Consider the following 44,167-nt stretch of genomic DNA (forward strand, 5'->3'; position numbering starts at 1 on the left):
GTCCATTTTCAGACGGCGCTGCTGGGTCCACATTCGAGCGCCGTTGACAACCTCGCTGACCGCCGGCTCGACCAGGTCACCGTGACCTATGTGCTGATCCTGCAGCGGCAGGGCACCCGCGAGGCCAAACTGCGCTCCAACACCCGCGGCGGCAGGTACGCGGGTGAGAGTGCTGTCCGAGCCATGCGGACGTTCTTCCGGATGGCCATCGCCGACGGCCTACTTCCCCGCGGCTGGAACCCTGCCTGGGAGGTGAAGGTGCCGCGACGTCTGCCCAGCACTCGGCGCGCGTTGAGAAGCAAGGAGTTGCTGGCCATCAACCATGTAGTGGTCACCACCGGCAGGGACGTACCTCTGGACTCGCTGCTGCTCCGGCTGCACAGCGAGACCGCGTGCCGCAGGTCGGGAGCACTGAGCCTTCGGTTGGCGGATTTGGACACCGAATCCTGTGCGGTGCGGTTGCGCGAGAAGTTCGGGACGGAGCGTTGGCAACCGATCAGTCCCACCATGGTGGCGAGCTTGCTGGAGCACGCCCAGTCGCGTGGAGTACGACACCCCGGTGACCAGCTCCTGCGGAACGCGAACGGCACACCGTTGACCCGGCGACGCTACGACCTGATGTGGAAGCGCGTGCAGGCCAGGCTTCCGTGGGCGGCGAAGCTGGGCGTCTCCGCACACTGGATGCGTCATACCACCCTTACATGGGTGGAACGGCACTACAGCTATGCGGTTGCTCGGGCCTACGCGGGACATACCGACACCAAGGGCGGTTCGACCCTGACCTACATCAAGGGCATGCCGCAGGAGGTGGCGCGAGCGTTGTCGGCCTACACCGGCGAGCCTCATCCCCTCGCCGAACTGGGCCGCCTGTGATCGCCGATCACCCATGCAGGTGATCACGGGCCGCAGATAGCCGCAGCCGAGAGTGCCGGTCGTCGGGTGCCGCTCCGTCGACCGGCACTCTCCGCTGTGGACGCTGTGTGCCTACACGATGGGGTGAATCACGAGTCTGGCCAACGGAACAGTTCAAGAGGAGCGACTCCGAGGGCGTCAGCCAGGACGAACACGCGGTCGAGGCTGGGCGAGTGCCGGCCGTTCTCGATCCGGTTGATCGTCTTGCGGTCGAACCCACTGGCCTCGGCCAACTGCTCCTGAGTCCACTCGCGACCCTGTCGCAGGGCGGCGAGGCGGTGGCCGAACCGCGCACGGTTCTCCGCGAGGTGCGGATGAACCGGCGACGCAGGCACGGGGGCAACGTTGGTACTCGTCGCCGTGCGAGTCCGTACCAACAGTGGTACAACTTCTCGCCCCAGGGTCGAGCAAGATCAATCGTGCAGCTCAGCGCCCCGGTACCCCAGTCGCACACCACCCAGACGAGGATTCGTTGAGCACCGATCCCACGACCGTTCGAGCCGCCCGCCTGCTGATCTCCCAACTCGGCCTCACCCCCGAAGACCTCATGTGGGTACCGACGGACCTGCCCACCTTCCGCGACTACGTACCCCACGTCATCGCAGCATCCGGTACCGGCGCCAAGCGCACCTACGGCACCTACTGGACCCGCATCATCGAGACCTTCGGCGACAAGCGGCTGGATGAAGTCACCCCGTCGGAGATCGAGGGACTCATGCGCCGCCTGGTCGAGAACCGGCAGATCCGACGCAACGACCGCGGCGGCCACTCCGTCGCAGAACACCTCCTGGCCGCCATGCGCGCCATCTACAACCGCGCCATCAACGACAACCTTCTCCCACCACAACACAACCCCGCCGGAAAGGTCCCCAAACCCCGACGCCGTCCCACCACCCGCCAGTCCCTCGGCGCAGCCGAGGTGACGGCTCTTGCCGACGCGGTCACCACCAGCGGCCACGACGCCGTCCTCGACACCCTTCTGTTCCGCCTCCACCTGGAAACCGCCTGCCGACGCGGCGGCGCGCTCGCCCTCCGCGAGGACGACATCGAACCCACCACCTGCCTGATCCAGCTACGCGAGAAGAACAACACCATCCGCTGGCAACCAGCCAGCCCCACCCTGATCGCCTCACTGCTGGATCACCGCCAGCACCGCGGCAACGGCAAACCCACCCCCGAACCCCTGTTGCGCCATCGCGACGGCAACCCGATCAACCACCGCCGCTACGACCGCCTCTGGGAACGCCTCGGAGACCGACTCCCCTGGGTCAACGCCCGCAACGTCTCCACCCACTGGCTACGCCACACCACCCTCACCTGGATCGACCGCCACTACGGCCCCTCCGTCGCCCGAGGCTACGCAGGCCATGCCCACCCGCGCAGCGACGACGTCACCGCCATCTACACCAAACCCACCATCGCCGACCTGGCTACCGCACTGGCCGCCTACACCCACGAACCACACCCGCTGGCCACCACTCCGCCACCCGACGGCGGCCTCCCCGTCTTCCCGATCCTCAACCCACTCCAACCATGACCGAACGCCCGACCCCACTGTTCAGCCCACCCGAACCCGACCCGTCCACGCCGCTCGTCGCGATCGACACCAGACCCCGGACACACCTCACGGATCTGCTATTGGCGACCGCGGCGATCGACCACTCCGGGCGCATCCCCGCTCGCAGACTCCTGCGAGCGCTGGACTGGCATCCAGACCAGGGCACCACCGCCCAATTACGCGACCAGACGATCACCATACGACTCGACGCCCACAGCCCCCACCGGATCGACAACCGACACCACGTGTTCATCCCCGCAGGCCTGCGCGACCTGACCGGAATCCGGACCGGCGACACCGTGGTACTACTCAGCTCACCGCAACTACACCTGCTGGCCATCTACCCGGTCAGGGCACTGACGACTCTGCTCAGTACACCAGTCGACTGATCCGACAACGGCAGAACGGCTCCGCCTGATCCGGTCGTCCGCCTTGACGCCGAACGGGTGTCAAGGCGGACGTTCCGACCTCGTTGCCGATAGAGTCGCCGCTCGAGCCGAAGCGGTATCGGACGCGCCGACGTCTGGACGAGATTGTGAGCAAAGCCAACCGCAGGAAGAAGGACCGCCGCAGACAGAGCAAGCGGCGCGTGCGCGCCGCAGGTGCTACCAGGGCGCCGAACGCCGCAGGCATGGCGGTGGACTCCGTGCGGCACGCCGTGGCCTTGGTGACGGCGATGCACTCCACACCCGACGACCTGCCGGCACTGCTCGATGAATCCGTGGACGACACCGGGAGCCAGGCGCTGACCGCCGTCGCTCTCCACTCCCGATTCGTCGTGGCCGGTTGCGAGGTCATCGCCGAGATCCACGACATGCAGCCAGCGGAAGTCCTCGACGATGTCGTGGCCGAACTCGCGGACGACAAAGCCGATCTTCCCGAGCCATGGCACCGGGTTCTCGCGACCTCCCGCGTGTACGCCGAGGTCTACGGCGGGCAACGACCCGCCGACGACATCGCGCCGGTACTGACGACCAACCTCGGAACCGGACTGGCCGCCGTCTCCTACCTGATCGCACTCACACAACTGGCGCACCAGGTGCTCCTCGCCCGCTGCGAGCAGACCGGTGAAGACGTCGTCGAGCACCTTCGCGACATGGCGCTTCCCGCAGCGATGGACCACGGCAACGACATCGACGCCGATGACGCGGATGAGTACGTGCTCGCTCTGATCGCCGAACGACTCGACACCCACCCCGGGCTTCTCAAACGCGCCGCAGCGTCGATCAGCCAGGATCCGGAAGCGCTGCTCCGGGAGTTCACAGACGAGTTCGAGGAACTCGGTGGCGCAGAGCGACTCGAACAGTTGCACGACGAGGCGGTGCCGGACATGGACGAGGACGATCTACGCCTGCTCGTTCTCGTGATGCTGGAGTCCGCTGTCGTCAACCCCGACGGAGCAACGGTCGCCGAACGGATCCAGGTCAACTGGCGATTCTGACCACTACCCTCATCGCCAGGGCCACCTCGTCCAAGGAACCAGCCACACGCAGAGGGCCTGTCTGCACCGCGATCTTCAGGTGGCACGACGGGCCGAGCACGCAGGTGCAGATGTCGTCGACCTCCCCTGTACGGCACCCGGTGGCACCGGAGGCTCGTCATGGACGGATCGGTGGACAGTTACTCCGTTCGATGGACGATCGTCAGGGCTGGGGTGACCAGTAACGACATCGCGCTATCGTCCGATCAACCCTACACGGTGCGATCAGGCGGGAGTGGCAGTTGGGTGTGTACGGGTCAGCGTGCGATGGTGAACAGCGGCATTAATGGCTGGCACAGACCTTTCGCCGTATGACGGAGTCGACCACGGCTTCAGTAGGTCAGTCGATGACCTCGACAACTGGACCGTCGTCATCCCGACCGACGATGAGTCCATAACGCGTCGTCGTCGAGCGCTGGCCCCCATTCAGGTGCTGACTGATATCGAACGCACTAAAGGCGGCCTCGACGGCGATTTTTGGGATCGCTACGACCTCTTCACGATCGCTCTCGCCGTGATCGACCAGGTGGCCCTCGCAATGGGCATATCGGTGGGGCGGACCTGGGATGAAGCGCTCGAATACGCGACAAGCCAAGCGGCACGACAGGCACCGGATGCCGCAGAGGCGGAATGGGCATCGGTCGCCGACCGGGTAGTCGTCTCGCTGGTCACTACCGAGGTGGAGACGGTCGACCATCTGGTGCATACCGACGCAGGGCCAAAGTGGCGGACCCAGCGGTTCCGACTGCTCTACCTGCACCCGACTGGTAGTGACGGGCTCGACCACCTGCGCGCGTCTGAGCAGGCGATCAACATCTTCGTCGAGGCGCTCGACATCGACATTGAGGCGGCGCAGATCGCGAACGAGGCGCAGTTGAACGCCTTGATCGCACGCGGTGCGGTGGAATCTGCGGTCCAGATCGCTCGTCATGCGCGTTACCGGTCAATCCAGTACCAGGAGCGGATCAGGAGGATCATCGCGGACACCCTGGTCGACCCCGACACTCACGACTGGCTGATTTCGGTACCCGAACTGTTGGAAGCCGCTCTCGCTCATGTCCGAGACCGTCTCGATGCCGAATCGGCGCTGTTGGACGCGGTCGCGGCACGTCGAAGCGAGATCGACGACCCAACCCGTCTGGCCGCCGCGAACCAACTGGTCGAAATCCTGCGTGAGTGCCGTCGACGGCACGATGACCTGCACCGGCACCTCATCGGCGCCAGATCGCGGTTGCGTGCGGCACTCGACGACCGCTTCTCTCGGCCGCCGCGGTCGACGCATCGCGCGGACATCGGCAAGGAGCTGCTGTCGCCCTTCCTCGCACAGTCGACCGCGCGTGCCTCTGAGGTCGCAGACCGACTGCTTGCGCTGGTAGGCGGTGTTCCAGTCCGCTGGTGGACGTCACTGACAGAGCTTACCGACGAGTTGTGCGCTCCGCCTCGACCTCCCGATCCCGGCGAGGAGTTCCACCCCGCCGAGATCGAGTCGGAGGAGCAGCCCGAGTGGTGGGAGCCCTACGAGAACACCGTGGACGCCGTCTTGGGCGCGATAGACGAGCCCATCCTGCTGTCGCAGTTGCTCGCCCGCGTCGACGACATCGCCGACGATACGTTCGAGGACGAACCGCTGGACGCACGCCAACTGGCCGCGACGGTGGTGCACGCCGCGCACCGGGCCTGGGCGACTCGGCTGGCGGGACGGTCCGCTGGTGATCGGGTCATCGTCGCGGTGCGTACCGGAGCGGAGATCGACACCGATGACATCAGGTCGGACGACCTGTTACTCGTCCCCGGTGAGGTCTCGGCCGATATCGGCGAACCAGTTGACGCCAAGGCTCCCAGACATGATCTCGACGATGACGACACCGATGAGGAGGTCGGCACATGACCACTCCGGCTGACGAGGTGGACATCGGTCGATTCCTGGCGTGGGCCGCACGGCCGCGAGAGACACCCGCCCGGAACGAGGACATGTATCGGGTCGTGAACCGGTACCAGGCGGAACCGGATTTCGCCGCGGCCGTGGACAGGGTCTTCTCGGGCGCGGGCCTGGACGTGCACGTAGACGAACGGGAAGGCATCGTCGTCACCGCACGGCACCACTCGCCACTGCGGCTGACGCTGACCGATTTCATGAAGCGGGCACAGCCCTACCACCGAGTCGTGCTCGGGGCAGCCATCCTCGCGGTAGCCCGCACCGCCTACCCGGAAGCGGCGATGATCGAGGACCCTGACCGGATCACGGCTTTCACCACCCAGTCGGTGGTGGACACCCTCGATCGCCTCGCTCAGGCGCACGCTGACGCGTCGACCGAGGACGCCGCCGCAGACGATGACCTGGTCGAGGCATGGCGGCGGTGGCAGGACCTCACCACGGCCCGCCCCAACGCGATCAGAAAGTCGACAAGTGACCGGCACGGTCTGGTCAAGCGGGTGTGCAAACTGCTCACCGAAGCCGGATACCTCAATGCTCGCGGCGAGGCGGACGGTGGCACCTGGACGACCCGGCCAAGGTTCCGCCACGCGGTGATGGCGCTGTGCGAGGATTCCGACTTGTACCGCCTGGTGAACGACCTGGATGGTGACTTGGTCGAGGTCCACGGAGGCCGCTCGTCGTGACGGATCTGTTCACCATCGACCCTCCGAAGAACAGCGACCTTCCGGTACCGCCTCTGCGGCTGCGCAGGGTGAAGCTGATGGGGGTCGGTCCGGATCGGGCACGGTTCGACCCGCTCGACCTCGACTTCACCACCCGCGACGGCGCGGCGTCCAGGGTGCTGCTGTCGCTGACCAACACCGGCGGCAAGTCCACGCTGATCACGCTGCTGTGCAGCCTTGTCGTCCCGGCGGCCCGCGAGCAGGTCGGTGGCAAGATCCTCGGCGACTACGTGCTCACCGGCGACACCTCCCACATCGTCTGCGAGTGGGAGGACGCCCAGAGCGGAACGCGCACGGTCACCGGCGCGGTGATGGAGTGGAAGGACGGGCGTCGGCAGCCGGGGCACAAAATGCGCTCGACGACCAACATGCACCGCCTCTGGTACCTGTTCCGCACCGGCACAGGTCTCCCCGGCATCGACGACCTGCCATTCATCACCGCAGGCAAGCGCACCACCTACAAGGACTTCCGCGGGGCGGTGGGAGACCTGATCGCCTCGCACCCCAAGGCGCGAGGACTGCTCGTAGACAAGCAGAAGGAGTGGACGAGGGCCCTCGAGGACAACACCAGCGTCGACCCCACGCTGTTCGGCTACCAGATGCGCATGAACGACTCAGAGACGGGCGCCGAGTCGCTTCTGTCGTCATTCAACTCGCCGGACAACGTAGTGCGCTTCTTCGTCGCCGCGCTGAACGACGAACGGGACCTGGAGGCGTTCACCGGCAAGCTGGAGGCTTACGCGCACCTCGCCTCGACCAGGCCGAGTCTGGAACTCCTCACCGGTTTCGGCGCTGCCATCGTGCCGCGCATCGAATTGGTCGCACAGCGCTCGGAACGAGCCGCCGAAGCCGCGGCAAAGGCCCGCAAGGTGCTGTTCGAGGGCGGTGAACTCGCCTCCGCCCTGGAGATGAGGATCGAACAGGACCAACGTGACCTCGTCGGTTTGGAGGAGGCGGCAGTCTCAGCGGCCCAGGAGGCCAACAAGGCCCGCTACGAGTACAGGCAGATCAGCGACATCCGCTTGCAGTTGCAGTTGGAGGAGGCACGAGCGAGGGTCGCCACCGCACAGGAGGCTGTCGTACTCGCCAAGACCGCAGCGGCGGAGAGAACGGCGGAGTTCGAAGCGTGGGCCGCGGTCGACGCAGTACTGGAGTTGCAGATCGCCCGTGCCCGGCTAGACGAAGCCCAAGCCGCCTACGACGCCGCCGAAGCCGGGCTCGCCCCCTTGCGGGAGCGGCGCGTCACGGCGGCGGCGAACCTCGCCGGGCGTCTCGACGCCCTGATCGATGAGATGCTCCAGACCGCCGCCACCGCCGATCAACTCGTTGCGGACACCGAACAGGACGAGCGCGACGCACAGGAAGCGCACACAAAAGCGCTGATGGACGGCCGGGAGGTCGCCAGGCAGTTGGAGGCGATCGCCGACCTGGTCGATGAAGCTGACCAGGCGCGAGCATCGGCGGTGAACGAGGGGTGGCTCACCAACAGCGAACGGCCGGACGCCTGCGTGCGCCGATGGCGGGAAACAAGCCAGGCCGCCACGGTGAACGCCGAGGAGGCCAGGCAGCGAGCCCAGGACGCCGAGCAGGCGTTCGACCGCTTCTCCAACGACATCAACACCGTCGACACCGAACTCATCGCCCTGCGGCGAGCCGCCGAACAACACGGCAAGACCTTGGCGGACCATGACCGCGACCTGAGCGCCGCAGCGGCAGACGAGACCGTACGGGAACTCATCGGAGGCGATCCCGAGGACGTGGCCCCGCTCGCTCGCGTGGTCGAGCTGGCGACGAACCTCGCGCACCAAGCAGACGCCAGGGCAGCGGAGAAGCAGTCCGAGGCCAGGTCCGCTCAGGAAGAGCTGAACCACCTGACCGACACCGGCATCGCCTCGGCCGGCCTCGATGTGCTTGTCGTGCTCGACATCCTCAACCGGTCTGGCATCGGCGCCGTGACCGGCCTCAACTGGATCGAGCGCAACATCACCGACCCCGGCCACCGGGAGCCGTTCATCAGCCGGCACCCGGAGTTGGCCGGTGGTGTGATCGTCACCGACCCGAGCAGGTTCACCGAGGCTGTGGGGGAATTGACGCACGGAAGCCCGCGCACGCGCACGCCTGTCGTAGTGTCGACCGCTCCGGCGGCAACCACACTCGCTGTAGTTGACGACGTCACTCACCACGTCGTCGTGCCGCACCGAGCCACATGGGACCGTGAGTGGGCTCGCGAGGTCAAGGCGGAACTCGAACACACCGTTGCCGAGTCGGCGGAAGCCGCAGCACAAGCACACCGCACAGCACGCCGCTATCGGGATACAGCGGCAATGTGCGGAAACATCGTGCAGCGCTGGAAGGGCTACTCGCGAGAAGACCTGGTCCGAGCGGAGCAAGAGGCCTCAGGCCGGTTGCGTGAGGCGGAAGGCAGACGCGAGGAGCTGACCACCCAGCAGAAATCCGCACGGGAGACGGCCGCTGGTGCACGTCAGGAGCACCAAGCGGAACTGCGCAACGCGGTCGTTGCCGACAAGCACGCCGCAGCGGCCGAAAGACTCGCGGACCTTGTCGAGAAGGCGGAGTTCCAAGCCGCGCGGCGACCCGGGCTGGAGGCGAGCCGAGCGCGAGCGGCACGAGACCTCGATGCGGCAGCGGAACGTGTGAGGAAAGCACGCGCGGTGATCGGGGCGGCGATGCGAAGAGCGGCGCAGTCACGCAGCGCGGCTGAGGCCCACGGCCGGGAGCGTGGTGAGCTCGGTGTGGACCATGCGGCGGCCGACCCCGGCGGCAACCTGGAAGTCCTCCGGGCGACGTGGACGGCGGCGCGTGACGAACTGGCCTTGGCAGAGGCCGGCATGGCCGAAGCCGGAGCGCTCCAGCGCGCCGAGGCGGAACTCGGGCGAGCAAGGCAACGGACTACGAAGTACGGTGCGGCGACACTCTCCCGCGCCGAGCACCTGTCATGGTCCGGCGAAGCGGCGTCGCCCTTGCTGCTGGCTGCTGCCCAACAGCGGGCGCGCCAAGCCGCCGAGGATGCCGAGAAGTCCCGGTTGAACGCGGAGGTCGAATCCGAGCGTGCACAGAAAGACCTGATCGACGCCCAGCCCACCGCCGGCGGACACCAGAATTACGTCGACCTGCGCGACACATCGTGGGCACCCGAGTCGCCCGCGGACATACCCCGGCTCTTGGAGAAGCTGGAAACGCGCAACCTCGAACTGAAGGAACGGCGTGACCAGGCCGATGCGGTGGAGTCGGAAGCCAACGAGTTGGTGGCGGCCGTCCGCTCCGACGTCGAGGCGCTCAGCGACACCTCCAGGTTGTGGGTGGGCGACCGCGTGCCCGCCACCCAGCCCTTCGCCGGGTCGAAGCAGGCCGCACGAACACGGATGCTCTCTTTGGTGGAGGAACGACAGAAGGCTGACGGACTCGAACGCGCCGAGCGGGAGAAGTTGAACACCGCCATCAGCGAAGCCAAGACGATCGCTGCGAGCAAGGAGTGGAACGACCTGGAATCACCCGTGCTGGTCCGGGTCCAATCCCTTCCCGACACGGACCTGGCCGCCGAGGCGCCGGTACTGGCGCAGCGCATTCGGTCGATGACGGAATCCGCGGCAGCGGACTTGCGCGAGTTGGACGAGCACCGGTCGATCCTCCGCGACGGTCTGTTGTCGCTGTGCCGTGATCAGCGACGCCTTCTGCGCGAGGTGTCCAAGTCCTCGAAGTTGCCGGCCGGTCTCGGGGTCGATCTGTCCGACGCGCCAGCGATCAAGATCAGGTTCGACGAGGCTCCGGACGACGAGGCCGCCGCCCGGTTGGCCAAACGGGTCGACTCGTGGTCGCTGGAGCTCGCGACCAACCCCAAGAAGGCGAAGTCCTCGGAAGTCCGGGCGCGCTGGCTCGCCGATGCTGTTCGCGACACGGTCGTCGACCGTTCCCGGGCCGGCGCGTGGTCGATCGAAATCTTGAAACCCCGGATCGACGGGAAGTCCGAATACTGCCCGCCCGATCGGATCCCGCACGAGTTCTCCGGGGGCCAGGTGCTTACTCTGGCGGTCCTCGTCTACTGCGCGCTGTCGCAGGTCCGATCGGCCCATCGCAGCGGTGGTTCACGGCCGGCCGGGACGCTGATCCTGGACAACCCGTTCGGTGCGGCGTCGGCGGAAACCCTCATAGCGATGCAACACCGGTTGGCCGCCCACACCGGCGTCCAACTCGTCTGTGCCACCGGCTTGCACGACCCGGCCGTTGACGAGGCGTTCACCGGTAACGGTTCTGTGATCGTGAAGTTGCGCAACGACGGTGACCTGCGCCGGAACCTCTCTTTCCTGCGGCTGCGCGCCAGCGTCGTGGACGGCGTTGACGTGCCCGGTGCGATCACTGGTGGACGTGATCCGTCATCGCCACAGAACTGGGTCACCACGACCCGGTACGAGGTCCGTTGATGAGCACCGCAGCACCACGTGCGTCCGAGATATCGGCGTTCGGTGAGGCGCTCACCGCAGTGGGTTCCGTGCGCATCGACCTCGACGGCTTGTGGCGGCTGTGGGCCATGACCGCGCCGCGTCTGGTTGGAGACCCCGACCAGACGGCCGCTCTCAATGCCGTACTGCGCGAACTTGCCCTGCGCGGGTTGATCGAATTGCCGATAGACGCCTGGGACCGGACAACGGCTCCCCCGCTCCCCCGGTTCGTCACCGTCCCGACCGCTCGCAAGCCACGTGGGACAAAGCCGTGGCGTTCTTTCCCGTGGCGGGGTCAGCTTGGTTGGGTGTCATCGTTGCCGGCGCTGTCCGACCAGGTCTTCCACGACCTGACAGCCATCAACGACTGGTTGGGGCGCACCGAGCACTCGACTGTACCGGTGGTTCCTGTGCGGTACCGGTCAGCGGAAATCTTCGGTAAGGAGAAGCGCCTCGACGAGCTGTCTCGGGGTTCGGCGTTCGGGCCTGGACGCCTCACCTTCGAACTGCTGGCCTGCGTTCGGATCCCACCACCACTTCCCGCAGCACAGGTAGGCGACGGCGCCGATCTCCTGGTGGTCGAAAACAGCGACACCTACTGGGTGGCCGTCGAGCAGCTGCGCCGGTCCTCCGGCCACGACGTCGGGCTCGTAGCATGGGGTTCCGGAAAGTCCTTCCCCGCGCAGGTCATCTCGCTCAGCGTTGACGTCGCCGGACGCGGCCCGGCCACAGGTGACGTCTGGTACTGGGGTGACTTCGACCCGGCGGGCCTGGCAATCGCATCCGCAGCCGCCGCAGTGTCGGAAGACATCCCTGTTCGCCCGGCGGCGGGGCTGTGGGCCGCCATGTCAGAGTGCTCACCACAAGACGAGGGTGAAGTCGACTGGTCGAACGCTGGCGGACGTAACTGGTTAGGGCCGGACCTCTGGGACCAACTCGCTCCGATTCGCAATGTTTCCGGCCGACTCGCCCAAGAGTCGGTGCCACCGGCTGCGATATCCTGGTGGGCCCGCGGTCTTCGAGCGAGCCCTTCAACGACTTGAACATTTCCGGCTTGGCGCCGCGTCGGACGCGGACTCCATCGTCACCAGTTCCGTACCGACCTGCGCCACGAAGGCCGCAGTGCAGCCTGGCGCGTCGAGCTCCCGCTCCAGCTTGCGCAGCGCCTCGCCGTCCTCGATGCCGGAGGAGTTCTGCAAGCACTGCAACTCACCTCGAGCGACCACCTGGCGGACTTGAGGAAATTCGTGTTCTCTTGTCCGGCTATGACTATTCGTGGGATGCGAGCAGGCCGATCTTGCCGAACAAGGCGTCGAGTTGTTGCTCCACGAGCGTTGCGGCGTCAGGGCCACGCAGGGTGCCGTTAGCGTGTGGGTGAAGTCCGAGCATCGTGACTTGGACGGGGGACGTGAGCTGGGGCAGGTTCGCGATGCGTCCGTGGAGCAGGTCGTCGGCTGCGGCCAGCAGGTCGGCACCCCAGCTTTCGAGGGTGGCCTCGTTGATGTCGACGCTCTCCCATGTGTCGTCGCCGATGAGGACACCATCCTCGCCCAGCGCCTGCAACGTCAGGTCGAGTTCGGCCTTGCCGTCGACCAGTTGGATTTGCCGGGTGACCGGGTCGTATGCGGCGGTCAGACAGTGCTCGCCTCGGCGCAGTAGCGACTGTTCCAGACCGCCTTCCCAGATCGTTTCCTCCAGCTCAATCCAACCGGCATGCGACAGGATCGCTGTCACGTGCTCCAGGACTTGGTCGGGATAGGTATCGCCCTCGCCGTCGTCGCTGTCGCCGTAGAGCTCCTCGTGGGACTCCGCCCAATCACCATCACCGCTGTCGGATGCTGCCTCGGCGGCGTGTCCGGCGGTGACGATCGGCATCAGCAGCGCCGCCAGGTCAGGAACAACCACATCGTCAGGGCAGCCGCCTCGACGGCACCAGTGCTCACCTGGGCACGACCAGATCATCCTGTGGACGGTGTCGACGGTGTCGGTGCCATCGGCGGAGCGGGTCACGGTCAGCAGGTAGCTGTGCAAGGGAACCGGGGCACCGACCAGACCCTCACGGGTGTGCAGCGCACCGCCGTACACGTACACGATCACGCCGCTGCGGTGATCGTCCGCCCAGCCGGCGATGGCGGCGCGAGCGATCGCCAGGGTGGCGGCGTCGTCACCGGGCGCCCAGGTTTCCAGCCGCCACTGCGGGCTGTACCGCCAGTCACCCGCGGACAGCAGAGCGTCGGCGATGGCGACGTCCACCTCGGGTGTGTCGTCGATGACTGGTCGTCCGCCCAACGTCGCGCTGGTGGCCAGCAGCTCACTGGCCACCCCTGGGTCTTTCATGGCCGACACGCGTTGTGGCGGCTCGGTCGACCACCAGCGGTTCTCATCGGGGACGAGCGCTTCGTTGGCCGCAGCGTCGATCGTCACGGTCGACGTCGGTGAGTTTTCGTCGCCAAAGCCATACAGGGCGTACAGGGCGGACTCCCACTCACCGATGCCACCCGGCGCGATCGCCAACTCCGCTCGCTCCTGCTCCGCCGCCGGTAGTCGGACCGTGACCTCTCCGACCTCGGCGAGCACGGTGACCGCCAGCGGCCGATCGGGCTCGCGCACGGTGTCGGTCGAGTCCTCTTCGACCGGGATGGCATTGCCGTCCCGGTCGATCCGGGGTATCCATGCCGGCCGCTGGTCCTGGCGCCGTCGGATCCTGGCAGCTTGGTCGAGCAACTCGTCCTTGGTCGGGTAGGACCGGAGGAAGCCAACCGCCGCGGGCCGCACCAACTTCTCGAGATCGCCTTTGAGGAGTTCCTCCGGGTGCTCAGGCACCTCGATGAACACCTCAGGGGCAGCCAGTGACGCCAGCCGCGCCTCCACCGCCGCAGTGAACTTCGCCCGGAAGTCTCCCCGCGTCGCATTGAACGCCTTCGCAGCCGCCTCCATATCAACACCAACCCCTGCGACGGTAGCCATCATCGACAGCAGCAGATCGTTCTTGTCGAAGGCGTCGAACATGGATACGACGATAGCGGCCCGACGTTACTCGGCCGGCATCCGACCGGCTTCCCATGGACTGTGAGTGCGTCGCTGGCTACGACAGGCCACTCCTGCAGGGTTCCGGCGAAGTCGTTTGTGCTGTTCAGACCTCAAGTATGGGACAGGCACGGCGCGCTGCCGCCACGGCTCCCGCCAGACCGCCAGCAACCCCGACCGCGGCCATGCGTTTCCGCTTCCTCACGCTGCGGGGTACACCCGACCAACCGCGACATCCCCGCAACCTCGACGTGGGTCTACCTGAGTGCTGGCTGCTGGCCGAATGGTCCACCGGTAAACCCGAGCCCACCAACTACCGGCTGTCCATCCTGCCCTCGGGCATCCGGCTGCGCGACCTGGTCACGATCACCAAATGCACTGGCGCATCGAACGCGACTACCGCGAACTCAAGACGGCCTCGGCCTGGACCACTTCGAGGGCCGCTCCTGGACACCGGCTGGCACCCCGCCACGTCACCCTCTCCTACGTCGTCCACGCCCTCTGCACCAAGCTCCACCGCACCCGAAAGCCGTTGCGAGGCCTGTCCCTCTACGGTGTCCTGGGCGAACTCCAGCACTTACTCGTGGCCAGGCGGAACGGTTGCCGCACCTGCCGCCAACCCGTCCAGGTCACGGCCTCCTCACAGAACCGCCAGGTCAGCAGCATCTAACAAAGCCTTGCTGGGCGGCGTCCACGATCGCCCGCGGCAAGTCGACCCGCCCGGTACCCAGCTCATCCAGCGTGATCTCGTACAGCCGTCGTCACAACGCTGCCCTGGTCACGGTGAACCGGCGGTGCGCGGTCGGCACACTCGCCCGAATGACGGCAGCAACTCCCGCTACCCGCCAGCTGGGCAGCCCGTAGACGATCGCGGTGAACACCGTCCGGTCGTCCACCGGCACCGGACCACCACCCTGCGGACGCCTTGAACTCCGGAATCAACCGGTCAGCCCAGGCGCACAGTTCATCGGCACCAAACTGCAACGACAATCGATCAACCGCGACCCGGATCAGGGTATGTCGCTCGACGCTACGCGAGACAGGATCTTAGCGCAATCGCGTCGAACTTGAGGCCCAAATGGGCCATTCGGGTGGTCTTTAGAGACCAATTTCAGCTGAAGGTAACGACCTGCAAGGGGTTCACGATCATTCGCACACACCCCGGTTCCACCGTACGTGTACCCCACTTCTACTGGGCGACGGCGCTTTGAGGAAGGCAGGCGGTTGTGAGTGCGCGGTCGCGATCGATGCGTCTATCACGGCCACCTCGTTCGTTAAGTCACCGACCAATTACGCTCTGTAACTCTGCACGAAGGGTTGGCTGAACCAACTTGGCGACGCGCTTGATGGGACTGCTCCGTAAGGCGAGGCTTGTGCAGGGAAGGCTCGAGGACGTTTGCGGCGTTCTCGCCAAAGCACACCTCCCCTCGGCCCCCGAGGCGGCTCGGGCGATGCTGCGCCGAGCGAGCGAAGCTGGTGAGCTCCTCGTGGAGCCGGATGGCAGTTTCACCCTGCTGGGAGCCTCTGGAACCGCCCACAAGCCGCAAACCCCTCCCGCGTACGCGACCGAAAGCACAAGTGCTGGGCCCGATCGCCGGACGCAGTCACCTCGCAGGCACAAGAACGCCGCTGTGCGCGTTGTCGTGATCGATCTGGAGACCTCCGTCCGCGCCAAGATCGATGACGGCGGAGCGCTGACGCGGCAGATCTGGCAGATCGGCGCGGTGAAGACCGGCGACGATGTCGACTGGGTGGCGGAAGGTCGTAGTTTCGAGAGGTTCTTGGAGCTGTCCGACGGCCACGAGGTGCCACCCCACCGCCGGGCGCGGCACTCCGTCGAGGCGATCCCAGTCGAAGACGCGCTGTCCCAATTCGCGCAGTGGGCGGAAGGCGCTGACGTCCTGGTCGCCTACAACGGCGAACAGCTCGACTTCCCCGTTCTGGACGAGGCGTTCGCCTCGACGAACCTCAAGCCGCTCGACGCGGCGCGCGTGGACGGCCTGTACCTGGCGAACTGCCTGTGGCCCGCCGCGCGCAGCCACCAGTTGACCCAACTCGCCGACGCGATCGGGATCGAACGCCGCGGCGTGGCCCACGCCGCTCTGCTCGCCGACCTGCTGGCCGCCTGCGCTCGTGAGGTCGTAGAACTCGACCCACGATTGCTAGACCTGCTCCTGCTGATCGGCAAGGACAGCCCGGCGTGGCGACTCGTCTTCGCGCTCCTCCCCGCCCCGCCGAGGACCGGTGTCCGACCCGGTGTGGCCGAGATCAGTGAGCTGCTGAACACCCTGCTTGCAGAACAACGCCCCCGCCGTGGACCTGTGCGGAGGCCGCTCGTGGTGCCCGCCGAGTTGCTCGACCACCGGCACGGCCTCACCCCTTCGGCACTGGCCCAAGTGCTGCACGAGCGCCGGATGGAACCCCGCCCCGCGCAGGAACAGGTCGCCCAGGCCATCACGGACGCCGCGCGTGCGGGCCGTCCGGTTCTCGTGGAAGCACCCACCGGCACGGGCAAGAGCCTCTCGGCGTTGGCCGCGGCCCTTACCTGGCTCGTGACCGACCCGGAGCACCGCGCGATCATCTCCACCCACACCAAGCAGTTGCAGAGCCAGCTCGCGAATGAGCTGGCCAAGCTGGCGAAGAAGATCGGGGGTCTCCTGGAGACCACCGACGTGGTCAAGGGCTCGGGCAACCGGCTGAGCCTGCGCGGATTGGTCCACACCCTCGCCGACACCACCAGTACCGATGTGGAAGGCGCCGGGCAACCTGTTCGCTTCGCCGAGTTCACCCGCTTCCGCGAACTGCTCGTCTTCCTCCTGCTCCGCCTCGTTCACCCGGAACGCAGCAAGACCTACCGCTGGGCGGCGCACAGCACCGATCCCGTCGACCTCCCGGCGTTCTTCCAGGCCTACTGCGGCTCATCCCTGCCGGTGTGGGCTGCCAGCCTCAGCCAGTCCGCTCACGGCGAGTGGCGCGACCCGAAGAGCACACCACTCGCCGCGCACACCGACGAGGTGTGGGAAGCCCTGTCCGCGCACCGGCTCGTCATCGCCAACCATGCGCTACTGCTGACGCACTGGGAGGAGTTGGCATCACGCGCCGACGCCACGCTGCTCATCGCGGACGAGGCGCACGCGCTGGAGAACGCGGCGACGGACGCACTGTCCGCCGAACTGACCGCCGACGACGTCGACGACGTACTCGCCTCCCTCAAGCACCTCCTCGCCGACCTGCGCCAGCCCCAGCTCACCGCACCGACCGAAACCGCGCTGGCGGAGCTGTTCCAGTGGTGGAGAGAAGGGCGGCTACGCCGGACCCTGTCCCGGATCATGGACACCCGAGCCGGGCAATCGCAGATCGGCAGTCGCACGCTCACCCTGGCCAGTCCCCACACCGGCGAGAAGGCGGCGCGCGACGCACGTGTCGTGGGGCGGATCATGGGTGAGTTCGTCGGGCAGTCCGGACGGGTACTCGCCCGCCTCGGTGACCTGGTCGACGTGGCCAGGACAGTGGTCGACGTCTTCGACCTCCAGCGGCTCTCCGCCGCCCTCCAGCGGTTGTCCTCCCTGCGCGGCAACGCAGAACAGCTCCAGGACACGTTGCTCGGCCTGCTCCCCGCCGACCTCGTCCACCACCAGGAGCCCCAGGAGTCCCCCGGTGGCTTCGACGCCCCGGACGCGGACTTGGACGAAGCCGAGGACAGCGCGACCGACGAGTCCGACGCGGTGCAGCTGACCATCGTCGGTCTGCCCAGGGCCGAGGCGTCCCCAGTGGTTCCGGACCGCGTCGTCTTCGCGGCGGAGACCGGCCAGCTCGATCGTCGCGGCCTCGCCCACTACCGGGTCCGCGTCGCCGCCAGTCCGATCGAGCTGCCGAACGACCCGACATGGCAGAGCTTCCTGTCGTCGTTCAAGCGGATGGCGCTGCTCTCGGCAACCCTGACGGTCGCGACGCCGGGAGCGGACCGGTGGGCCTACACCCGCGCTCGACTCGGACTGCCCGACGCGGACGTCCTGGAACTGGCCGGTCCCTTCGACTACCGGACCCAGGCCCGTCTGGTGGCGCTGTCCGACTTCCCCTCCTGGGCGGAGCAACCGCGACAGGCCATGCGCACGGTCGCGCACCAGATAGCGGGCTTCACGAGGGAGGTGACCAGGCTCGCGGACGACGGGGAAGAACACCTGGGAAGCGCCGGACCGTGGATGCATGGCGCGATGGTGCTGACGACGAGCCGCAACACCGCAGGCGGTATTGCGGACGAGCTGGGCCTGCTGCACGCCGAGGACGGCCGTCTGGTGCCCGTGCACAACCAGGTCGTGCTCGGCACGGCGCGCGCCGTCGCCGAGTTCACCGGCGACGAGCCGCACCATGGTGGAGTGTTGGTCGGAACCCGCGGTCTGTGGACCGGCGTCGACGTGAGCGAGCCGGGGCGCAACAACCTGGTGTGGATCAACAAGCTGCCCTTCCCCGTCTTCACCGACCCCGTGATCGCCGCCCGGCGCGAATCGGTGCGCAGGGCCGCCGAGGAGCAAGGGCTCGACGATCCGGACCAGCACGCGAACGCGACCTACTACCTGCCGCTGGCCGCGCTCGACCTGCGCCAGGCGGTCGGACGGTTGATCCGCAACCACCTCGGACGGGGGGTCGTGGTCATCAGCGACCGCAAGCTGGCCGGAGACCTGCCACTGCGCAGGCTCTACCGGCAGGTCTTCCTCGGCAGCCTGGACGAAGGGCTGCTCCTTCCCGACCCCGACACAGGGGAACCCGCCGGGGGCAACGTGGTCACGATGCGACAGGCGTGGGCCCGGATCTGGCCGTTCCTGGCCGAGGCAGGTGTCCTCCCCCGGAACCGGGTCGCAGAGCTAACCACCACCCGTGCTCTGGACGAGCACACGCTACTGCCCGCCACGCTCGCGATCCGCGCCTTGGAGCTGACCGAGGAGGAAGTCTCCGCGCACCGGCTCGCGGGCACGCTCGAAGCCGAGGTCGTCCGCCGCTGCGAGCGGGTGGCGAGCTTGCTCGCCGGTGAGCCCCGCACGCTCAAAGAACAGCAGCGCGATGTCATCAGGGCCGTCGCCGCCGGTCGTGACAGCCTCGCCCTCCTGCCGACCGGGTACGGCAAGAGCTACTGCTACCAACTGCCCGCGCTCGTGCTCCCCGGCGTCACGGTCGTGGTCAGCCCACTGATCAGCCTGATGCACGACCAGGCGCTCGGTCTCAACCACACCATCGGTGGTGCGGTGCGCGCGCTGGTGGCGAGCCTCCCCGAGTCGGTCAGCCGGACCGGCCGCACCGAGGTGGTGGAAGCGCTCAGCGGCGACACTCGACACGGGATCAAGATCGTCTACGTGAGCCCCGAACGGCTCGCGCAGGCCAGGTTCAGGCAGGCGCTCCAACGAGGGGTCAGCTCAGGTGCCCTCCGCCGGGTGGCCATCGACGAGGCACACACCTACGTGCAGTGGGGCGAGGACTTCAGGCCCAGCTTCCGGCGCGCAGGTGCCCTCCTGCGGGAGCTGCGCACCATGGCCGGGCCTGGAGAACTCGTCCTCCAGGCCCTCACCGCCACCGCCACGCCGACTGTCGAGGACGCGCTGCGCGACGAAGTCCTGATCGGTCTGGTTCCCGGCGCCGACAGCCCAGCCGTCGGTTCTCCCTCGGACCTTGCGGTGGTGCGGGCCAATCCGATCCGCCCGGAGCTGACCCTGGGCCGTCGCGCGATCAAGAACGGCTCCCGTCGATCGATGGCGGCACTCGCCGAGCAGATCGTCGACGCCGAGAGCGGCCATACCATCGTCTACTGCCTGACCGTCCGGCAGACCGATTGGCTCCACGCGCACCTGCGCGACCACCTGGATGGTCGCCCCGTGCTGCTTCGCAAGTTCCACGGCAGGCTCGCCGAGATCGACAAAGCGGCGGTCAGCCTCGAGTTCAAGGAGGCGGGCAGGGTCCAGGACGGCGCCGCGCGGATGGTCGTGGTCGCCACGTCCGCCTTCGGGCTCGGCGTCGACCGGGACGACGTGCGCACTGTGTTCTGCGCCAGCCCGCCCACAGACCTCGCCGCGCTCTACCAGCAACTCGGACGTGGTGGTCGCGACGTGGCGGGGAAGGAACCGGACCAACTGGAGGTGACCACGCACGCCCTGGCGTACGCCACGAGTCGAACTTTGGGGACCGCCGAGTGGATGGCCCAGCTCGATCTCGACCCCGCGTTGTTGAGGCGCTTCGGCACCACCGTGCTGCGCATCGCGAGGACGGGACGCCTGGACGTGCGGTCGGTGGTGCAGCACCTGCTGGAGCAGGAGGTCCACAAGGGCGTGCTCTCCCCCGCTCAAGCTCGAGAAACCCGTCTGGTCCAGGAGTGGACGGTTGGCCTCACCCGAGCGGTCACCGCTCTCGCGGACCTGGGTGTGGTCCTCGACGGAGGTGACGTCCCCGCGATCGTCTCGGTGCGGCCGGGGACCAGACTTCCGGAGGAAGGGTTGGCACAAGCCGTCGTGGACGCGGTCAGGCGCATGCCCCTGCGCGAGAGCGACCTGTCCCAGGCGGTCGCTCCCCTGGAGGCGCTGCGCGGCTACCTCCTGGTTGATCACGCCTGCGCCCACAACGGGATCGCCGAGGCGGTTCCGGGGCTTGCGGAGTTCTGGTTGATGTTGTGCGACTTGCACGACAGCGCAGCTCTGGACGTCTCGCAGCGCCCCAACGACAGGATGCTCATCGCGGTCCGATTGGCGGGGCGCACCCCGGTGAACGAGGTCGAACCGGTGCTGCCCGCCGCGTACGCGGCCAGGGTGCAGGGGAAGATCGCGCGAGCACGAGCCGAAGCCGACCATCTGCACCGGTTCTTCGGACGAGAGCGCACGTGCCTGAACGTCCGCCTGGCCCAGTACTTCAACGTCGAGGTGCCCGGCGGGTGCTGCGCGACGGACCGGGTTCGGTGCTCGGTGTGCGCCGGGGCCGAAGGCGGCCCCGGCACCGTGGAGGGAACGCCGCTGAACGCGTTGGTCCACGGGAGCACCCGTCCCGCTCCGGTCGACAGCGCGACGAGGGCAGCGCGGCTGGACGCGAGCGTGGCGAGGCTGTTGGCCGCGGTGTTCAAGGGGCTGACCGCGCGCCGGATCACATCGGTGATCACGGGTAGGGATCGCGAGTGGGTGGCACGCCTGTCCACCTATCGACCGCTGCCGCGCTGGCTCCGCGACGTGCCCCAGTTCGGCGCACACCCCGACGTAACCGGACGCGAGGTGGACCTGGCGATCGACAGGTTGGTGGCGGCGGGGAACGCCGTACGCGAGGAGCAACTGGCCAGGACGACTGCCAATGCCACCCGGGCCGGCCGTGGTGGGCAAAGCAGGAGGGGAAGAGCATGACAACCACGTCGGTACCGCGCACCGGGGTGCTCCCTCTCGACCTCCTCACCAGCGATCTCGGCTCGTTCCAGGAGACCGTCCTCTTCCTGCGCGAACTGGCGAGAGCGCGACGCCTTCCGCTGAGCGTCCCGCTCGCCTTCAACGCATTGGCCTTCGGGTACGACCTCGACAGCGGGCAGTACAGCCCCGAACTGCTCGATCTGGAGACGCTGCCGGTCGTCACGGTGAACGCAGTGGTCGACCCACTGCCCGCCGGCTCCTTGGCCCGCCTCGCGACCGGCGGTAAGCCGCAGCTGTGCGAGGTCGTGTTCCGACACGGTGAGCACCCGGCGCTGAGCATGGACGGTGCCTGTCCCCCGTGGCTGTCCGGCGCTCCCGCCGGCGCAGAGAACCCTGCGCTGTCCACTCCGCAGAGCGACGGAGAGGGCGGTGTGGTGCTGACCGAACGACTGGTGGTCGACGCCACAGCCCTGGGCACAGGAGAACCCAGTAAGCTGCGCAGACTCCTCGGAAGGACGCTGACCGACGAAGGTCACCTCGTCGTGCGCGTCTCATACGCCAACGACGAGCAAGCCGAGCTGGACGACACGAGACTCTACGTCTCACACCTCCTCCGGCAGCGGACAGCAGAGGTGCGCGAGGCGTTGCGCGAGCTGGGTCCGGTCGACGACGAGGAAGAGCTGGCGAAGACCCTGCACTCCGTTTTCGACGTGCTGACGGCTTTGCTGGACGCGACCTGCATGCGCCGTTGGCGCGAGATGTACCTGCACCCGGAGGTCTACGAGCGCTGGTTGGCGGGCGAGGAGGACACCCGTGGTGTCGATCCTGCCGATGTAGAGCGCTTCTCCCGCGTCATCGCACGCGCTTGCCTGCCCGCTCGTGAACGCCGGTTCGGCCTCCAGGTCGCCCGACCTGCTTACCTCGCCATTGGTCCTGCTCTTCGCGCGGACGTCCTCGATCCGGAGGATCCGCACTTGCCCGCCGACGCGCTGCGCGGACCGCGTTACGCGACCACCCTGGTCTGCGCCCAGCTCCACCTGGTCGAACACCTGACGCACAAGCACGAGGGCGCCATAGCCATCAGCGGCACCGCCGTCCACGTCCGTCTGGACGATGCCTGGCAGGGCGGTGGGATCTGGCGTGCGGCAGTCGCGGAATCCGTTGCGGAGGAGCTGCTGGAGGAGATCGACTTGCCGCTGGCACTCGGATGGCTGGGAGCCACCGGCCACATCGAGGACGAGCGCGCTGGAGCGGGCGTGTCGGTATCCACCGACGAGCCTGTTCGCGGTGGAAGCCCTGCGGAGGACGAAGCGCAGCGTTCGGAATTCCTGGCCGTTGACGACGGCACACCTGAGGAGGTCTCTGCTGCGGAACAGGTCGAGGAGGTGCACGAACACGCTGACGGGGTGGCGGCGCGCGATCACTATGTAGACGACACGACGCTGTGCTGGAAAATCGTCCTTGGTCCCAGGCACCTGGAGGCCGGTACTCTGCCGCTCACCCCGAAGGTCGCGGAAGCCATGCGTTCCGCATTCCCCGTTGATGCCAACATCCAACTGGATGTCAGCCATCCCGGGACGGAACTCGACCCGAGGCAGCGTCGTCAGGGAACACGCTTGGACGGTGCCAAGCTCCACGGCATCTCGTGGCCCGATGGCATGTTCTCCGGCATTCGCCTGACGGCTTCTTGGAGCGCGGACAGCTTCCAGGTGAGGGTGACCAGCACGGCCTTGGACGAGCCGGTGGACGTCGAGGGCATCCCCATCGACTACCTGTTCGACTCGGCTGTGCTACTGCGCTACCTGATCGACCCGGCCGACGAGGAAACCCGGGAGGGCGTGCTCACCAAGTCCTTGGTGCGACAGCTCTTCCGCACCTTCGGCCTGCGCGTCGGCCCCGGCAAGCCGGAACTCTTCATCCCTCTGACGACGTTCGTGGAGAAGGTGTTGTCGGAGAAACGCGTGGAAGGTTCCGAACCCCCGTCGTCGCTGGACGTGTGCGACGCGTTGGAGGAGTTCATCACCGACCAGGGGACAGTGCGCCTGAGCTGGGGCGTACTGCTGCACCAGGACGATGTCCAGGGTGACTGGTTGACACCGCGGAAGACGGACCAAGCGGACGCGGAGTGGAAAGCGGAGTCCTGTGCTCGCGGGAAACCCGCGTCGAGTGACCTCGCACTCGTGCTCGGTCTGCACCCCACACCCGCCGATCGTCCGAGCCGGGCGCCAAGAGCCGACAGCGGTGTCTCGTCGTCCGGGGAGGATTTCCTGCGCCGAGGCCACCTTCGCTCGGTACCGATGGGGCAGCAGCCACAGCAGCGGGAACTCGCGGTCCTCTACGCGCGGAAGATGGGACTGGATCCCGCGACCCTGTCTCCCCGGATCACCTTCGTGAGGGAGTCCTCCGGGAAGCGCAAGTGCCGTAGAAGAGCATCCACAGTCGGCTGATGCTGACCGGTGTTCGCCAGCAACAACCTGTCGAAATCGATGCACGGGCATCGCGTGAGGAGTTCCACCTTGTCCAGTGAAGGGCGGAGTGACCGCCTGATCGAGGCGCTCCGACTCAGGGGCGTCGATGCGGGTTCCGCAGGGCCGGACGAGTCCCTCGTCCGAGCGGTGCGCGCACTTGCGAAAGCAGTTATGCCGGACGTGTTGGAGCAGTGCGACCCGCTGCTCAGCGAAGTGGACGACGACACCTGGAAGGCGCTGCTGGTCGACCTGCCGATCGCCGAGCAGCGCCGCCTGTTCAAGAGCCTCGGACTCCCCGGCGACAGCAAGCGCAGACCAACGCTCCAGCAGCAGGCGCACTTCGCCGTGAAGCTCCGGGGTGGGCTGAACACGTCGAAGGAACTCGCGAGACAAGTGGCCCACGACCTCACCCGACCCGTGCGGAACGCACTGATCGAGTCGGCGAGCAAGGGGACCGGGTGGTTGGGGAAGGACACGACGACCTCGTTGGTTCGCGCCATCGCCGTCGCCCTATGCCCGCAACCGGATTCCCCGTTCTTGGCCGTCTCGCTGACCTGGTTGGAGGAGCACGACGCAGCCGCGCTCGACCTCTTGCTCGTCGAAGGAACCTCGCGCGCCGCGATCCGGACGTTCTGGGAAACCGTGGCAGGCGGTCCTGAGGAAGCAGATGGCGCACCCGCCCAGCTCGCGGAGGCTGCTCACCAAGCCGTGGAACGAGCTGTGGTGACCTGCCGCAGCGTCCTGAACGGCCTGGAACGAGGGCTGGCGCCTACCGAGTCCGATTTGGCCGAGCTCACAGCCGTCAGGCACAAGCTGCTCGAGGTGGCGTCGGCGCTGCAAGAACGGTCCGCCCACGAGGTCCAGCCCGCGCTCGACTCCATCGACGCGGCCGTGCAGCGGATAACCCGTTCGGACGAGGCGGCCATGATCCGCAGACTGCTGGCCGCGGAAGTCCCTGTTGGTGCGGCCAAGGCGTTGGAGGTCGTGCTGGTTCTGGTCAATGGTGTCCTCGACCGTTGGCCACCCGCTACGGAGCAAGACCGCGCCGATGCTGACCTGCTCACCGCAGTCGTGCGCCTGGCGCTCGACGCCGCAAAGGACGACGGCGACGACTCGCAGGTCGAGGTCCGGTATGAGCAGCTCAGGGAAACAGCGCCCAAAGAGGTCCTGCCTTTGCTGACCGCCGCTGTGCGCGGCCGGGTGGTCATCCCCACTGAAGCGGGCACTGCCGCTGCGGTTGACGCGGTGACACCGACCTCCGCCGAAGAGGCGCCAAGCGCACAGGACGCGGTTGTCGCTCCCGACCTACCGGAGTCGTCACCGGAATCAGGATCGCCGGTGCTGGAGGCACCTCCAGCACCGGACGCCACGCTGTCCGCCAAGGCTGCCAAGGGCCGTGCGGTGAGGTCTGCGCAGTCCCGGTCCGCCGCGCCTGTTTCACCGCCCGCCGCGGAACCACAGGATCACACGCGTCCGGAAACCACCTCCGCCGATCGCCTCGATCCCGCCGTCGTCGCGAAAGCAGTGGCCTGGTTCGACCACGGGCAGTTCGCCCTGGCACACCACCTGCTACAGCCGCACGATCCGGCCTTGGCTGAAGCCGCAGGACTGGCTGCGCTGGCCTTCTCGGTGACCGGTCCTGGGGATGTCCGCGAACCGGAACTCGACGAGTTCATGAGGACCGCGAAGGCCACCCTGCTCGTCGAGGGGAACGCAGCGAGGTCGCTGACCACCGCGGCCGGGCTGACCGCCGCCGTGGTAACGGGGAGCTACAGCGCGGGGAACCTCCTCGTCGACCTGGCCGACCACATGGATGACCACACAGGCTCGCTCGCCCGTGCCGCAGGCGAATCGGTCCGCAGGGGAATGCTCGCGGGCAGAGGAGTGGCCGCCCTGGCTTCGGCGGGAGCCGATGATGACGTGCTGACCGCCGCCGCGCACGCCCGCGAACGCGCGGGTGTCCACCGGCAGGTGCGCCTTCCTCGAGGTGCCGCCGTCCTGGCGCGCCTGCGTGTGTCAAGCGCTCTTCCGACCGAAGAACCGCGCACTCTCGGCGACGTCCTGCTCGCCGCGGCGGACGACCGTCGTGCACACGTCCAAGCCGTCAAGGCGGTGCTGGGCAAGCTGAACAAGACGTCCGCCCTCGAACGGCTCATCGATACCGACGACAAGGCTCACCGACCGCCTGCGGGCAAGGTGATCTCAGGCGCGGTCCGGCAGGAGATGTTGTCAACCCTGCGGGAGGACGTCGCTGCCGTGGAGCGTTGGGTCGAAGCCTGCGAGCGGCACGGCGCCTCAAGCGCGAACAATCACGACGAACTCCAGCTCGGCGAGCTCAAGGCGACCCTGCTCACCGGGGTCGCGACCGTGACCGGCCTGATCGCGGAGCACGAGGACGACCCGGCACCATTGGTCGCAGCTGCCGCCCGTGCCGCGCGAGCCGCATTCACCCGCCTTGCCGACCTCATCGGCGGGAACGTGGCCGCGTCTGCGGTGGAACGGGTTCCGTTCCCGGTACTGGACTTCCCGCTCCTCTCGCTGTCCGGCGCCTCCTGGGACAGCGCCGCTGTGCGGGTGATCCCCCCTGGACGCAGCTCCCTGGAACGGGCCACCGAACTCCTGGACGTCCCCGACACCGGTTGCGACCTGGTGGCCATCGCTCTGGCGAAAGCCGATGCGGACGACTTCGCGACCGGGGCCGCCTTGATCGCCGTCGTCCAGGAGCCACAGCGTCGCGAGGCGCGTGCCAGGCTCGCGGAGATCCGGGCGGAGCGCGTAACCCGGCTCAAGGCGGACCTGAGGGAAACTCGGCGCCGGCTGCTCAGGGCGGATATCGGCGGTTTCGCCGCTACTGACGTCGCCCTCCAGCTCTCGGTGTCGCTCGACGCGGTGACCGAAGCCCAGCTGGTCGGTCTGGTGGACGACGCGTTGAGCGTGCTGGACGAGGTTGACGGCGACGTGCAAACGGCATCCCAGGTGCTCAGCGCGGTCGAGAGCCGGATCGACCGGCTGCGGCAGGCGGAGGCACAGCGCTTGCACGAGCGGTTGGACGACCTTGCCGACCGGTGCCCGGAGGAAAAAGCTCGCCAGATCCGCGACCGCATCGCGCGGGGAAGGACGGACCTCGCCGAGGACGACCTCGCGCACCTGGAAAGCGGTGACCACTTCTTCCACGAGCGAGAGGAGAAGGACTTCGAGGCGTTCTACCCCACAGGTGTCGACGTACTCGCGGGAGGCATCGACGACGAGCTGATCTCGGCTGTGCGCGACGGCTCGGCACATCCGGCGCTGCCCGTCGAGCCGCTTCCGGAGGCCGTCCGCGATGAGGTCGCGAACGGGCTCGCGGGTTGGCTCCGGTTGCGCGCGGCGTTCACAGGCGGGTGGCAGCCAAGTCTGGTACCCGACGTCCTCCTGCCCGCGCTCCGACTCGTGGGTCTGGACATCCGCGCGGCCAACGTCGACCACCTGAACAGCACAACCTCCTTCAAGGTGTGGGCCCGAGGGCGACGCTACCTCGAAGTCGAGGCGTCAATCACGGGTCATTCCCCGGTCCCGGCACTCGGGTCGATCGCGAGAGGTCGCTACCGACTCCTGGTGGTGTGGAACGAACCGACCATGAAAGAACTGGACGAGTGGCGCGAAGCGGACCAGTCCTCACTCCCCCTCATCGTCTGCTACCTGGGAACTCTCTCGGCTGAGAGCCGGCTTGAGCTGGCGGCACTGTGGTGGGACCCGTCCAGGCGGGCCGCTGTGCTGCTCGACGACGCGCTGCTCACCTGGATCGCGACCCGCCGGAAGAAGTACGACGCGTTCGTCAGGCTGAGCTTGCCGTTCAGCGCGACGCAGCCGTTCAGGTCGGAGAAGACGGCGGACGTCCCCGCCGAGATGTTCTACGGCAGAGAACAGGAGAAGGGGTGGTTGCTCAAGCCGGGCAATGCTCCTTCGATCATCTACGGTGGACGCGGTATGGGCAAGAGCGCCCTCATGCACGAGGTCGAGAGTGAAGCAGACGGGAAGACCCTCGTAGTGGTGTGGTTCGAGGTCGACCGCTTGCCGGGGATCGACGAGAACCCGGACCTGGTGTGGGGCGAACTCGCTCAACGTCTGATCGACAAGGGCGTCGGCAAGAGCCTGGGCTCCCAGCAGGGAAATCTGAAGGACGCGGTTCCCCGCGCGATCCAGCGCTGGTTGGACGAGAAGTCGAACAGGCGGCTGCTGATCCTGCTCGACGAAGCCGAGGGGTTCGTCGACGGGGACGCGCCGAAGTTCTCCAACGTGAGTAGGCTGCTCGACCTGAAGACCAGAACGAGTTCCCGCTGCCAGGTCGTCTTCGCCGGCCTCCACTCCGTCCAGCACTACTCGGTAGGCAACAGCCCGCTCAGCCCCACCGGCCACCTCAGGATCGGGCCGCTGGAATCGCAGCCCGCCTACGACCTGGTCACCGAACCCCTCGCCGCGCTCGGCTACCGGCTGGACGTGGACGACGCGCAGCAGATCCTGCTCCACTGCAGCTACCAGCCCTACCTGATCCAACTGGTCGCGGAGAAACTGCTCAACCGCCAGTTCGCGGCGCGGGGCAACTCGCGGGTCGCGCTCGCACCTCCACCGTGGCGGATCACCACCTCCCAGGTCGTCGGCGTGCTCTCGGACGCGGAGACGCGGCGCGAACTGCGCAGGGCGCTGAAGCTGACCCTGGATCTGGACGGGCGGACGAAGGTGATCACGAACGTCCTCGCGCTGCACGCCTACGAGCACGGACAGGAAGCGCGGATGCCCGATCCCCAGCTGTTCACCAGGTGCTGTGAGGCGTGGCCGCCGGGTTTCGAGAAGACCGATTTCGACGCCTTCCGCCAACTGCTCGACGAACTGGCGGGACTGGGCATCCTCGCGGACGCGGGTGCCGACCACGATCGTAGGGGAATACGCAACGAGACCGTCGTGCGCGCTTTGGGCACCAGGGACGAACTGGCGCAGAGCCTTGAACTGCTGCCGAGGTCCGCACTGCCCGTGCGGCAGGCCAGGGAACTGCACCGGCCCGTGCGTTCGAACGGCGACCGCCGCCGCCCGCTGGTCAACACCCAGCTCGCTCAGCTCCTCCGCAAGGGCAACATCGCCAAAGTGGTGGTCGGCAGTGAGGCGACCTGGGTCGACCACGTGGTGCCCACGCTTGACGAGCTCCAGTCCCAGCTCGTCAACGTGGATTTCGTCGACATGAAGACCCTGAAGGAGTTCAAAGCGAAGCTTGAAACGGGATCCGATGGTAACCGCCGCTCGCTGGTCGTCGGAGACCTGCGCCCGCACACCGCGGTGGGCACGTGTCTGCGCGCCTACGAGTACGCGGTGGGCGGTCAGGCGGGGATCGGAATCCCTCAGGCGCGTGGCGCGTCCCGCGCAGCAGTGCTCGTCGCGGGTCTGCCCAACCTGGCATGGCTGCGTGAACTGGCGGCCTCACCGGAGGCTGAGAACCACGTCATGTCGCTGCAGCGGTACGACCCGTACACCTTGCCTCTCCACTGGCGTGGTGCCGGGGCTTTGGAGCGGCTCGCGGACGACGAGTACGTCGACCAGGTACTCGGACTCACCGACGGCTGGCCGCTGCTGGTTGAGCTGATCGCTTCCGAGGTCATGTCGAGTGGGGAAAACCCAGACCGTGCGGTGGTCACCGCACTGGATGGGCTCCGCGAAGCGCAGTCGGATCCCTCGTGGTGCAAGAGCTTTCTGGCGCAGACGGGCGCTGGGCTCGACGGATGGGACGAAGCGAAGCAACTGATCGACGTCCTCGTCGAGTACGACGGGGCGTGCGCGCCGAAGGATCTCTCGGAGCTGACGGGACGCGGACCATCCGAGGTGGAGGTGTTCAGACGGGTGGCTGGCTGGTTCGGGTTGCTGTCCTCCACGCCCGAGGGAGATCTGCTGCTCTCCCCGTTGACCACCAGGTGCTTCAGGGTTCTCGGCACAACCGCATAAGGAAACCGAACCAGGAAGGATTGACGAGTACAGCAAGTGCCATCTGACGTGACCGGCAGTTACTTCCTGTGATCGGTTCTCGAGAGAGTAATTTCATTGGACGAAAGTCCGAGTGGGGAATCTCCCACTTCTTCACAAGAGCCTCAAAGCGCTGCTAAGCTGGGCCTATGAGCCACTCCCCCTCGAAGGGAGTGGGAGATTCCCCACAGATGCGTGTTCGGGCAAACCTCTCGGACACAGTGTTACCCCACGGGTTCGATCTTGATTTTATCAGATCGGACCCGTGGTTTCGTGTTCATGCGACCCGCAGCATCGGGCGGGGCAGCTCGACCGACACCCCGTCGACGGTGCACACGATCATCACATGGCGGACGCGGAGCTGCGCGGCAACGCGGCTCGGGCTCGCGACCACGAACATGTGCAAGGCGTGGCCGAGCCTGGTGATCAGGTCGTCCTCGCGCAGGTACAGCGTGGCCGGAGTGTGCTCGGTACGCGGACCGGTGCGGCCGTGGCGGCACCGGTAACCGGCACGGCCGTGCACCCAGTGACTGTCCATCCGCCGACCACAGACACCGCAGCGCAACAGCCCGGCGAACACGTACTCGCGGGCCTCGCCCTCCTGGTCAGGGAGGTTCGAGCGCAGTCGCTGGACTGCGACGAAGTCGGCTTCGCTGACCAGTTGGGCGTGGGAGCGCTGCCGGGAGACGACCCAGCGGTTGCTCGGGTTCCACCTGGTGACGCGGCGGCGCCTGCGCTCGCTGGGAGTGTGATGGTCGTGGTCCACGCTCTGCCGGTTTCACACCTGCCAACCGGTGTAGCGCGGGTTGGCCAGGATCGACGCCACCGACTGCGCGGTCCACCGACGACGTGTCCGATGCTGGTTGCGCTCGGGGTCATGCTCGGCCGGACACGGCGTACCTTGGCGGTTGAGTGTGACGACCAGGTCCTGCACGCTGCGCCCGGCTCGACGCTCGGTGAACAGCCACCGCACCGTGGGCGCGGTGTCCGGGTCGGGCTCCAGGCGGTACACACTGCGGCCGCGACGGGCCTCGGCCAGGTTGGGATGCGGACCCGCGGGCACCAACCGGTAGCCGTACGGCGCACGGCCACCGAGGTAGCGACCGTGGTCACGGGTCTGGATACGCATCGCGGCCATCGCCCGATGCCGGGCCCGGATCACCTCACGCAGCGACTGCTCCCCCAACATCCGAATCAACGCCCGATGCTCCGGGTCGTCCAAGTCCAGCGGGCCGCCCGCCTCGGGCAACCACACCTGCACCCCGTACCGACGGCACAACGCCACGATGTGCTGGATCTGATCACCGGCGAACCCGCGCTCGAACTCCCCCACCACGATCGCGTCGAACCCGCGATCCGGATCCCGGATCGCCGCCAACAACTCCGCCGCCTCCGGACGATCACGTCACCGATCACGCCGCGGCCTGCCCGCGTCGAAGAAGTGCACCACGATCCGACCCCGCCCGGCCACCAGCACCTCGCACACCTCCAACTGCCACGCCCGCGACGTCTCCGGGTCCTGGTGCTCGATGGTGGAGGTGCGGCCGTAGAACGCGAACCGCAACCCACCCACCACAGCAGGTCCCGGATGGACACCGCGGGCACCGTAGGTATCGTCCTCGGTCCACAGCCCCATCCAGTCGGTCAGCACATCCCGATCGCACAAGGCCGCCACGATCCGCCTCCCTCGTCCACACTCGAACTTCGAGACTGGCACGACGGCCAGAACGTGGATCCGGACAGGCCCGATCGGCCGTACACCATCACCCTGCTGTCCGATCCGGGCCGTCACGACGTCGACGGCCCGGCAACGGGATCACGGACACAACCCGCGATCGAGTGACCTCTCCGGCTTCGTGGCTGCGATGTCGGCCCTGCCTCCGGTCAGGCGGATGTGTCGTCGCGGTTGGGGGTGAGCAGCTCGGTGAGTTGTTCGACGGCCCAGTCAGGCAAGGTGACGCTGGTGTTGTCGAGTTCTCCCTCAGCGCGTCACCGGGATTGTTCGTCGAAGATGGCGCGGGTGAGCCAGCGCAGCAGGTTGTCGTCGAGGGCATCGGGGCTGTGGGTGGCGATGTCGGCGACCGGCCCGCGTCAGTGAACATCTCCGACACCGAGCCGGTAGCGCCAGGGTTTCGTAGTGCCCGGAGCCCCACCAGTCGCCGACGGACTCGGTGCGCGAGCCGTGCATGCTCAGCAACGCCAGCACGGTCTGCGGGCCGAGTTCATCCTCCACGCGCTGCCACAGGTCGACCTGGCCGTGGATCGAGGCGAGGATCGGTTCCCAGCCCTCCTCGAACAGCTCGGCCAGAGCGCGGCCGTCGGCCAAGCGTCGACCGGGGAGGGTCAGGGACAGGCGCACGGCGGGCCAGTCGACGCCTTCGAGGTGCACGTGGGGAGGGACCGCCCGGGTGGCGGCGATGTTGGCACGCGCCATGGTCAGATCACCGACCTTGTGGTGCCACTGCTCGACCACGCTCTCCCGGCGCCAGCACCACTCCGCGATGCCCCGCGCCGCGGCCGACGGCACCGCCACCGGGACGATCAACGAGTAGGCACGCATCCCCGAGGCGATCCGCCAGGAGAACTCCTCGCCGAACGAGGCGAACACCTCTCCGGTATCGTCGCGCCCACGGTGACGCTCTGCCACGTCGTAAACGTGATCGGCCATGAGCAGCAGGACCAGGTCCGGTCGCAGAGAGCTGGCCTCCTGCGGCAATCGGATCCTGGTGGCACCCAGCAGCCCCGCTCCCGCGAACACCCGGCGTGCGGTCTCGGCACGAACGGCCTGGGAGTGCACACCGGACAGGTCGACAACAAGATCGTCGTCGAGCGGGAACAGCGGCGACAGGCTCCCGTCGTCCCACCCTTCGGTCGGGTCCCCGACGACCAGTTCAACGTCTGCGGGATGCCACGACACCAAGAGGTGGAAGCCCGACCGCTCCAGCTCGACGGTGACCTCCGGCCCCAACCCATCCTCGCCCGGGTCTTCGTCGTCGTACCATTCCTCGGCGCTGACCTCCGACCACCCGGCCCGTACCAGCGGAGCGACCAGACGCCGCAGCAACGACCGCCCCTCCGCCTCCCGGGACCGTGGAATCTCAGCACTACCGGTCGAGGAATCCACCCGCACCCTCCGCATCAGACATCGTCCTCAACGCACTCTATCGACGCTGACGGTCGGAGTTGCGACCTCATCACAGAGCGCGAGTCACTGCGGATTCCGATCTTCCGAGGTCCGCAGACCACAGCGACACCCTCGTCGCGCAGCCATGTCACCAGGCCGGCACCCGTGGCTGACCACCCGGAGCCGGAGGACTCCACAGCGACCGCGACGTGTTCCAGCAGGCGATCCTCGCGCCAGTACACCGGCTTCGGCCCGTCAGCCGGACGTGGTCGGGCGCTGCTGTAGCCGTGACGGCACCGGCAACCAGGACGCCCGTGCACCCAGTGCGCGTCCATCCGCCGCCCGCACACCCCGCACACCGCCACACCCGCCAGCAGGTACTAACGTCGCTCGCCGCCTTGGTTGGAGCGCCGAGTACGCACCTTCTGCGCCGCAGTGAAGTCACGCACGCTCACCAACGGCGTGTGAACGACCTCCAGCGACACCGCCCACTCCGCCGGCAGGTTCGGCACCTGCCCCGGCCGCCCCGTGCGCAGGTCGACCTCGTCCCGGTCGTTGGCCACCCGATTCCACACCTGACGGCCCGTGTAGCGCGGGTTCTCCAGGATCGTCTGCACCGACTGCACACTCCACCCCTCACTCGAACGGTGCCGATCGCGCTCCCGGTCCACAGCCGACGGGCACGGCACACCACGCTCGTTGAGGTCCCGCGCGATCCCGGCCACCGACACACCCTTCAACCGGCGGGCGAACATCCACCTCACGTGCCCGGCGGTCCGCGGATCCGGCGCCAACTTCCGTGCCCGCCGCCCCCAGCGGGCGTCGGCGCGCCTGGGATGCGGGCCGCCGTCGACCAGCATGTACCCGTAGCGGACGCCCACCCAGATAGCGGCCGAGCTCGGCCTGGGCCTTCATTGACGCCAACGCCCGGTTACGAGCCCGGATCACCTCCCGCTCGGACTGGGCACCGAGAAAGGTCATCAACCTGCGGTGCTCACCGTCGTCCAGATCCACCCGACCACCGACCTCCGGCAACCACACCTGCACCCCACCAGCGCGCAGCAGCGGCACCAACTCGTCGAACTGACGACCGCAGAACGCCCGCTCGTACTCCCCCACCACGATCGCGTCGAACCCGCGCTCCTCGGCCAACGCCTTCAACAGCCGAGCGGCCTCCGGCCGGTTCGACCACCGGTGGCACCGCGACGAGCCCTCATCGAAGAACTCCGCCACCACCGTCCCGTGCCCGGCCACGAGCCGCTCGCACACCTCCAGCTGCCACAGCCGCGAGGAGTGCCGGTCCTGATACTCCGAAGTCGACATCCGCCCGTAGAACGCAAACCGCAACCCGCGATGGACGTGCGGATCCCGCGAACGCCTCCGCTTACCCCGACGTTGCTTCTCGCCCAACCAGGCGTCCAACAGATCATGATCGTTCTCCACGGCCATCACAGCACCTCCACCACACGAGACTCGACAGCTCGGTGATGACGAATCCCGCCCGCCATGACACCCGAAGAACCAAACAGCGCAGCATCTACACCCGCATAGCGGATCGTCGACCTCGTAAAGCCCCGGTTGGGCTCACCCAGCCAGGTCTCCGACTCACGACCTGCTCAACTCGATGACGAGCACGCTGTCGAACCGAGCCGGGCACAACCGGCCCGAAGGCAACCTGACGGTGTCGTGCACGGCTTCCAGGCCAAGTCCGTCGACTCGGTCGACAAGCTGTTCGCACTCGGACGCGAAAGTTAGCCGATTACGGAGCCAGGCTGCACCCCGATACATCGCCGACCAGTCCTCGGCCTGAACAACGAGTACCGACAAGTCGCTTGGTCAGTCGCGGTGACTTTCGATCGACACTACGTGGTGGGTACCCTGGACGACGAACCGGGCCGGATGACCGCCTTGGCCCTGGAAGAAGGAGACCGCTGGTCACAGCGTTCTCCCCCCTCGCGCACCGTGTCAAGCTACACCTCCTTGACCGGTCGGCGTGACCGGCGGCTCGTGAGCCAGTGAGTACTGGGCGGCCTGCATTTCGTAGAGTTCGGCGTACAGCCCGCCGGCCGCTGTCAGCTCCTCGTGGCTGCCGCACTCGCGGATCCGGCTACCGTCCATCACCACGATCAGGTCCGCCATCCGCACGGTGGAGAAGCGGTGGGCCACCAGCACCGTGATGGCACCGGTGCGGGCACCGACCTCGCGCGCCAGCGCCGTGTGGTGCAGGAAGAGGTCGTGCTCGGCCTGCGCGTCGAGTGCGGAGGTCGGCTCGTCGAGCACCACCAGCAAGGGGTCTCGGCGCATCACGGCCCTGCCGAGGGCCAGTGTCTGCCACTGGCCGCCCGACAGTTGGGTCCCGTCGGGGAACGACAGCCCGACCGGGGTCTCCAGGCCCCTGTCGAGGCCGCGCAAGAGGTCCGTGCCGCGAACCCGCTCCACGGCCTCGGTGACCGCCGCGGCGGAGTCGATCCGCGGCAGGTCGCCCACCCCGACCACCTCCCGCGCCAGGAACTCGAAGCGGGCGAAGTCCTGGAAACCCGCGGAGATCCTGGTCTGCCACTGTTGCGCCGGCAGGCGCCGCAGGTCGAGCCCGTCCACCTCGATGGTGCCGCTGGTGGTCTCGTAGAACCGGCACAGCAGCTTGACCAGGGAGGTCTTGCCGGCGCCGTTCTCACCGACCACAGCGACGATCGCACCGGCGGGCAGGAACAGGTCGACACCGGCCAGCACCGCGCGCCGCGTGCCGGGGTACTGGAAACCGACGTCGCGGAACCGGATGCCGTGGCGCACCCGATCGGGGACCACGGCGTCACCGGCCGGCGACTCCTGCCCGGCCACCAGGCCGCGGGCCCACCGCACGTGCCCGACGGCGTGGGCGAGGCGCTGGAGTTCCTCGAGCACCGCGGCCGATGCGCTGACCTGCTGGTTGACCTGCGAGGCCAGGACGATCACCAGCACGACGTCGCCGACGGCGCGGCGGCCGGCGACCGCGTCGCGTACCACCAGCAGGGTCGAGCAGACGTAGGCCGCGGCGAACACCATCTGCCCGGCGATCCACCAGAGCGCGGAGAGCACCTCGCCGCGGGCGATCACCCGGCTCGCGGCGTCCCACGCCGTGGCGTGCCGGGCGCGGATCTCGTCGCGGAGACCGGACACCCGCAGCTCCATTGCCGCGCCGGCGGTGGTGGCGAGCCGGAACAGGTGCAGCCCCAGGCGAGTGTGCTCGGCGGCGGTGTCCCTAGCGCGAGCCGCCGCGCCGGCCGCCCGCTGCCCGGCGAGCAGCGGCGCGACCGCGGCCAGCGGCAGGAGCAGCAGCCACGGGTTCAGCCGGGCCAACAGCACCGCGGTCACGACCAGGCCCGCCGCGAGGGCGACGCCCGACAGCAGCGCCTGCATGCTCGTGGGCCCGACCCGGTGCAGCTCGGTGCGCAGCACCTGGAGCCGGTCGGCGAACTGCGGGCGCTCGTGGTGCGCCAACCCGGTCGAGCCGTTCGCCAGGTCGATCACCTCCCGCTCCAGCTCCAGGAGGTTCAGCTCGCCCAGCTCGAAGTAGGCGATGTGGGCGAAGTTCGACGCGGTCAGCGCGGTGAGCGTCAGCAGCGCCAGCAGCAGGCCCATCGCGGTCACCCGCGGCACGTCACCGTCCAGGGCCGCGTCGGTGAGCCCGGCGAGGGCGGCCGCCGACGACGGCACCGACACCGCCTGGGCGGTCAGCAGCGCGCCGGCGATCACCAGCTTGCCTCGTGACGTGCGCCAGGACAGGGTCACCATGGACAAGCAGGCCCGCAGGGCGTCGACCACCCCCGGCTCGTCCGCCCGGTCCCGTCGAACGCCCGCCGTCACCGGGATACCTCCTGCGCCGCGTCGTACCGGCGCCGCGTGGCTGGACCGGGCACGCGGTCGGAACCGTCCGCGAACCGCTGCGCCTGCAGGGTGAACAGCCGCGCGTAGTGGCCTTCCCCGGCTATCAGCTCCTCGTGCGTACCTTGTTCGGCGACGCGGCCCCGGTCGAGCACCACGATGTGGTCCGCGCGGCGCACGCTGGAGAACCGGTGCGAGATCAGCACGGACGTCACGTTCCGCGTCAGGTCGACGAAACGGTCGAAGAAGGCCGCTTCAGCACGCACGTCCAGCGCGGCGGTGGGCTCGTCGAGCACCAGCAGCCCGGCACCCTGGGACAGTGAGTACAGGGCACGGGCGATGGCGATCCGCTGCCACTGGCCGCCGGAGAGTTCGACACCGTCCCGGAAGGCGCGCGACAGCGGCGTGGCCACGCCGTCCGGCAGACCGTCCACGAACCCGGCCGCTCCGGCGCGTTCCAGGGCCGCCCGCACCGCCTCCGGGTCCGGCGGGACGTGCGGCGCCCCGAACGCGACGTTGTCCGTCACGGACAACTCGTACCGCACGAAGTCCTGGAAGATCACCGACAGCCGGCATCGCCAGGCCTGGGCGGGGAAGGCGTCGAGTGGCACGCCGTCGACTTCGATCCGCCCGGCCGTCGGCTCGTACAGCCTGGCCAGCAACTTGACCAGGGTGGTCTTCCCGGCGCCGTTCACGCCGACGACGGCGGTGCACTTCCCGCTCGGGAGCACCAGGTCGAGGCCGTCCAGGACGGGCGCGGGCGCGTCGGGATAGCCGAACCGCACGCCGCGGAAGACCACCGCCGACCGGGGCATCCCGGCCGGGTCGAGCCCTTCGTCGCCGGCGGTGATCGACGTGCGCCGTTCGACCTCGGCGATCCGGTCTTCGAAGCGGTCGGCGGCCAGGGCCGCGGTGATCCCGAACGCCGTCGGCAGGTCGGTTTCCGTCCAGTGGTCGCCCATCAGGATCGCGGCCACCACCGCCTGCAGCGCGAGTGCCAGCTCGGTGAGCGGTAGGCCACCGCCGGCAGCCGTGCGCCCGATGGTGACCAGCACCAGCCCAGTCGCCACCAGTCCGACGGCGGTGAACACCAGGTACGGGTATAAGTAGACCGCGCGGCGGCCACGCCAGATCACGTCCAGGCACCGTCGAGCCGCTTCGGCGTAGCGGTCCGACAGCCAGGAGCGCAGCCCGAAGACCCGCAGCTCCTTCGCGGCACCGGCACCCATCGCCAGGTCGCGCAGGTAGTCGCCGCGGCGGAGCAGGGGCATGGCCGTGTCCCATACCCGCGCGCAGCGCCGGTGTCCGCCCAGCTGCGCGTGCCTGGACAGCAGCACCACCGCCAGCAGGAGCACCGCCAACAGCCAGGAGACGACGACCCCGAGCAACACGACCAACCCGATCAGGTTGAGGTAGCGGGCGAGCATGCCGAACTGTGCGACGCAGGCCGCACCCGGAGTCTCCCCGCCGCGCTCCAGCCGCCGCTTGGCCTCCGCGAGCGCGTCCAACGCGGTCGGGTCCTCGAGCGGCGCGATTCCCGGGCTGCCCAGTGACAACGTGATCAGGCGGTCGTGCACCACGCCGTCCACCCGCCGCTTGCCCATCTCGGTCAGGCCCAACTGGACGGGCGTCAACACCTGCTGGGCGACGAAGGCGGCGGCCGCCAGGACGAACCAGGAGACCAGGTCGCCCCAGGCAGGGGAACCCACGCCGTGCTCGACCGCCTGCGGCACCTGCCCGACCAACTTGCTGCCCGCCAGGACCAGCACCACCGGCAGCCCTCCGCGCGCCAGGCTGATCAGCGACAGCGGGACCACCAGCCCGACACCCAGGGTTGGCAGTTGGCGCAGGGTGCGGTACCTGGGTCGGACCGCTTCGGCGTACCAGCGACGCAAGGCGCCCGCGTCCCGCTGTCCGGGGTGTCCGGTCGTCATGCGGTTCACCGGCGTCCCGTCGACGTGGCGGTCAACGGTGCCCTCCCGGCTCGGGTGCGGTCATCTCCTTCATCGCGGACGCGACCGCGGGTTCGATCGCCTCCCAGGAGTAGTGGTCGCGGACGAACCCGTGCGCGGCCAGCCTGCGCCGCCGGTCTGCCTCGGGGTCGTCCAGGACCTGGAGCACCTTCGCCACCAAGGAACCCGGGTCGTCGCCGCTGAGCAGGTAGTGCTCGTCCGGGCGGATCCGCAGTCCTTCCGCGCCCTTCGCGGTGGCCACGACCGGCACGCAGGCGGCCATTGCCTCCAGGATCTTCAACCGGCTGCCGCCGCCAAGCCGCAGCGGCACCACCAGGATGCGACCGGTCAGCAGGGGGCGGGTCGTCGCGGGGTTCGCGACCAGGCGCACACCCGGCCGGTCGGCCCTGTCCCGCAGGACGCGGTTGGGGTACTTGCCGGCCAGCAGCAGCGTCGCCTCGGGTCGGTGGCGGCGCAACCCGGGCAGCACCTCGTCGGCCAACGTCACCGCCGCCTCGACGTTGGGGAAGTAGTCGAGGTGGCCGAGGAAGAGCAGGTCCGGCCGCGCGGGACGCCCGTCCGGCACCGGGAACCCGGTCCCTTCGACCCTGACGCTGTTGGGCACCACCGCGGTTGCCGCAGGGTGGCAGCGCGCTCGGAACCGCTCCTCGTCGTCGTGGGACACGAAGGTGACCACCCGGGCCTCACGACTGACGTGGTCCTCCAACAGGCGCACGGACTCCACGTCCACCGAGGCCATCGAGTCCAGCTCGGCGGCCCTGGGGTGAACCGCGTTGTCGTGGAAGTTGTCCGCCTCGGAGTTGTGCATGTCCAGCCCGACCGCGCGCACACCGGCCGCGCGGGCGGCGTGGAAGTAGCGGTGCTGCTGCAGGTCGCTGACCCACACGGCGCCGACGCCCCGCTCGTCGAGCGCCTGCTGGAACGACGCGCACGCGCGCCGGCAGTACTGCCGGTGGAACGGGTCCGGCCGGTCGCTGCCGTAGTCGGCGAGATCGGCCGCGGAGCAGGCGGCGCACTGCTGCGCACAGCCGACCTCCGCGCGCAGGTGCTCCGCCTCGAAGACGACGCTGTCGGGGTGGGTGCGCCGCAACGCGTGCGCCAGTCCACGGTTGCGCAGGTCCGCACCTGTCACCGCCCCGGGTCCGAGGTCCCGGACCACGAGGCCGATCACCCCGCCGGGATCGGGGCCTGGGGTGGTGTCGTCGCCCGATGGTGCCGGGTTCATGATCGCTCCCTGTTCATCCGTGGTGGTGAACCGTTCCAACAGACCGCGGACCTCGACCACCGGCGCGCACGGCGGGGCTCCACAGGTCTTCCGACCGGAATGGTGTCGAGCGGACAGGAATGCCAGCGCCGTCCGGCGCGATAGGCGTATTCGGCGGGACGTTCCGCCGAGGTGGTTCCACATCATGGGGATCGGCCGACCGGGCTGTCAACCGGTGCAACTGCGGAATTGCAGCAGTTGCCGACCCCAGGGAAACCGCCGTGGTCCAACCGGTGCGACATCGCACCCGAGTCGCTACTCTCGCCTGGGATCGCACGATCGGTCCCAGGCAATCAGCCACTTCTGTCGATCCCATTCAATTCGACGCCGGATCGACGTCTGCCCGCGTGTTCGGGCCCGTGACTTGCCGGTCGCCATCCGTCGTGAAAGGACCGTAGGGTTGACTTCGCTTCCGCCGATCGTCTGCACAGTGGACGACAACTTCGAACTACCCGCCAGGGTTCTCCTGCACTCCATCGCAGCAGCGCACGAGGATTGCGTAGACGACCTGCGTGTCGTGGTCCTCTACGACACGTTGAGCGCGGATTCGCAGGAGCGGATTCGCGCTCTGGGCCGGCGGTCGGGCGTGCGGGTCGAGCTGGTGAAAAGCCCTCCGGTCGACCCGCGCTTCCCGTTGTTGAAGCGATTCACCGCGGCCATCTACATCCGCCTCGGTCTCCACGAGGTGCTCGCCAACGAACCCCGCGTCCTGTACCTGGATTCGGATGTCCTCGTCATGAAGGACATCCGGGAACTGCTGACCACACCCATGGACGGGCACGCCCTCGGCGCCGTTCGCGACCCGGTTCGACCGACGCTGGGCAGCGGTGGAGCACACCCGTCCTGGGCGCACCTCGACCTCCCCCCGGATCGCGAGTACTTCAACTCCGGTGTGCTGCTGCTCGACCTCGACGAGTGCCGTTCCACGGGCGTCCTGGACGGCGCTCGCAAGATCCTCGCCGAAAACCCGGACGTGCCCCGCTTCCCCGACCAGGACGCGTTGAACTGGTCGGCGGACGACAACTGGCTGCGTCTGGACCAGAAGTGGAACACGTTCGCGATGTCGATCGTGGCCTGCCGGGAGGACTACTCCCACGCCGCCGAGGAGGTGGTCAGCCTGGAATCGCTCCTGCGCGCCGAGGAAGTGGCGTCGATCCTGCATTTCAGCGGCCGGAACAAGCCGTGGCAGGACTCGTGCCCGCCAAGCGGGTCACGCGACCTGTACCGGCGGTTCATCCGGGTCGTGGAGGGTGCCGTCCGGTGACCGGACCAGCGCACGTGGCAGTTCCCCGAGAAGGGTGGGCCGGTCCGCCCGGACCTCACCGCGAACGGTTCGCGAGCACGAGGAGGATTCGCTTGCCGACGAGCGTTCGACCGGTCCGCGCCGACGAGGACGTGACCGCGGAGAACACGTGGGTATCCCCGGAAACCGATCCCCGAGACCTCGGCAGCCTCGACCGCCGCGCACCCTGCCTCATGCGCGTGGCGGACCTGGTGCCGGGAGAGTCGCCGCGGCTGACCGGTGTGGACGCCGAGCACGTCGCGCGGCTGGCGGAGGTGATCGACGACCTACCGCCGATCATCGTCGACCGGGCCACCATGCGCGTCATCGACGGGGCGCACCGGCTGCGCGCCGCCCAGCAGCTCGGGCACGAGCACATCCCCGCCCGACTGTTCGACGGTGACGCGCGCACGGCGTACCTGCTGTCGGTCCACTGCAACACCCGCCACGGCCTGCCCCTCAGCAGGGCTGAGCGCAGGCAGGCCGCGCAACGACTGGTCCGCCTGTACCCGCAGTACTCCGACCGGAAGCTGGCGGCGCTGTCCGGGCTGTCCGCGAAGACGATCGGCACGATCCGAGCGGGGTCTGGCGCCACGGCGCCGGACCCTGAGTTCCGGGTGGGTCAGGATGGGCGCAGGCGACCCACCAACCCCGGCGAGCGGCGCCGCGTCGCGGTCGAGTTCGTCACCGCGAACCCGAGGGCCACCGTGCGGGAGATCGCCTCGGCAGCGGGGATCTCGGTCTCCACCGCGCAGTCGATCCGCAAGCTGGTCGCCGAGGAGGACGGTTCCGCGCGAGCGCGCGACGAGCGGCGAGCGGTGGTCGACCCGGTCCGCCGGTCGATCACCATCGCCGAGGCACTCGCCCGCGACCCGTCGGTGCGCGGCACCCGGCTCGGCCGCGTGCTGATGCAGTGGATGCAGCTCAACATCCGGGTGCACCGCGACTGGGGCGCACTCCTCGACAGCCTCCCGCCGCACTGCGCGGTCTTGATGTCGAAGATCACCCGCGCCTTCGTCGAGATGCACGCCGACCTCGTCGACCTCGCCGACGACCAGGTGCCGGTCACCTCGGAGGACTGACCGCGGTGACCGGCACCCGGCTCGAAGACCTCACTGCGCGGCCAGCAGTTCCGCGAACCGGCCGACCAACGCACTGGCCTGTCGCCGGTTCAGCCTGGGATCGCAGGCGGAGGTGTACCGGCTGAAGTCCGGTTCGGTCACGAGGTCTGCTGGCCGGTCGACGCACTCGGTCACGTCGTCCGGTGACACCTCCAAGTGCAGCCCGCCCGGACGGGCGCCGTGCGCGCGCAGCACCGCGCAGAAGACCTCGACCTCCCGCGCCATCACCTCCACGATCCTCGTCTTGCGCCCGTGCGGCGACCGGGTGGTGTTGCCGTGCATGGGATCGCTCAACCACACCACCCGGTCTGCGTGATCGCGCAGGGCGTCGGCCAGCGCGGGCAGCCTTTGGCCGATCCGGGCGGCCCCCATCCGCACGACCAGGCAGAGCCGCCCAGGGGCGTGGCCCGCGGTCAACCGCTCGACCAACGCGCGCACGTCACCCGGGGTGGCGGTCGGACCGACCTTCACCCCGACCGGGTTGCCGATCCCGGCCGCGAAGTCGACGTGCGCCCCGTCGAGCTCACGCGTGCGTTCGCCGATCCACACCGTGTGCGCGGAGGAGGCGTACCAGCCGCCGCGGACGCGGTCCGGCCTGAGCAGGGCGTGCTCGTAGTCCAAGAGCAGCGCCTCGTGGCTGGTGTGCAAGTCGCCCATGGCGAGCAGGGCGCGTGCCGCGTGCCGGTACGCGGCCAGCAGCCGCACGGGATCCGGACGCCGCGCCGAGTGCGTCGGCGCGGTCGCGTTCACCGCGTCACCCAGGTAGACCGGGATCTCGGTGCCGTCGGGCAGCATCTCGGTCGGGTGCGAGCGCGGCTTCGCGTACTGCCCGGCCAGCCGGCCGATCGGGACGACCTGCCGCCCGCTACCGCGCAGCCTGCCGGACAGCTCGTGCAGCTGCGCGACCTTGGCCGTGACCACGGGGGACGCCGAGTCCGTGAACAGTTCGGCGCACTCGCCCGCCTGCAGCACCACCGCCTCGCCGCGGGCGACCGCCGACAACCGGTCGGACAACGCGTGGCACGACTCAGCGTCCACCAGCGGAGGCAGCTCGCGCAACCGCTCCAGCACCCGCGTCAACACCTCCGGCGACGGCCACGCCGGTTGGTGCCGGCGCCGCAGTGGCGACTCCGGGTACCGCACCGCCCTGCTCACGTCCGAGCACCTCGGCGGTGCGACCGCGGCGCCACCGCGGTGAAGGGCCGTCCGGTGCGGCGGGCCGCCAGCGCTCGCGCCGCAGACCCGCTGTTCGAGGCGCGGACGACGTGAGGCGTCACGGCACGTCCGTGCGGTTCGCAGCGCACCGCACGACCTGGTCCGCGATGGTGCCGACCGACCCGGCAGCGCGGATCACGTCGTCCTGGTCGGTGAGCGACACGTCGAACTCGTTCTCGGCGCGGGCCAGCAACTGCAGGATCGCCACGGAGTCGAACCCCGCGAACCGCGCCAGGTCGGTGTCGCTGGTGAGTTCCGCCGAGCCGCTCTCGGGCACCAGCTCCACGACCCACGCGATGATCCGCTCCGCCACCGCTGAACGATCAAGCACGGTCATCCCCTTCGGTCGGGTCGCTCCGGGACGCGTCCACGTCGCCGCGGATGAACGCCTCGACCGCCTCGTGCGCCTCGGAGT

29 protein-coding genes and 1 pseudogene are annotated in these 44,167 nt (G+C 68.3%); 14 read left to right on the forward strand and 16 right to left on the reverse strand.

Annotated features, from left to right (window positions below; all coding sequences use genetic code 11):
- Positions 1 to 873 (forward strand): tyrosine-type recombinase/integrase (locus A6A25_RS36215; protein WP_338013249.1); only part of this gene is annotated, 873 nt, incomplete at its 5' end.
- A 128-nt stretch (positions 874 to 1,001) separates the two neighbouring features.
- Here A6A25_RS36215 and A6A25_RS36220 read toward each other — a convergent pair.
- Positions 1,002 to 1,247: a helix-turn-helix domain-containing protein gene (locus A6A25_RS36220; protein ID WP_073898055.1), complete on the reverse strand. Its 246-nt coding sequence runs from the start codon at positions 1,245 to 1,247 to the stop codon at positions 1,002 to 1,004.
- A gap of 137 nt (positions 1,248 to 1,384) precedes the next feature.
- Between A6A25_RS36220 and A6A25_RS36225 the strand changes: the two genes are divergently transcribed.
- The 7 genes from A6A25_RS36225 (at position 1,385) to A6A25_RS43590 (ending at position 12,108) form a co-directional block, all read left to right on the forward strand.
- The gene (locus A6A25_RS36225) at positions 1,385 to 2,449 is read left to right on the forward strand and encodes a tyrosine-type recombinase/integrase (protein WP_073898058.1); all 1,065 of its coding nucleotides are present in this window, start codon (positions 1,385 to 1,387) and stop codon (positions 2,447 to 2,449) included.
- A complete protein-coding gene (locus tag A6A25_RS36230) occupies positions 2,446 to 2,859 on the forward strand; it encodes a hypothetical protein (protein ID WP_143193630.1) in 414 nt (137 codons plus the stop codon). Before A6A25_RS36225 ends, A6A25_RS36230 begins: the two co-directional genes overlap by 4 nt.
- 146 nt (positions 2,860 to 3,005) lie before the next feature.
- The gene (locus tag A6A25_RS36235) at positions 3,006 to 3,911 is read left to right on the forward strand and encodes a hypothetical protein (protein ID WP_143193631.1); all 906 of its coding nucleotides are present in this window, start codon (positions 3,006 to 3,008) and stop codon (positions 3,909 to 3,911) included.
- A gap of 325 nt (positions 3,912 to 4,236) precedes the next feature.
- Positions 4,237 to 5,838: a hypothetical protein gene (locus A6A25_RS36240; protein ID WP_073898064.1), complete on the forward strand. Its 1,602-nt coding sequence runs from the start codon at positions 4,237 to 4,239 to the stop codon at positions 5,836 to 5,838.
- A complete protein-coding gene (locus tag A6A25_RS36245; protein WP_073898066.1) occupies positions 5,835 to 6,569 on the forward strand; it encodes a hypothetical protein in 735 nt (244 codons plus the stop codon). Before A6A25_RS36240 ends, A6A25_RS36245 begins: the two co-directional genes overlap by 4 nt.
- A complete protein-coding gene (locus A6A25_RS36250) occupies positions 6,566 to 11,047 on the forward strand; it encodes a hypothetical protein (RefSeq protein ID WP_073898068.1) in 4,482 nt (1,493 codons plus the stop codon). The genes A6A25_RS36245 and A6A25_RS36250 overlap by 4 nt, the downstream gene beginning before the upstream one ends.
- Positions 11,047 to 12,108, forward strand: coding sequence for a hypothetical protein (locus tag A6A25_RS43590; RefSeq protein ID WP_143193632.1), 1,062 nt, complete (start codon positions 11,047 to 11,049; stop codon positions 12,106 to 12,108). Before A6A25_RS36250 ends, A6A25_RS43590 begins: the two co-directional genes overlap by 1 nt.
- On the opposite strand, the gene A6A25_RS44405 is transcribed toward A6A25_RS43590, so the two are convergent.
- Both A6A25_RS44405 and A6A25_RS36260 read right to left on the reverse strand, forming a co-directional pair.
- Positions 12,097 to 12,264 (reverse strand): hypothetical protein, encoded by a 168-nt coding sequence (locus A6A25_RS44405; protein WP_158073881.1) that lies wholly within the window; start codon positions 12,262 to 12,264, stop codon positions 12,097 to 12,099. The two genes, A6A25_RS43590 and A6A25_RS44405, sit on opposite strands and share 12 nt — an antisense overlap.
- Before the next feature lie 70 nt (positions 12,265 to 12,334).
- Positions 12,335 to 14,074 carry a hypothetical protein gene (locus A6A25_RS36260; protein ID WP_073898072.1) on the reverse strand — a complete coding sequence of 580 codons (1,740 nt, stop codon included), beginning with the start codon at positions 14,072 to 14,074 and terminating at the stop codon, positions 12,335 to 12,337.
- Between the two features lie 160 nt (positions 14,075 to 14,234).
- On the opposite strand from A6A25_RS36260, the pseudogene A6A25_RS47010 reads away from it, so the two are divergent.
- Positions 14,235 to 14,621: pseudogene (locus A6A25_RS47010) on the forward strand (IS701 family transposase); the annotation flags it as partial.
- 232 nt (positions 14,622 to 14,853) lie between these two features.
- Here the strand turns inward: A6A25_RS47010 and A6A25_RS44410 are convergent.
- Complete coding sequence (locus tag A6A25_RS44410) at positions 14,854 to 14,994, reverse strand: hypothetical protein (protein ID WP_158073882.1); 141 nt, start codon at positions 14,992 to 14,994, stop codon at positions 14,854 to 14,856.
- Positions 14,995 to 15,723: 729 nt separating this feature from the next.
- Between A6A25_RS44410 and A6A25_RS36275 the strand changes: the two genes are divergently transcribed.
- From A6A25_RS36275 to A6A25_RS36285, 3 genes are read left to right on the forward strand one after another with little or no spacing between them, the layout of a single operon-like run.
- Complete coding sequence (locus A6A25_RS36275) at positions 15,724 to 21,459, forward strand: DEAD/DEAH box helicase (RefSeq protein ID WP_158073883.1); 5,736 nt, start codon at positions 15,724 to 15,726, stop codon at positions 21,457 to 21,459.
- The gene (locus A6A25_RS36280) at positions 21,456 to 23,906 is read left to right on the forward strand and encodes a hypothetical protein (protein ID WP_073898078.1); all 2,451 of its coding nucleotides are present in this window, start codon (positions 21,456 to 21,458) and stop codon (positions 23,904 to 23,906) included. The genes A6A25_RS36275 and A6A25_RS36280 overlap by 4 nt, the downstream gene beginning before the upstream one ends.
- A gap of 9 nt (positions 23,907 to 23,915) precedes the next feature.
- On the forward strand, positions 23,916 to 29,894 hold the full coding sequence (locus A6A25_RS36285; protein ID WP_143193633.1) for an AAA family ATPase: 5,979 nt from the start codon (positions 23,916 to 23,918) through the stop codon (positions 29,892 to 29,894).
- A 295-nt stretch (positions 29,895 to 30,189) separates the two neighbouring features.
- Here A6A25_RS36285 and A6A25_RS36290 read toward each other — a convergent pair whose 3' ends face one another.
- From A6A25_RS36290 to A6A25_RS36330, 10 genes are all read right to left on the reverse strand, one after another.
- A complete protein-coding gene (locus A6A25_RS36290) occupies positions 30,190 to 30,678 on the reverse strand; it encodes a zinc ribbon domain-containing protein (protein WP_073898081.1) in 489 nt (162 codons plus the stop codon).
- A gap of 12 nt (positions 30,679 to 30,690) precedes the next feature.
- Entirely contained in the window at positions 30,691 to 31,290 is a 600-nt protein-coding gene (locus A6A25_RS36295; protein ID WP_143193634.1) for a recombinase family protein, read from the reverse strand.
- A 27-nt stretch (positions 31,291 to 31,317) separates the two neighbouring features.
- Entirely contained in the window at positions 31,318 to 31,587 is a 270-nt protein-coding gene (locus A6A25_RS36300; RefSeq protein ID WP_143193635.1) for a hypothetical protein, read from the reverse strand.
- A 306-nt stretch (positions 31,588 to 31,893) separates the two neighbouring features.
- Positions 31,894 to 32,976, reverse strand: a complete 1,083-nt coding sequence (locus A6A25_RS36305) for a hypothetical protein (protein WP_143193636.1) — start codon at positions 32,974 to 32,976, stop codon at positions 31,894 to 31,896.
- A 74-nt stretch (positions 32,977 to 33,050) separates the two neighbouring features.
- Positions 33,051 to 33,371 (reverse strand): hypothetical protein, encoded by a 321-nt coding sequence (locus A6A25_RS47015; RefSeq protein WP_143193637.1) that lies wholly within the window; start codon positions 33,369 to 33,371, stop codon positions 33,051 to 33,053.
- A gap of 45 nt (positions 33,372 to 33,416) precedes the next feature.
- Positions 33,417 to 33,791 carry a recombinase family protein gene (locus A6A25_RS43600; protein ID WP_241829101.1) on the reverse strand — a complete coding sequence of 125 codons (375 nt, stop codon included), beginning with the start codon at positions 33,789 to 33,791 and terminating at the stop codon, positions 33,417 to 33,419.
- Entirely contained in the window at positions 33,673 to 34,485 is an 813-nt protein-coding gene (locus A6A25_RS43605; protein WP_143193639.1) for a recombinase family protein, read from the reverse strand. Before A6A25_RS43605 ends, A6A25_RS43600 begins: the two co-directional genes overlap by 119 nt.
- A 516-nt stretch (positions 34,486 to 35,001) precedes the next feature.
- Entirely contained in the window at positions 35,002 to 36,879 is a 1,878-nt protein-coding gene (locus A6A25_RS36320) for an ATP-binding cassette domain-containing protein (RefSeq protein ID WP_241829102.1), read from the reverse strand.
- Positions 36,876 to 38,831 carry an ABC transporter ATP-binding protein gene (locus A6A25_RS36325; protein ID WP_073898103.1) on the reverse strand — a complete coding sequence of 652 codons (1,956 nt, stop codon included), beginning with the start codon at positions 38,829 to 38,831 and terminating at the stop codon, positions 36,876 to 36,878. The genes A6A25_RS36320 and A6A25_RS36325 overlap by 4 nt, the downstream gene beginning before the upstream one ends.
- A 31-nt stretch (positions 38,832 to 38,862) precedes the next feature.
- The gene (locus A6A25_RS36330) at positions 38,863 to 40,095 is read right to left on the reverse strand and encodes a glycosyltransferase family 4 protein (RefSeq protein ID WP_143193640.1); all 1,233 of its coding nucleotides are present in this window, start codon (positions 40,093 to 40,095) and stop codon (positions 38,863 to 38,865) included.
- 469 nt (positions 40,096 to 40,564) lie between these two features.
- Between A6A25_RS36330 and A6A25_RS44415 the strand changes: the two genes are divergently transcribed.
- Positions 40,565 to 41,398, forward strand: coding sequence for a glycosyltransferase family 8 protein (locus A6A25_RS44415; protein ID WP_158073886.1), 834 nt, complete (start codon positions 40,565 to 40,567; stop codon positions 41,396 to 41,398).
- A gap of 92 nt (positions 41,399 to 41,490) precedes the next feature.
- Positions 41,491 to 42,498: a ParB N-terminal domain-containing protein gene (locus A6A25_RS36340; protein ID WP_073898095.1), complete on the forward strand. Its 1,008-nt coding sequence runs from the start codon at positions 41,491 to 41,493 to the stop codon at positions 42,496 to 42,498.
- 30 nt (positions 42,499 to 42,528) lie between these two features.
- Here the strand turns inward: A6A25_RS36340 and A6A25_RS36345 are convergent, their stop codons facing one another.
- Both A6A25_RS36345 and A6A25_RS36350 read right to left on the reverse strand, forming a co-directional pair.
- A complete protein-coding gene (locus A6A25_RS36345; RefSeq protein WP_241829103.1) occupies positions 42,529 to 43,692 on the reverse strand; it encodes a 3-deoxy-7-phosphoheptulonate synthase in 1,164 nt (387 codons plus the stop codon).
- 118 nt (positions 43,693 to 43,810) lie between these two features.
- Positions 43,811 to 44,083 carry an acyl carrier protein gene (locus A6A25_RS36350; protein WP_158073887.1) on the reverse strand — a complete coding sequence of 91 codons (273 nt, stop codon included), beginning with the start codon at positions 44,081 to 44,083 and terminating at the stop codon, positions 43,811 to 43,813.
- Positions 44,084 to 44,167 lie beyond the last annotated feature (84 nt).

Origin of the sequence: Saccharothrix sp. CB00851 (genome assembly GCF_001905065.1) — a bacterium.
Lineage (GTDB): Bacteria > Actinomycetota > Actinomycetes > Mycobacteriales > Pseudonocardiaceae > Actinosynnema.

Bases quoted from the DNA above. Each gene is read 5' to 3' on its own strand.
- A6A25_RS43600 (WP_241829101.1), bottom strand. From the start codon at position 33,791: ATGTTCGCCCGCCGGTTGAAGGGTGTGTCGGTGGCCGGGATCGCGCGG.
- A6A25_RS36230 (WP_143193630.1), top strand. From the start codon at position 2,446: ATGACCGAACGCCCGACCCCACTGTTCAGCCCACCCGAACCCGACCCG.
- A6A25_RS36325 (WP_073898103.1), bottom strand. From the start codon at position 38,831: ATGACGACCGGACACCCCGGACAGCGGGACGCGGGCGCCTTGCGTCGC.
- A6A25_RS43605 (WP_143193639.1), bottom strand. From the start codon at position 34,485: ATGGCCGTGGAGAACGATCATGATCTGTTGGACGCCTGGTTGGGCGAG.
- A6A25_RS43590 (WP_143193632.1), top strand. From the start codon at position 11,047: ATGAGCACCGCAGCACCACGTGCGTCCGAGATATCGGCGTTCGGTGAG.
- A6A25_RS36260 (WP_073898072.1), bottom strand. From the start codon at position 14,074: ATGTTCGACGCCTTCGACAAGAACGATCTGCTGCTGTCGATGATGGCT.
- A6A25_RS36280 (WP_073898078.1), top strand. From the start codon at position 21,456: ATGACAACCACGTCGGTACCGCGCACCGGGGTGCTCCCTCTCGACCTC.
- A6A25_RS47015 (WP_143193637.1), bottom strand. From the start codon at position 33,371: ATGGACGCGCACTGGGTGCACGGGCGTCCTGGTTGCCGGTGCCGTCAC.
- A6A25_RS36240 (WP_073898064.1), top strand. From the start codon at position 4,237: ATGGCTGGCACAGACCTTTCGCCGTATGACGGAGTCGACCACGGCTTC.
- A6A25_RS36330 (WP_143193640.1), bottom strand. From the start codon at position 40,095: ATGAACCCGGCACCATCGGGCGACGACACCACCCCAGGCCCCGATCCC.
- A6A25_RS36245 (WP_073898066.1), top strand. From the start codon at position 5,835: ATGACCACTCCGGCTGACGAGGTGGACATCGGTCGATTCCTGGCGTGG.